Below are 56,531 nucleotides of genomic sequence, written 5' to 3'. Positions count from 1 at the left end.
GCGAGCCTGCGTCAGGCGTGGGACGCGATAGCGGCGGGCGTGCCCGTGGCCGATGCGGCGGGCGAGCATGCCGAACTGAAGGCAGCGCTCGCGGCTTTTGGCGGCAAATAGTGTCTCCCCGACGCCGTCATGGAGATGGCGAAACGGAGAAGCGTTGTGGCGCCGGTCATCCGAAACGGCTGCGGCTGAACACACTTCGGCAAATTCTCGCATGCCGGCAATTCGTGTATGATCGGCGCAGCGGCCATAGTGCGTTTCAGATGTGAACAGTCATGGTTTTTCCTATCGGGGACGACGAAACCGGCGACGCCTCAACGCCATTCGTGACCTATGCGCTGATCCTGATCAACATCGCCGTTTTCGGCCTCGAACTGAGCCGGGGCGAGCCTTTCATCAAGCAATGGGCGTTCATCCCGAAGGAATTCTTCGCCGCGCCGCTTTCCGAGGGCGTTACCGTCCTCACCTCCATGTTCATGCATGGCGGCTGGATGCACCTGATCGGCAACATGGTCTATCTCTGGACCTTCGGCGACAATGTCGAAGACAATTTCGGCCATGTGCCGTTTCTCATCTTCTACCTTCTGTCCGGCGTGGCGGCGATGGCGGCGCAGGCGTTTCTGATCCCGGGCTCCAGCGTGCCGAACCTCGGCGCGTCGGGCGCCATCGCCGGCGTGCTCGGAGCCTATGTGATGATGTTTCCGGGCGGGCGCGTGCGACTCCTGACGCAGGCGGGCGTCATCCTCGTGCCTTCGATCATCGCCATCGGCTTCTGGATCGGGCTGCAACTTCTCAGCTTCGCGGGCGAACTCGGCAAATCGGGCGAGCAGGGCGGCGTCGCCTACATGGCGCATATCGGCGGGTTCTTCGTCGGCATGGCGCTGACAATTTTCTTCCGCAATCGCTCGCAGCCGCGCATCGGGGGTTAAGGGCGCGTCACCCGCGCCCTTGCCCGCCAACTTTATTCGCGCGGGCTCTGATGCAGAGGGCCGCCAGGGCCTTTCGTGCCCGCGCTCAACACGTTTTTCGGGTTCGGCGTGCCGCGCTCGTAATCGGCCACGTTGCCGAGGGTGGTGTGGGCGATTTCAGACAGAGCCTCGCGCGTGAGGAACGCCTGATGGCCTGTGACGATCACGTTGCGGAAGGTGGTCAGCCGCTCGAACACGTCGTCCTGAATGATGCTGCCGGAGTGGTCCGAGAAGAACAGCCCCTCCTCGCGTTCGTAGACGTCCATGCCGACATAGGCGAGACCATCTTTGCGCTTCAGCGCCTCGATCACCGCTTCCGCGTTCACCAGGCCCCCGCGCGCGGTGTTGATCAGCATGGAGCCCGGCTTCATGAGCTTTAGCGTCTCCTCATTGATGAGGTGCTTCGTTTCAGGCGTCAGCGGGCAGTGCAACGAGACGATGTCGGATTCCGAAAGCAATGTCGGGAGGTCGACATATTTCATGCCAAGCGCGATGCAAGCCGGGTTCTGATAGATGTCGTAGCCGAGGATCTTGCAGCCGAAACCGTGCATGATGCGCGCGAGCGACTCGCCGATCTTGCCGGTGCCCACGATGCCGACCGTGCGGCCTTCCATATTGAAGCCGACGAGATGGTCGAGCGAGAAATTGCCCTCGCGCACGCGGTTGTAGGCATGGTTGATGCGGCGGTTGAGGGCGAGCATGAGCGCCACGGCATGCTCGGCGATGGCGGTTGGCGCATAGGCCGGAACGCGCATGACGCAGAGCCCGAGCCTTTCCACCGCTTCGAGATCGACGTTGTTGAAGCCCGCCGAGCGCAACGCGATAAGCCTTGTGCCGCCATCCGCAAGGATTTGCAGCGTTTCCGCGTCAAGCCTGTCGGTGACGAAGGGGCAAACGGCGGGGAAACCGGCGGCGAGCTGCGCCGTGCGACGCGAGAGCTGCTCCTTGAAGAACACGAGTTCGTGCCCGTACTCCTGATTTGCTTCGATCAGGAAAGGGGTCTGGAAAGCATGTTCGCTGAAGAAGGCAATTCTCATTGAGTTTCCGTTCCGTTCGAGTTGTCCAGCGCAATGTGCGTCGAACACACTCTACACGAGAACCGTATCGGGAGCATGACGCACTTAGACTAAAGTCGTAAGTGCCCGCTTCCAAATCAAGCGGCGGAACGGCTGCCATGCAGATCGGCGGCGCGGCGCCCGCGCGCAAGGAGCGACTCGCCCGTCTCGTCGCCGAAGCATGTTTCGAAGTCGCCGCACTCCGCGCAGCTCGGCGCGGTGCAAAGCGAAAAGGCGGCGTCCGCGCAGATCATGCGATAGAGGAACTTCTTCCACTTCATGTCGTGGCTGTTGCGGCGGGCGAGCGGCGCGAAATGGCGTTTCATCAGTTCGGAAAGATCGCCCCGATGGCGAAGGCCGAGATCCTGCCAGAGGTGGTTCGGGCGCTGCGCGCGGCGGGCCACGAGCGCGGCGAGGCGGTGCGCGAAGACGGTTTGCCTGCCAGCGCCGCTCTTCAGGAGATCGAGGAGACAGGCTTCATCGGCGCTCCGCGCGATGTCACGCCGACCAATGTCGCGGCTGAGCCACGCGAGCGCATCCGGGAAGCATGTTTCGACAAGATCGGTCAGTTGGTCTGCTTCGAGGCCGACGGCATCGACCAGCGGAATGTGCTCCGCTTTCGCCTCGGCAAAGGAAATTGCAAGAATACACGCAATCACATGCGCATCGAAGGCATCGGTGCCCGGAGCTTTCGCCTCCATCAGCATGGAATAGACATTCCTTGCGGAAGAAATGGTGAAACCTTCGGGAGAGTTCTGCACTGACATCGTCGATTTACCCGCGTTTTTGCGAGGACTCCTCGCTTCGATCTGCGGTTTTGTCGTGAAGATGACGCGCCGCGGCCTGTTCGGATAAATGCAAGGAGCATGCCTGATCGCGAGAATGTGCCGGACGGTTGACACGCGTGCCGCCGCCCGGCCGCGGATCAAAGGGCAGGCGGGGTCGTGGAGAAGGTCTGGCAGGCTCGCGGGCAGACGCGATGGCATGCGCTGCATCCGATGCAGTTGCCGGCATCCGAGAGGACCATGATCTTGCGCTCGAATTCATCGTCGTCGTCGTCATCATCGCCGTCGAGCGAGACGAGTTCGCCTTCGTCGGTTACGCCTTTCAGCGTCATGACATCGCGGTCGCAAACCTTGAAGCAGCGGCCGCAGCCGATACAGGTTTCAGGATTGATTTCGATGAGAAAGTTCGGCTCCCACTCGCGGCCGTCGCGTGTCAAGTTTGCCATCTGCCCTTTTCCTTCAGTCTAGAAATGTCTGCGTCGCGCCTGCTCGTGCTCTGGCGCATTCGTTTGGTCCACGTTGCTGCACGCTCTCAATCAAACCTATGCGCCTTGAGAGCACTGGCAACCTGTTGATTCTAGTGCAGTTTCCAGTCTTGCATTTGATGACGGCGCCCTCAGCGGCGGCGGATCAGATGTAAAACTCACTGCACTGGAACTGGAATTAGAGGCGCTCTAAATCTTTTTTCGGACGTGACAAGTCGCAGGACCGGCTTGCCGCCCGGCCTTGCGCCATATCTGTCCGATGTGTGCCTTGCGGCTTGAAGCGGGCGATACGCGCCCGCTTCCTCATTGTCGCTTACGCCGCTTCGAGCTGCTTCAGCTCCGCGCGCTTCTTCTCAAGGAGCGCATAGGCGTCATACGCCTTTTGCGCCACGTCCAAGATGTTTTCCCAGTTGGTCGGCAGATCTTCCGAAAGGTCATGCAGGTCCATCTTCGCCTGCGTAGCTTTCGGCGACAGCTTCTTGATCTCCGCTTTCAACTCCTCGATAGAGCTCATGCCGTGTCTCCTCAATACTTCGCCACTTCGGGGAACTTCTCGATCATCTCGATGGCGGACGCGACCAGCTTCTCGCCATCCGATACGAGCTTCTCGTAGCTGTCGAAGCCGAAGCGGTGCACATCGCGCAGGTGCTTGTTCACGACCACAAGGCGGCCCGCTGTCAGCACCATGCGGCCGAAGCCCTCGTGATGCATCTTCATGATCGGCGAGACCATGATGCCGGTTGCACGTTCGATCGAGAGGCCCACGGCGTTATAGAAAATTTCGAGCCGCCAGATCGTCTCCGGGTCGGGATCGCCCATGATAGGGATCTGCTTGCGCTTTTCCTTGTCGAGGATGTACGGCTCAAGCAGTTCGAGGTCGGTCTTCTTGTCCCATGCGCCGTAGGAGTCCTGCGCGCGCCACTGTTTGACCAGTTCGGTGAAAAACACCGACTTCGTGAGATCCTTTTCGACCGTCTCTGCGTCAGCCATGAACCGCTTCCTCCTCGTCTTCGAAATCGAGCTTGCGTTCCTTGCCCTTGAGCAGCGCCTTGCGCAGCCATGGGGGCGGGTTGCCCTTCAGAACGGTCTGAAGCTTGGCGATGAGATCTTCGATTGGTTCCGGCTGGGGGAGCTTGATCGGGTGCAGGCCCGCCTGTACCGCGCGCGCGGCACCGGAGCCGCCGATCGATGTGACGTAGAGGATCGCGCAGTCCTTGATCGCCTCGATCTTCGGCGCGAGCTTGTCGTCGTTGCCGTCCTGCCCGGTCGGCTCGAACACGAACACTTCGACGAGATTCGAATCCTCGGCGGAAATCTCGTAGACCGCTATGTTCGGCGACCACCCGAAATGCGAATCCACGCGCTTCAGGTCTTGGGTTGCAAAAGCGACTTTCATAGCGCCCGGCCTTTCCTTGATCGTCTTTTCTTCGCTCGCATCGGGATTAATGAGCCGCAGTCTGCGTATCATCATGGCTACCCTCGCGGTGCGATGCCAAATTATCAGCCCAGGTGTCGGGCGTCGCTTCGTGAAGTTCGCTCATGAAGACGTTCCCGATATCGAAGATCAGCGAACGCGTGCCGCGATAGCCGACCGAGACGCGATGCGCTGCGCCGAGCCGGTCGAATGTCGGCAGGCCGTAGCGGAACAGCGGGATACGCAAGCGCTCGGAAGCTTGCCGCCCGTGGCTGTGGGTTACGAGAAGGTCCATGCCCTTCGCGCGGTGTTCGAAATCCTCAAGGTCGCCGACGAGCACTTCCTCAACCGGCACCTTGTGAAGGATCGGCGACTGTGTCGAGGTGACCGCCGCGCCGACGGTTGCGCCCATCTCGGTCAGGAAGCTCGTGATGCCGTAGAGCAGGTCCGGCTCGGCGCCGACCGCGATGGTCTTGCCGCCGAAGGAGAAATGTCCGTCGAGCATGGCGTCGAGCAACTGCGAACGCTGGCGCTTGATCTTGTTCGGGGCGGGGCGGCCGCTGATCTTCATCAAAAGCGCCATCAGCGCATCGTTCGGCGCCAGCCCGGTGAGGCGGTCGAAGACGCGGAACGGCACGCCCGTCTTCGCTTCGAGCGCGACGGCGGCCTCGCGCATCTGCTCGCCGATGGCAATGGTGAACGCGGCGCGGCCCATGCCCGCGATGTCGTTCACGCTCGCGCCGCCGATCGTGGTCGGCGTGAAGTCTTCCGGCATATGGCCGTCGAGCGAGCCGGACAGGTCGGGCAGGAAGGTGGGTTCGAGGCCGAACGCCTCGCAGATATCGCGCAGCTCATCGAGGTCGCCCGGCGTCAGATGCGAACCGGGCAGGATGTTCACGCGGTTGGGCTCGCGCGCGGCGCCTGGTGGCGGCGTGTCGACGAGCTGCTCCACCATGCGCGTGACGGCCTTGCGCCAGCCATCCTCAAGCGCGCCTTCGAAGTCGGGCGTCGAAACGTAGACAAGCTTGATATGGTCGAGTTCGGGGTGGTTCTGCCGCACGAGCTTCAGGAAGCCGTCGACATCGTCGCCCTTGACCTCGGTGACGCCCGTCGAGCAGATGCCGATGACCTCCGGTTTGGTGCGATTGGCGATCGTCAGGATCGCCTGTTCCACATTCTCGAAGCCGCCGAGCACGGTCGAAACCTCGCTCATGGCGGTCGTCTGCATCGGAATCGCCTCCCGGAAATGGCGGACGAACAGCACCAGACCGAAGGAGGTGCAGCCCTGGCTGCCGTGCAGCAGCGGCATGCACTTGTTGAGGCCGAGAAAGGCGAGCGCGCCGCCGATGGGCTGGCTCATCTTCAGCGGGTTGACCGAACACGCTTTCTTCGAGAGTTCGACGCGGGCCATGATGTCCTCACGCAGCCTTGTTGGAGTTCGCGGGGACGACGTCGGTGCCGTTGATGCGTTCGAGAAGCGCGTCGAGATGCGGCGCGCAGGATTTGCACCCGGTGCCGATCTTCACATAGCCGGCCACATCCTCGGCGCGAGTCAGCTTGTTCGCGCGGATGATGTCTTCGACGAAGCCGGTTTCGACGCCGCTGCAGTTGCAGAGGATTTTCGCGCGGTCGGCCTTGGTCTTCGCCTCGGCGTTGGCCGCGAGGGCGGCGGCATCGGCTGCATTCGCCTCGTCGGCGCGTTCTTCCCAGCTCACCTCGTCCCACGGCGCGGCGGTGCGGACCTGCTGCCAGACGGGATTCGACAGCGCCTTGTCGATCTGGCGGACGAGTTCCACCATGCCGACATAGCCCGCATAGGCGTAGTGGCGCTCCTGATTGATGTCGAGCCACGGCATTTTCGCCTTCAGCGCGACGAACTGCGAGCGTCCGCCAGACAGCATGATGTCGGCTTTCGCACTCTTCAGCATCGCGTACATTTCGCGCGGCTTCATGTCTTCGATCATGTGCGCGTCCTGGCCCATGATCTCCTTGATCTTGTCCTTGTCCTCTTTCGTGGACTTCTTGACGCTCGTGCCGGCGATTTCCATGCCGCCTTCCTGAAGCGCGGCGACCATCGACCAGCTCTTGACGCCGCCCGTGATGAGGAGAACGCGCTTGCCGAGAAGGCGCTCGCGGAAGGTTGCAATCGCCGCCCAGGCCTTCTTTTCCTCGCGCTCGATCACGGCCTCGGTGCGGGCGATGATGTCGTCCGGCGCACCCTGCTTCACGAGAAGCGCGGCCATCTGACGGAGCGTGTCGCTCATGTCGCCGATGCCGTAGAACGATCCCTCGAAGAACGGGATGCCGTAGCGCTCTTCCATCTTGCGAGCGACGTTGATCATGGCGCGGCTGCACACCATCATCGCAGCCTTGGCGCGGTGCGAGCGGGCCACCTCATGATATTTCGCGTCGCCGGAGATGCTGGCGAGGATGCGGATGCCGAGTTCGTCGAGAAGCGGCTTCACTTGCCACAGCTCGCCGACGAGATTGTATTCGCCGATGATATTGATGTCGTAGGGCGTCGTGTAATCCGGCTCCTGCGTGCCGATCACGTGGTCGAGCAACGCCTCGCCGCCGAGCTTGTTGCCGAGGCTCTTGGAGCCGACGAAGCCGGGAGCCTGCACCGGAATGCACGGCGTGCCGAATTTCTCGCTCGCCTTCTTGCAAACTGCGTCGATGTCGTCGCCGATCATGGCGGGCACGCAGGTCTGATAGACGAAGACGGCGGGCGGAGCGTATTTGTCGACGATTTCCTTGATGGATTTCCAGAGGCGCTTTTCGCCGCCGAAAATCACATCCTGCTCGCTCATGTCGGTGGTGAAGCTCATGCGGTAGAGCTTGGAGCCGGACGACGAGGAATGTCTGTTGTCCCAGGAATTTCCCTCGCAGGCGATAGGGCCGTGCACGAGGTGGGCGACGTCGGTAATGGGCTGAAGCGCGATCTTCGCACCGTCGAAGGCGCAACCGCCGGCGGCTCCGCCGGGCTGCAATGCCTTTGAACAACCCTTCTTGCGTTCCTTCGCGCCCTTGGCCTGATTGATCTCGCAACCCGGTTCGTTGAAAACGTCCTGGATCTTGTTCGCCACTGTGCTCATGCACAAACCTCCGCGGGCTGCGGGCCGAAGAACTGCGATTGGTCTGGCGCAACCCCGAACGGGAAAACCGCTTGCCGCCTCCCTGGGATCGCCTTGGGACGATGGCCCGCTTCTCGCGGGCCATCGCTGTCTTTAGCGGATGATGTCGTAGCTGATGTCGGTCTTGCCAGCCACGTTCGAGTGAGCGTCCATTTCGCTGAAGACCTTGTCGAGGATCCAGACGAGAACATTCAGCGCGCCCTGATAGCCCCACACCGGGTAACGGTGCAGATGGTGGCGGTCGAAGATCGGGAAGCCGATGCGGATCAGCGGCGTGCCGGTGTCGCGCTCAAGATACTTGCCGTAGGTGTTTCCGATGAGGAAATCGACCGGGCGCGTGAAGAGCAGCGAACGCAGGTGCCAGAGATCCTTGCCCGCGTAAACTTCGCAATCCTTGCCGAAGGGCGAGGAAGCGAGGAGTTCGCGAACCTTCTTTTCCCACGTCTTGCCGCCGTTGGTGGAAAGGATCGTGGTCGGCTCGGCGCCGAGTTCGAGCAGGAACGCCGCGAGGCCGAGGCAGAGGTCCGGATCGCCGTAAATCGCGAACTTCTTGCCGTGGATGTGGTTGTGGCTGTCCGCGATCGCGTCGACGAGGCGGCCGCGCTCCTTCTTCAGCGCGTCCGGGATCGGCTTGCCGGTGAGGCGCGACACTTCCTGAAGGAACTTGTCGGTGCCGGCAACGCCAAGCGGATGGTTGAGCGCAACCGTCTCCTGGCCCCACGTCTTGATGTAGTCGAGCGTCTTCTCCGTGGAGAATTCCTGCATCGAGATCGTGGCCTTGGCGTTCACAGCCTTGGCGACGTCTTCGAGCTTCGTGCCGCCGTCATACATGCGGAACTCGCCATCGGCCGGGGTATCCCAGACGTCGGAGTTGTCGCCGATGATGGTGTACTCGGCGCCGATCAGGTCGAAGATGCGCTTGATTTCGCGCAGGTTGCCGACCGTGTAGCCGTCGAAGCCGCCGAAGAAGTTGATCGAGTTGTTCGGGGTGCGCTCAAGCTTCGGCGCGAGACCGGCCTTGCCGCCCCAGAAATATTCGACCACGCCCTTCATGGTGTTGTCGTAGCCGGTGATGTGGCTGCCGACGAACGCGGGCGTATGGGCGAACGTCACATCGTAGTCCTGCGGGATCGAACCCTTCTCGCGCGAGGTCTTGATGAAGGCGTTCAGGTCGTCGCCGATGACTTCCGCCATGCAGGTGGTGGAAACCGCGATCATCTTCGGCTTGTACATGTTGTAGGCGTTGGCGAGGCCGTCCACCATGTTGGTGAGACCGCCGAACACCGCCGCGTCTTCCGTCATCGATGAGGAAACCGCGGAAGTCGGCTCCTTGAAGTGACGCGAGAAGTGCGAGCGATAGTAAGCCACGCAGCCCTGCGAGCCGTGGACGAAGGGAAGCGTGCCTTCGAAGCCGACCGCGGCGAACACCGCGCCGAGAGGCTGGCAAGCCTTCGCCGGGTTGACGGTCAGAGCTTCGCGAGCGAAGTTCTTCTCCTGGTATTCAACCGTCTTCGTCCATTCGGCGACGCGATTCACTTCCTCTTCGGGAGTGCCGTTTTCAAACTTGTCGCGCTTGTTCTTGAACATTTCCCGGTATTCCGGACCCCGGAATAGTTGGAAATGGTCAACGACGTTTTCTGCATTCTGAACCATTGTGTGATCCTTGAAACTTTCAGCTCGCGGGCAAGCCGCTCTCGTTCGCGGTCTCCGCCCTCAACGGAGGGCGGACCGCTTTCGCGTGTTTGTGTGCGGTATCGTTCCGGTTTAGAACGGCGCCTTCGTCAGGTTCCAGACCGGCGAGTTGATCGCCATGTCCATGTCGCGAGCGAAGATCGCGAAGCCGTCGTAGCCGTGATACGGGCCCGAGTAGTCCCACGAGTGCATCTGGCGGAAGGGAATGCCCATCTTCTGGAAGACGTACTTTTCCTTGATGCCCGAGCCAACGAGGTCCGGCTTGATCGCTTCGACGAACTTCTCAAGCTCGTAGGCGGTGACGTCGTCGTAAACGAGCGTGCCGTCCTTGATGTAGTGCGTCGTACGCTGGTAGTCGTCGTTGTGCGCGAACTCGTAGCCCGTGCCGACAACTTCCATGCCGAGATCTTCGTAAGCGCCGATCACGTGGCGAGGACGAAGGCCGCCGACGTACAGCATCACCTTCTTGCCTTCGAGGCGCGGGCGATACTTCGCGATGACCGCATCCATGAGCGGCTGGTACTTCGCGATGACCTTCTCGGCGTTTTCCTTGATCTTGTCGTCGAACTGAGCGGCGATCTTGCGCAGCGACTCCACGATCTTCGTCGGGCCAAAGAAGTTGTATTCGACCCACGGCACCCCGTACTTCTCTTCCATGTGGCGCGCCACATAGTTCATCGAACGGTAGCAGTGCAGCACGTTCAGCTTCGCGCGGGGCGTGGCTTCCAGCTCGGCAATCGTGCCGTCGCCCGACCACTGCGCAACAACGCGAAGGCCCATTTCCTCAAGCAGAATGCGCGAGGCCCAGGCGTCGCCGCCGATGTTGTAGTCGGCGAGGATGGCGATGTCGTATTCCGTCGCGTCGAAACGCGCCGGCTTGCCTTCCGCCTTGTCGAAGACCCAGTCCCGAACCGCGTCGTTCGCGATATGGTGACCGAGCGACTGCGACACGCCGCGGAAACCTTCGCAGCGGACAGGAACGATCGGCTTGCCGCCATATTCCTTCGACTTCTTCTTCGAGACGGCTTCGATGTCGTCGCCGATCAGACCAATCGGACATTCGGACTGAACCGACAGGCCCTTATTGAGCGGGAAAAGCTCCTGAACTTCGTCCATCAGCTTGGCGAGCTTCTTGTCGCCGCCGAAGACGATGTCGTTTTCCTGGAAGTCCGAGGTGAACTGCATCGTGCCGAAGCTGTCGATGCCGGTCGTGCCGACGTAGTAGTTGCGGCGCGAACCCCAGGAATATTGACCGCAGCCCACCGGGCCGTGGCTGATGTGAACCATGTCCTTGATCGGACCCCAGACCACGCCCTTCGAGCCTGCGTAAGCGCAGCCGCGGATCGTCATGACGCCGGGGATCGACTTGATGTTGGACTTCACGCCGCAGTCGGGCTTGCCGTCCTGGTAAACACCAAGATGCTTTGCACGACGCTTTGCCGTCTTGTCCGGGTAAACCTTCAGCACTTCTTCAACAAGTGCCTTGTTTCTTGCCTTCAGATCTTCTGTTTCTGCGAGTCCCAGGCTCATGCCGCTAGCCTTTCAAACTGGGTTTTGCGTTACCGCCGTCAGCCCTCTGGCAAGGGCTGACGGGGACGCTTAGCGAATGGGCCTTGCGGCCCGAGAGTTACGCCGCGAGTTCCGCAGCCGTCTTGCCGACGATCGACTCGTCGACCTGTTCCAGGATGCCGTGTTCCATGAGCAGGTCTTCAAGCTCGTCCATGGTGATCGGGGTCGGGATGGCCCCGTTACCCGCGTTCGCATGGACCTTGGTGGCGAGGGTGCGATAGTGACCGGCCTGCGTGGAGTCCGGCGCATACTCGATCACGGTCATGCGGCGCAGTTCGGCGTGCTGCACGATGTTGTCGCGCGGCACGAAGTGGATGAGCTTGGTGCCGAGCTTCTCTGCGAGGGACGAAGCAAGCTCGAACTCCTTGTCGGTCTTGCGCTCGTTGCAGACGAGGCCGCCCAACCGCACGCCGCCGGCGTTGGCGTACTTCAGAATGCCCTTCGAGATGTTGTTGGCCGCGTACATGGCCATCATCTCGCCCGACATGACGATGTAGATTTCCTGCGCCTTGTTTTCGCGAATGGGCATCGCGAAGCCGCCGCACACCACGTCGCCGAGCACGTCGTAGGAGACGTAGTCCACGTCGTCGTAAGCGCCGTTCTCTTCGAGGAAGTTGATGGCGGTGATAACGCCACGACCGGCGCAGCCAACTCCCGGCTCCGGGCCGCCCGACTCGGTGCACTTGATGTTGCGATAGCCGATCTTCATCACGTCTTCGAGTTCGAGATCCTCGACAGAGCCGTGCTCAGCCGCAAGGCTCAGGATGGTGTCCTGCGCCTTTGCGTGGAGGATAAGGCGGGTCGAGTCAGCTTTCGGATCGCAACCGACGATGAGGATCTTGTTCCCCATCTCGGCGAGCGCCGCGAGCGTGTTTTGGGAGGTAGTCGATTTACCGATACCGCCCTTTCCGTAGAATGCGATTTGGCGCAATGCCATTGCAAGTCTCCTTCGTCGTCCGTACGTGTCGCACCCGGCCAGACGGCCGGAAGCGTAGTCTTTCGCCAGTGATCGAAACGCCCAACGAGCGCCGTCGCCAACAGCTCAGGTGCGGGGCTTTTGCTCCTCGAAAGGGCGGAGCATCTGGCAGTTCCTCGCCCGCAGCCCCTTAAGAGCAAGCGTCGTGCCAATCCCGAAAGAACCGTTCTAAAAAGGACTTAACGGTCCAATGTCGCAAAAGCGGGCTCAACGGACGTGTTTCAAAGCCGACACGCACATCCCGCGTGTATGAAAACGGACAGGGCAGGGAAACGAACGGGCGCGGAAATTGCAGGATCGCGGTAGAATTGTCGTCATCGGCCAGCAGCCAGGGAGAAGAGACGATGCGCATCGGCGTCGACACATCGCGAACGGATAACAAGCGCGTCTTCGTCGTATCGGGCGATGAAGTAACGAGCGCGATCCTGACGTTCATGCTGACAGACGGAAACGAAACGCACGAGTTGCGCGACATCGATGCGGCCTTCGAGAAGGGGGCGGAATGGAAACCCGATCTCATCATCGTCGATGCCTCTCTGGTTAAAGGCCGGGGGCTGTCCGTTCTTCAGGATATCGCCGATCGCCTTCCCGGTGCGAAAGTCGCCGTCGTCGTTGAAGAGACGGATGCCGGAGATGCGAAAGCGTGGATCGGCGCGGGCGCGCATGCGATCATTCCCAAGCCGCTGACCATCGAGGCCGTCCGCCGTCATGCCGACATCCTGCTTGGCCGCGTCAGCGCGAAACCGAAGGTGCAGCTCTTTCCGCGCGTTCCAAGGACGAGCCCCGGTGTGTGAAGTCTGACACGCGCTGTCGCGCTTGCGACATCTCCCCATGTCAAGTGACATAAGTCATTGAAAAGTGACCCACGCTCCTGCCAAATTGATTTGGTATGAAGGTTGCTTATCCTTCGCCACACATAGACGGGCCTGACTATGACGTATTTGACCAAGATCGGCGGCGCTCAAACTGTCGACCGGATCATTGAAGAGTTTTTCAAGCGGATGGACGCGTTGCCACAGGCGCGCTCGGTTCGCGACCTGCATCGGGAAGACCTCGCGCAAACGAAGGGCGTGATGAAGCGTTACTTCAGCGAGTGGCTCAACCGGCCTGCGGGGATATCAACGGCGCTTGGGCAAGCCGGTCTGGCGTCACGCCATGCCACCATGCCGATCGGGGCCCACGAGCGCGACGCCTGGATGCAATGCATGCGGGAAGCCCTGCAAGCTGTGGTGACGGATGAAAAGATCCGCCTGGAACTGGAAGAACGGCTTTATCAACTCGCGGATCATCTCCGCAACGACGAGGAAAAATAGCAAATGACGGATATCTCCAAGACCGGTTTCGCGAAGCTCGAAGCCGAGGGACGCCTGCTGAATCCGGTTCTGAAGTCGCCCACCCACAAGCCGGGCCGCTTCGGCTTTCGCGGCGACATCGCTTTGAAGTTCGCGCCGAAGCTCGCCGACGAAGCGCGCCCGCCGGAGCTGAAGATCGATCAGGTGATGGCGGCTTCGCAGGAAGGCGAGACGACAATCTCGTTCTTCACCACATACCTGCACTCGTTCGAATATCTGAAGGAAGTCGCCGAAGCTCTGGGCGATGCGCTGACGCCTTCGGGGAAGTACTTCCTGTACTGCAACAATATCGACCTTTCGAAGAAGTTCCGCGCCACCTACAACGGCATCACGTATTACATCCTGCCGATCGACGAGGCGGGCGTTTACGCCGAGATCCTCGACCTTCTCTATCTCGACAAGCAAACGCTGAAGAAGAAGGACACTGCCGGCAAGCTCGACGCGATTGCCGACGCCGCGGCCTCCTTCGACGAGAGCTACCCGGAGATCACCTACGAGGAAGGGCTCGGTATCATGCTGCCGGTCCGCAACAAGTACGAGCATCGTCCGGTCTAGCAAGCGGCGCAAAGGTGCGTCGGAGGGCGTGGCCTCAAAGGTCGCCCCTCCGGCTGCCTGCCTAAGGGGTCCATCATGACCATAATGCCGCGTCCCCCTCAATCGCCCCGCAGCTTCCGCTCGGCTTTCGCGGTGATTCTCGGAACGAACGAGATCGCCTCGGCCATTGCCGTCGACCTTTATCGCGCAGGCTGGAGCGCAGTTCTCTCGCACGATACGCACCCGCCCGTGATCCGGCGGCAAATGGCGTTTCATGACGCGCTGTTCGGAGATTGCGCCGAACTCGAAGGCGTCAAGGCGAAATACGCCGAAACGACGCTCGCAACCGCGATGCTGCTCGGAAGCGGCGATTGCGTCGCCGTTACCCGGCTCGGTCTCCTCGACCTCATTCCCATGGCCGCTGTGCATCTGCTTGTCGATGCGCGCATGCAGGATCGCGCGGTCGTTCCGGACATCCGCCATCTCGCGAGCATCACCGTCGGCGTCGGCCCCGGCTTCAGCGTCGGAGAGAATTGCGATATCGCTATCGAGACACAGCCAACGAAGAATGGCATCACCCTTTTCTCGGGGCGCACCGCCGCGCCCGCATCGAAGGAGCGCCGCCTTGGTGGCGTTGGACCGGAGCGCTTTGCACTCGCGAAGGCACCGGGCCGATGGCATTGCGCCGTCGAGATCGGCACGCGCGTCTTCAAGAATTTCCCGGTCGGCGTTCTGAATGGCGAGTCGGTGACGGCACCAATCGATGGCATCGTTCGCGGCATCGTTCGCGATGGCACGGAAGTCTTTTTTGGAACGAAGCTTCTCGAAATCGATCCACGCGGGCGCTCGGCCACGTGGGAGGGGATCGACAAGGGCGGCCGGGACATCGCCCAGGCGATCATCACGGCGCTGACATACGGGCAGCCGCGCGCCGCCAAGATTTCTAGGGCGAAACCGCTTTCCGCGCGACAATCGGGTTGAGTGAATGGCGCATGTGATTTTCTGGGAGAAGCCTGGTTGCGCCGGGAACGCGAGGCAGAAGGCGCTGCTCAAGGCAAGCGGCCATACGCTCGATGTGAGGAGCATTCTTGCCGAGGAGTGGGACGGGAAGCGTCTGCACAGCTTCTTCGGCACGCGCCCGGTGGCGGAGTGGTTCAACATGTCCTCGCCGCGCGTGAAATCCGGCGAGATCGTGCCTTCGACGCTCGAACCTGCGGAAGCCATAGCGCTCATGCTTACGGATCATCTTCTGATCCGGCGCCCGCTGATGGAAGTGGACGGCCGCCGCGAGGTGGGTTTCGACGCGGAGCGCGTGCGTGCGTGGATCGGGCTTGTCGAAACCGCGGCACCCGTTACCGATAAATGCGTGCAGGAAACGGCGCGCGCTGCGGGCAAGCCCGAGCCGGACTGCTCAGCGCCGGCCTGACGGTCCGCATCGGGTCCGGCTCTAAAAGGCCGCCCTTCGCAAAAGCCCCCACAGGATATTCAGGAGAATCGCCGCGCCTATGGCGTAAACGACGAACAGCAGCCCCCTCGCGAGCGGCCCGGTGGCGAGCAGCGTAGCCATATGCTGCGCGCCGGTGCCAAGGCCGTCGTAAAACACCGGCACCGCGTGGCTGAGGTAGAGGTCGCCCGCCTTCGCGAAAATGCCGCTGACCGCGTCATCGCCCCAGAATGGCGAAAGGCCTTCGCCGCATATTTCGCCCGGCGCGCAATGCCTCGCCAGACCGAACGGCTTAAAGGAGCGCTTCAACTCCGCGCGGACTGCGTCGGTTACCATCACTTCGTCTGCACTCTCAGGCTTCACATCGCCCTTGTAGAGCGCCAGCAGACGCTCGGGCGTCTTGCGATAGTCGCTTGCCAGATCGTCGATGGCCTTTTCGAGCGTGCAGCCGCGATTGAGCAGGAAGACGCGATAGCTGTCTTCGGTCAGCTGTTCGCTCTTGCCGGGGCAGGCGCTTTCGTAAGCATAGAAGAATGTCGCGGCATAACCGTAGCCTGCCGCCCACGGCAGGACGAAAGTCGCGGCGAGGAGAAGCGCGGCAAGTGCGGAGAACCCGATCACGAGGCCGGAAAGAAGTCTCATTCTCACCCCCCTGAATGAAGCGCTTCCGCTCCGTGGGTGCGGCGTGGAGCGGAAGCGCGGATAGGCGCTATCTGCGCCCGCTGTCAGAGTGGCGCGTTCCGCCGCACACGGAAAAATCACATTGTCTTGGGTCGGGCGTGCGCAGGGTTCCGCTCGCAAAAAAAGCGCCGCTCGCGCGGCGCTCTGAAAGGTCTGCGGTTGAAGAAAACGGTCAGCCCGCGTTTGCCGCCGAAGCCGCGCGCTCCATGCGCTTTCTCTCGTTCGGATCGAGATAGCGCTTGCGAAGCCGGATGGACTTGGGGGTCACCTCGACGAGTTCGTCGTCCTGAATATAGGCCAGCGCTTTTTCGAGCGGCATCTTCATCGGAGGCGTAAGGCGCACGGCCTCGTCCTTGCCCGCTGCGCGGATGTTGGTGAGCTGCTTGCCCTTGATCACATTCACTTCGAGATCGTTCTCGCGGGTGTGCTCGCCGACGATCATGCCGGGGTAAACCTTCGTCTGCGGATCGATCATCATCGGGCCGCGATCTTCCAGGTTCCAAAGGGCGTAGGCGACCGCTTCACCCGTGCTGTTCGAGATCAGCACGCCTGCGCGGCGGCCCTGAATTTCACCCTTGTACGGCGAATAATTGTGGAACAGCCGGTTCATGATGGCGGTGCCGCGCGTGTCGGTGAGAAGCTCGCCCTGATAGCCGATAAGGCCGCGCGTCGGTACGTAGAAGATGAGCCGCTGACGACCGCCGCCCGACGGCCGCATGTCGACGAGTTCGCCGCGCCGCTCGGAGAGCTTCGACACGACCGCGCCGGAATGCTCCTCGTCCACGTCGATGATGACTTCCTCGACCGGTTCGAGCCGCTGACCCGTCGCGGGGTCCGTTTCGAACACGACGCGCGGACGCGACACGGTGAGTTCGAAGCCCTCGCGGCGCATGGTCTCGATGAGAATGCCGAGCTGGAGTTCGCCACGGCCGGAAACCTCGAACGCGTCCGCGTCCGGCGTCTCGCCGATGCGCAGCGCGACGTTGCCCTCGGCCTCGCGAAGCAGGCGCTCGCGGATCACGCGGCTCTGCACCTTGTCGCCTTCCTGACCGGCGAACGGCCCGTCATTGATGCGGAAGGTCATGGTCAGCGTCGGCGGATCGATCGGCTGCGCTTCGAGCGCTTCCGTCACGGACACGTCGCAGATCGTGTCTGCCACGGTGGCCTTGGTCAGGCCCGATATGGCGATGATGTCGCCCGCCGTGCCTTCGTCGATGGGCTGGCGCTCAAGGCCGCGAAAGCCGAGCACCTTCGAGATGCGGCCCTGCTCGATCACCTTGCCGTCGCGCGACAGGGCCTTGATGGCCTGATTGGGCTTGACGACGCCGTTCGACACGCGGCCCGTCAGGATGCGGCCAAGGAACGGATCGGCTTCGATGGTGGTCGCCAGCATGCGGAACGGACCGCCTTCGGCCTTCGGCGGAGCGAAATGCTTCAGCACGAGATCGAACAGCGGGGCCATGCTGTCCTTCGGGCCATGCGGATCGAGCGCCATCCAGCCCTGTTTCGCGGAGCCGTAGAGGATCGGAAAATCGAGCTGCTCCTCGGTCGCGTCGAGGTTCGCGAACAGGTCGAACACCTCGTTCACCACTTCGACGTGACGCTCTTCCGGCTTGTCGATCTTGTTGATCGCGACAATGGGACGAAGGCCGATCTTGAGCGCCTTCGACACCACGAACTTCGTCTGCGGCATGGGGCCTTCCGCCGCGTCCACCAGCACGATCGCGCCATCCACCATGTTCAGGATACGCTCCACCTCGCCGCCGAAGTCGGCGTGGCCGGGCGTGTCCACGATGTTGATGCGCGTGTCCTTCCAGTTGATGGACGTCACCTTCGCGAGGATCGTGATGCCGCGTTCGCGTTCGAGATCGTTCGAGTCCATCGCGCGTTCGGCAACGCGCTGGTTTTCGCGGAACGAACCGGATTGCTTCAGAAGTACGTCGATAAGCGTCGTCTTGCCATGGTCGACGTGGGCAATAATGGCGATGTTGCGCAAGTCCATGCCGAGCCGCGCCTTTCTTTCCGTCGTGTTGCAATGCGAGATTTGGGGCTAGATGTGCGGCAAAGGCGCGCCCGCGTCAATGAGAATGCTCGCGAACGGGCCGTGTTTCACCCGGCTCGCCATCCGGCTTGTCTTCGGGCGCCCTCGAAAATCTGCGCCTTATCGGGATCATGGCGAGGCTGAGACCAGCAAGCCCGATGAGCGCGCCAAGGATTTCGGGGGTCATGATGGCGCTGAACGAAATCGTTTCGCCGCGATCAAGGATCGAGCCGAGCCCCGCCCCGGACATCGAATAAACCGCCGTGCCCGGCATGATTCCGAAAAATGTCGTCAGCACGAAGGTCGAGAAACGCACGCCCGCGAAGGCAGGCACGATGTTCACGAGGAAAAAGGGGAACAGCGGCACAAGGCGCAGCACGAGCAGATAGGACCAGGCATTTGCACGGATTTCGCGCACGAGCTTTTGACCTGTCGCGCCGAAGCGGGCGAGGAGCGTGTCTCCCGCCAGCGCCCTTGCGAGGAGGAAGACGAGCGCCGCGCCCGCCGTCGCCCCGATGACTGTCAGGATCGTTCCCGCCATCGCTCCGAACAGGAAACCGCCGGTCAGCGTCAGGAGCACGGCGGATGGCAGCGACATTGCCACCACGAAAATGTAAAGCCCGACATAGGCGGCGGCGGAGAGCGCGTAATTGTTCGCGACGAAGGCCAGGATTTCCTGCCGGTGCGCCTTCAGATGGGTGAAGGTCAGAAAACTGGGCCAGCCGAGACCATGCACCGTGAGCGCAAGGCCAATCGCGACGAGAGCGAGCCAGAAAAGCGGATCTCTCAGACGTGAGCGCATCAGCCGGACGCCCGCGCGGAACCGCAGGAGCCGCCACCCAGCACGCAAAACGTGGCGCACCACGGATGCACGAGCGGCACCGCGCGGGACGCTTCATCGAGCGTCGCGCCGAGTTCGAAACGCTCGTCATATGGCAGCAGCGTGCACGCGACGACGCTTGGCCGCGCCGCGCGCTTTCGCTTGACGACCATGCGCGCATTCGAGCACATCACGTCGTCCGGTGTTTTGCGGAGAATGCCCCAGCAGGCGGTTGTGATTTCGGGCGGCGAGACGTCGGGGCGCATTTCGGGCAGGAGCACAAGCACCTGCGGGTCGTCGCAGTCGAGCACGATGCCGCGATCTGCGAACAGGGTCGCGAAGCCGCGCCGGATGATGTGCTCGTCGTCGCCCTGAAGGGATCGCGCTGCGATCTCTACGCGAACGCCCGCGTTCCAGAGCCACTCGACGCCGCCGAGCGCACGGGCGAAGGCGGCGCCGCCGCGCTCGCGGTCGTGTACCCCCTCGCGAAAATCGTCGAGCGATACGCGGATGCGAAGGCGCGCGCCATGGACCGCCGCGAGCCGCGCGATATCGGCCTTTCGATGCTCCATCGGCTTCAGCGCATTGGTGAGCGTCAGCGTCTCAAAACCCCGCGCGAGCGTTTCTTCGAGGATGGCAACGAAATCGGGATTCATGAACGGTTCGCCGCCCGTGAAACCGACGAGCGAGACCGGACGGGGAAGGCGTGCCATCTCGTCAAGAAACGGCACGGCATCGGCAACGCTCAGAAAGGCAAGCCGGTCGTTCTTCGGCGAGCTTTCGATGTAGCAATGCTCACAGGCGATGTTGCACAGCGTGCCGGTGTTGAACCACACCGTGTCTAAGCGCGTCAGTGGCACGGAAGCGCGCCGCTCACCCTTTGCGGTCCAGACGGGATCGGCGAACTTTTCCGCCGCGCCCGGTGGCTGGCTGGTCGATGCCGACGCGGCTTGCTGCATGTGCGCTCCATTCGCTTTCACATGCGATAAGGGATGCGGCGGCGCCTCGCCAAGCGATTTCACGCCGACTTGACCGTCTCGGCGGCCGGAGCGAGCCTTTTGAACCCCGAGACGAAGCCCCGGTCTATCCGGTCCTTGAGATGCCAGACCCAGCGGCCTTCGAAGCTGAAGCGCCCGCGCGCGCCTACCGCGTAACGTTCCCCCGCCGTGATGAGCTGGAGGAAACGCTTCTGCGGAAGGAAGGGCTTGAGCGGCGCGCCCTCCGCCGCGAGGCGAAGATTCTCGGCAAGCACGACGCTCTGGCGCACGGCATAGATGCCCGCCTTCGGCACGGCGCGCCCCACAAAAGACGCCACGTCGCCTGTCGCGAAGACATCCGCGTGCGAGGTGCTCTCCATGGTGGGCCGAACCGCGACAAACCCGCGTTCGTCGAGCGCGAGGCCGGTTTCGCCGAGCCACGGCGCGGCTGACGCTTCGACCGTCCAGAAAAGCTCGTCATAGGCCACGGCCGCCCCGCAATCGGTGTGCACCGCTCCCGCCTCCACCCGGCTCGCGTTTTTTCCGGCGATCACCTCGATGCCACGCGCGGCAAGAATCCGCTCGAAGCGCGTGCCGAGCCCAAGCGAGAACATGTCGAGGATCGCCGCCTTGCGCGTCAGCAGGGTGAAGCCGACCGCGTCGGGGTTGAGCCCCTCACGTTCGAGATTGGCGCGCAGCACGCGCTCCATGGTGCATATGAGTTCCACGCCACTCGCGCCGCCGCCCACGACCACGAATTTCGCAGAGCCCCTTTGCAGAAGCCGCGCCCGCGCCGCCTCGAAGCCCGCGAGGAATTTGTCTACCGGCTTGATCGCGACGGCGTGCGCGTCCGCGCCCGGCACCTCGTGCGTGTTCGGCGTCGAGCCGGTGTCGATGGACAGGATGTCGAACGGGATGGGCTCGCGGACTTCACAGAAAACGCGGCGCGCGTGGATGTCGATGCCGGACACCTCGCTCACGACGAGTTTCGCGCCCGCGAACCGGCAGAGCCCGGCAACGTCGATATGGATGTCGTCGTTCGTATAGAAGCCCGCCATGAGGCCGGGCAGCATCGCGGAATAGGGTGTGCGTGGATGCCGCGTGACGACGGTAAGACGCGCATGCTCGTGCACGCTCTTGCATAACGCACGCAAGGCGTTGGCGTGCGCGAGCCCCGCCCCGATGAGCACGATTTCCTTCTTCGCAGGCATCACGCACTCACCTTGAATTGTTCCGGCCGCGATCAATGCGCCGAGCATAAAGCGAGCGCGTTGCCGCGCGTCAAGAAAATGAATGCAAGCTCGCAGAGGGGCAAGCGGCGTCGCGCCTACTCTCGCGGCCCCACGACGACCCGCACGTGCGTCAGAATAGCCTCGCGGACATGGTCAGGCTGTTTGTGCACGGCCTCGGTCATCGCACGAAGCAACGCGCGCGCACCATGGAGCTGATCCACCAGCGACAAGACCATGGTCATCTCCTCGTCGCTAAGGTCCATGCCATAGCTGAGGTCGCAGAGAAAATGCGTGCGCGCGACGTCCGTCTCGTCGAACAGGAAGCCTTGCGGGCCGCGCCTCGGCTTCACCCACCCGGCGGCGATCCACCGTTCGAGAACCTTTTCGTCGAGCCTGAAGCGGGTGACGATCTCGGTTTCGCCGATCATCATGCTCTAGCCTCCCTGCCTCGGATCATAGGGGTGGTCCTTCTCCCACGCCGTCACGAAATCTTCGAGCGCGGCGTCCGGCTCGGGCGGCAAAACCACCTGAAGCTCCACGAGATGATCGCCCTTCATCTTGCCCTGAACGCCCTTGCCGCGCAGGCGCAGCACGCGCCCGGTATTCGAGTGTTTCGGGATCTTGACGTTCACCCGCCCGGTGACTGTCTCCACCGGGACGGAACCGCCGGATAACGCCTCGCCAAGCGTGACCGGCAAAACGGATCGGATATCCTGCCCTTCGCGTCGGAAAACGGGGTGCGGTAAAACGCTCACGGTGATGAGCGCGTCGCCAGCGGGTCCGCCGCCGATGCCGGGCATGCCCTGCCCCTTCAGGCGCAGCGTCTGGCCGTCCTCCACGCCCGCCGGGATGGTGATGTCGAGCGTCTTGCCATCGGGCATGTCGACGCGCTTCTTCGCGCCGTTCACCGCTTCAAGGAAGTCGACGGGAAGCGCGTAATGAAGGTCGCCGCCGCGCATGCGGAACTGCGCGCCGCCTGTTCCCGCGCCGGCTTCGCCACGGCGGCGCAGGATGTCGCCGAACAGGTCGCTGAAATCGCCGGAACCGCCGAACCCCTCGAACCCTCCTTCGGGACTCGTGTAATAGCGCTCTCCCGCGCCCGCATCCGCGTAGTCGCGGTAGTAGCGCCGCTGCGGCTTTTCCTGACCGTGCTCGTCGATTTCGCCCGCGTCGAAGGCGCGGCGCTTTTCCTTGTCGCTAAGGAAGGTGTAGGCGGCCGAGATGTCCTTGAACCGCGCCTCGGCTTCCTTGTCGCCAGGGTTCAGGTCGGGATGATTTTTCTTCGCGAGCGACTTGTATGCCTTGCGGATCTCGTCATCCGTCGCCGCTTTGGAAACGCCGAGAATTGTATAGGGGTCAGCCATGATCGCTGTGGGATGTCCAGAACCTCGCCATTCATTTAGCGGTAACATGCGCGAGGACAAGACTTCGTTTCCAAGCTCGCGAAGGTTCTTGTCCCCGCCGGACTGTAAAGCGACACTCAATTAACGATGCGGTGCGGGTGCTTTTGCGAAACTGTTCAATTCGAGGTAAATTGCGCGCATCAACCATCCGGCCCGCTTCCACTGCATGCCCGCACCGCCCGTTTATCGACGCGTTTTCAGCGCGCTGGCCCTTCTGGCCGGTCTCGCGCCTGCAATCTGCGCTGTCCCGGCGGCGGCGGAGTGGTCGAACGCCTGCGCGAAGTGGCCGCAGAATACGCTCATCGTCGGCCACGACCTCCAGTCGCGCCGCTTCCTTCTCGAACCTTTCGGCGAAGCCGCGGAGCGGATGCCGTTTTTTCCGTCGTCGGCGGGTCGCAATACCTACCGGAAGTCTTTCGCCCTCTATCTCGACGTGTCGGATCGCATCGGCGTCTTCACGAGCCGCGCGCCGCGCACCTGCGTTCTCGCGCGTGACGGCGCTCAGCAATCGCCGATGAAGGTGCCCGTCTTCTTCGTGGGGCGGCAGGGCGCGTCGCTGGAAGAACTGAAAGAGGATGCGGAGATGGTCGCATTCGCGCCATCGAAGGTGCTCGACATCGGCACGAGTTTCGCCGATGTGGGCTTCCGCCTGAAGCGCGGCGGCTCGCGTTTTGACGAGATCCGTCCGTTCTTCCTGTGCGGAGTTCCGGCGCTGCTCGTCTGTCAGGGGTCTTGCCCGCCCGACTCGGTCACGCTCGGCGCATCGCTCGTGAATCACCTCGTGAAATCGAGACAGACCGCGGCGGCGCGCGCGGAAGAGCCTCGCCCCGTCCAGCCGGAAAAGCCGCTGAAGGAGACCGCACCGGCGAAGCCGCTTCCCGCGCCCGAGAAAGCGGTCGAGCCGAAGCCCGCCGACCCGCAGAGCAAGCCCGAGGTGAAGGACAGGCCCGCGCCTGCGCTGCCGCCAGCGCCGGCCACGCCGCCCCGCCGCCAACTGCCGCCCGCGCTCTCCCAGCCCGCGCCGGTCGTTCCGCCGGCGACGCCGTCGCTCATTACGCCGCCGCCGACACCTTCCGCGCCACAAGAGCAAGTACCGGCGCCGAAGGCCGCCGATGGACACCGGACGCCTCCGCCTCCTCCGCCCGGAACTCCATCGACGCCCGAGGCATCGCACAAGACACAGCCCGACGCCGCTGGTTCGACCGCCGACGCCAAGCCGACCGGAGGCGAGCCTGCGCCCATCCCGGAGAACGCGTCACCGAAAGCCGCCGAGCCCATCGCTCCGGCGGAGGTTGGCAAACCGGCGCTTCAAGACACGCCCGAACCTCTGGCCGAGGCGGAAAAAACCGCGCCGAAATCGGAGCCTGCGACCCCCGAAGCGCCTTCGGTGCCTCGACCGTCTCCTTCCAGAGAGGACGATCGCGCCCCCGATGCGCAGCAAGAAGCTTCGGACCCTGCGCAAGCTCCTGCCGTCGCTCCGCCTGCGCCGCCCGCTCAGCCGCAGCAGGAAGGATCGCCGTCCGCTTCCACTGGCAAGCCCGCTGAAAGCGCCCCTTCCCAGGCCGCACCTTCCGTGGACGGCTCCGCGTCAGGGCAGGATGCGGCCAAGACGCTACGCCGCCTGACGCTGGTGTTCCGGCGGCAATCGGGGGAGATCTTCCCGGCGGAGGACGTGCTTCGCGCCGAGGGCAGCATCAGCATCGACGGCAAGATCCTGACGCCGACGCCTGTCGGACTGGTCGCAGATCTTCCCGAGGCTTCGTTCAGGCGTGCGCAGGATGCCGCCTATCTCGAAATGCAGATGCCGCATTTCCGCATCAGCGACGTGAACACCGACGCCCAACGCGTTGTGGTGACGGTCGAGCCGCTTTTCGTGCGCGCAGCAGACCTTGCGATCAGGATCACGGGCGCGGCGGGGGAGCCTGTTCGCGGCTGCGATCCCGCGCTCGATGTGTCCATGAACCGGCGCATCGGGGAGGGCTGGCCCAAGTTCCAGCCGCAGCAGCGCCCGCGCGGGCTGCCCTTCACCGTCAGCGACGGCAGCGTCTATCGCCTTCGCCTGCCTCCCACCATCGACGCGGGCGAGCTTCTCATCAGCACGGCCGAAGCGGGCGCCGCCGCCATCATCCTCAACGGACCGAACGCGCCCCTGTGCGAGCTGGAGGCGCGACCGCTCGTCGACGCGCAGGAACTTCGCGGCGGCATCATCGCGCGTTCGCTGCAACGGGCCGGGTCCACCTTCATCGCGGTGCTCTCGACCAACTCGAAACTGGCCGAGTCGATCGGCGCTTCCGGCGTCGAAGCCATGTGGACGAACGTCTTCGATCTGGTGCGCACGGTGTCGTCGGCGCGCTATGAGAGGAAGGTGCTGGCGCGCGCGCAGGCCGGTGTGACCCTCGATACAAGGAAGGTCGAGGTTACCGACGGCGGAACTCCTCTCGCCGACGGCAGCGCGCGCAACGATTTCCTGCGCGAGCTGATTGCCGCTTCGCACGTCAATCCCGCGCCAGAGGCAATCTTCGAACCGGGCTCTCTCGAACGGTATTATCTCGACACCGCGCTGGACGTCATCCGCGCTCAAGCCGGAGTGGTGACGCGGTCTGGCGTGAAGCAGGAAACGCTGCTCGTCGTCACCGGCGATGTGAAGGACGAGAAGGGCAGTTATTTCTGTCAGGAGCCTGTGAGCCGCGATGCGGACCCGTTCGGCGCGCCGAAATGGCTGCGGCTTGCCCGGAGAACTTTCGCGCTCGAAATCTGGAGCGAAGACGCCGCGCGCAGCATGCTCCATGTGTCTCGCGTCAGGCCCGCGCCAAGCGCGCCGGAAGGCGTTTATGTGTGCCGCATGCCGGGCTCGCAAACCGACAAGATTGCGCTATACGGCGTCCTGCCGTCCGTGCTTCAGGACGACGCGAAACGCGCGCGGGCCTTTGCCTATCTGACCGAGCAGGCGAAGGCATTCCTGCGTCCGTAAGGGCGGCGGCACCGCGCCGTCAAAGCCCTGCGAGAAAAGCCTGAGCCGCGGCGGGTGCGCGCTCCTTCGCGCCGTCGATGAAATACACGAACACGTCGCGGCCGCCTGCCGCCCAGCCTTCGGCACGCTGCCGCCAGGCCGCGATCTCGGCGGGCGCATAGCCCGTTTCCTCGTCTGCCCGCGCCTTCATAAGCCGCGCATAGACAAAGCTGGCGGTCGGCTCATCGATCAGCGGATAGTTGTCGGAATCCGCAAGCACGATGGCGGCTCCCGCCTTCGCCGCGAGATCCGTGAAGGCGGGTGTGCGAAAGCTCTCGTGGCGGGCTTCGAGCGCGTGGCGCAGGGGATTGCCGCCCGCTTCACGGGGGAGGAGCGCCAGAAACGCCGCCATGTCGTCTCCGTCGAATTTCTTCGTCGGCGCGAACTGCCACAGGATCGGTCCGAGCTTGCCGCCCAACCGGGAGATCCCGCTTGCCACGAAGCGTTCGACCGCTGGCCCCGCCTCCGCGAGCACACGCTTCATAACGGCGGCGCGCGGCGCCTTGATGGAGAACACGAAGCCCTCCGGCGTCTCGTCGCGCCACTTCGCAAACGTGGCGGGCGTTTGCGTGCGATAGAACGTGCCGTTGACCTCGATGGACGTGAGCGCACGGCTCGCAAACCGAAGCTCGCTCGCATGCGGCAGGCCCTTCGGATAAAAGAGACCGCGCCACGGTTCATAGGTCCAACCGCCGATGCCGGCGCGAATGACGGGGTTGCTTATGGTCATGAGCCTGAAACGCGCGCGGGCTCGACGAGGTTTCCTCCGTTCTGCGCCGGTGAGAAGTCTCCGCGCAGCCACGACACGAACAAGCCGAGCCATTCCTTCGTGGCGAGGTCCATGCGGCGCAGCCCTTCCGAACCGCGCCCGAACGGCTGCAGCAGATCGCCGGAACCATTCGTCAGATAATTCACCGGCCACGGCACCACCTTGAAGCCCTGTGCCTCGAACAGTGCCTTAGCACGGCGGATGTGGAACGCCGACGTGACGAGGATCCAACGCTGATCGGGCTTCGGCTGGAGCATGGCCGCGCTCAGGGTGGCGTTTTCGAGCGTGTTGCGCGAACGGTCTTCGAGTTGCAGGCGCGGCGGCACAATGCCGAAGCCCGCGAAGAATCGCCGTGCGGCGTCTGCTTCGTTCGGCTCATCCCCCAACCGCAGGATCAGTCCGCTTCCACCCGAGAAGATGACGGGAATTTCGGGATGGCGCACCGCGAGGCGCAAGGTTTCCGTCACCCGCTCGATGGCTCCCCCCATCGGGATCGCTCGGTCCTCGGACGGGATCGCTCCCGAAATACCACCGCCGAGGACAATGATCCCGGCTGCCCCGGTTACATCGCGTTCCGTGCCCGGCTTTACGTGGTGTTCCAGCGGATGAAGGAGCCAGTTCGCGAGCGGCGAGAAGGCGGCGACGATATAAAGAGCCGTCGCGCCAACGATCAGCCGGAGCGCGGCGCTGCGCTTTCGCAGTGCGAGCAGCCCGATGCCGAGCAGGAGAAGAAGGGCAATGAGGTTGGAAGGCTGAAGCACCGCCCATACCAATTTGGATAGATAAAACATCCGATCCATAGCTTTCAATCGAGGCCGGAATATCCCCGTGTCATGAAAAAGCAGCGCTTTCGGAAAATGCTACGGCAATTGCGTGAAACCTTGGCGAAATTCAACAGGATAAACGCGATCGGGCGCGGCCACCTTGGTCGTCGAATGTGACATCTGCCGGATGGGACGAATTTGAGGTCGTCGCGGCAACACCGCGACGAAAAAGACTCCGCCGGGTCATCGCGGGTCTTATGCGAATTAATCTCGTTCTGTACAGGTGACGTTCAGGATGAGCGGCCTATTGTCTGGCTTCTCCTTCACCCGGTGACGCCCGCGTTCGGGCGGGTAAAATTCCGCAAGGCTCATGGCACAATATCCCGTTTTCTTCGACCCTCGAAACAAGCGCGCGGGGCATGTCTCGCGCATTGCATGGGCGCTCGCGATCGTGAGCAGCATCGCGGGGGTTATTTTTCTTTCAAGCCTTTTCGTCCTTCGCTCGTTTCCGGAGGCCACGCAGACGCAGCAACGTTTCGCCGTGCTGAACGACGTCGCGAAAGCGCCCTATCTCCTGCCGCAGGCCCGCAGCCTCGCCTATGCCGCCCAGGCAGACAAGAAGAAGACCAAACATCCGCAGCATCCCTTCTCGGCCACTGCCGCGAAGGCGAGGGCAACGAAGGTTGTGGGAGAGGGGCGTGAAAAGCCGCTCACCATCGGATATTACGTGAACTGGGACGACTCGAGCTTCGCGTCGCTTCGCGCCAACATGCAGAGCCTTGACTGGGTGGCGCCGAGTTGGCTGTTCCTTCAAGGCCCCGACCTGGACCTCAAGATCCAGGTGGACGACAAGGCGCTCGATCTCATCCGCCGCGAGAAGCCCGGCATGGCGATCATGGCCATGATTCAGAACGCATCGGGCGCGAAATGGGATGGTCCCGGCCTTGGCCGATTGCTCGCCGACCCCGAAAAGCGCAAGGCCCGCATCGAAGGCATGCTCGCGTTCCTTGAGGAGCACAAGCTGCAAGGTCTCGTATTCGACTTCGAGCAGGTGCCGGACAACGCGCACAATGACTATCTCGCGTTTCTCGGTGAAGTTCGCTCCGCGTTCCAGCCGAAGGGGCTCGTCGTTTCCATCGCGGCTCCCTTCGACGATCCGCGATGGAACTACAAGGCTTATGCCAAGGTCAGCGACTACGTGATGCTCATGGGCTATGACGAGCATTGGGCGGAGGGCGAACCCGGCCCGATCGCGTCACAGTCATGGTTCTCGACTCGTCTCGCCCTTCGCATGCGCGACCTCGACCCCGCGCATACCATCGTCGCTGTCGGCAATTACGGCTACGACTGGACGGTGGGCAGCAAGGCCCCGGCCGAAGATCTCACCTTCCAGGAAATCATGCTCGCCGCGCGCGATGCCAGGGCAACGGTGGATCTCGACTCCGCCACGCTCAACCCGCGCTTCTCCTATATGGAAGACGGGCAGACGCATCGCGTCTGGTTCATGGATGCTGTGACGGCCTACAACCATCTGCGCGCGGCGGACAAGTATCGTCCGGCGGGATACGCGATCTGGCGGCTGGGGTCCGAAGACCCCTCCTTGTGGCAGGTTCTGCCGCGCAGCTACGGCGCTTCCCCGCCCGCTTCCCTTGAAACCATCGTTCCCACGGCGGATGTGAACTTCATAGGCAAGGGCGAGCTTCTTCAGGTCGCCGCCGATCCGAAGGCGGGCGCGCGTACGTTCAAGACCGACGAACAGAACGCGACCATCGTTGCGGAAAACTACACCGCGATGCCGGCGTCGTTCGTGATCCGGCGTTTTGGCGATGCTCCCGGCAAGATCGCGCTCACGTTCGACGACGGGCCTAGTCCCGAATGGACGCCGAAGATTCTGGAAATCCTGAAAGAGAAGAATGTGCACGCCACGTTCTTCATCATCGGCGAAAATGGCGCGGCCAATCCGAAGCTCGTGCAGCGGGTGCTGGCGGAAGGCCACGATCTCGGCAACCACACCTTCACGCATCCGAATATCGGCGAAGTCTCCGACAGTGTCGCCGCCATCGAGATCAACGCCACGCAGCGGCTGATCGAGGCGCTGACGGGCCGATCGACGCGGCTGTTCCGGCCCCCCTATTTCGGCGACGCCGAACCTTCGACCGCGCAGGAAATCGGCCCGCTCGAAGTCGCCGAGCGTCTCGGTTACGTCACTGTGGGGCTCAAGGTGGACCCCGACGACTGGATGAAGCCCACGGCCGACGAGATCGTGCAGCGCATCGTTGCGCAGTCGACCGACCCCGACCTCGAAAAGCGCGGGCAGATCGTGCTTCTGCATGATTCGGGCGGAGACCGCACGACGACCGTGGAGGCCCTCCCGAGGATCATCGACGAGCTTCGCGCGCGCGGCTTCGAGTTCGCGACGGTCTCGGAAATGGCTGGCTGGTCCAGAGACCGCGCCATGCCGCCGGTGCCCGCGGACGAGGCCGCGTCCGTCTTCAACCGCTACATGTTCTACACGCTGAACCTGTTTCAGAACGCGCTGACGACGCTGTTCATCGCGGCAATTGCGCTCGGCCTCGGCCGGCTCGTCGTGCTGTGCGGGCTGGCGGCTTACGGCAACCGGCGCCGGAAGCGGCGCGCCGATCCTGCTTATGTGGACGATCTTTCCGTGTCGGTGCTGATCCCCGCTTTCAACGAGGCGAAGGTGATTGCCGCGTCGATCCGGCAGATCCTCGCCTCTTCTCACCGGAAGCTCGACGTGATCGTCGTGGACGACGGTTCCACAGATAACACGGCCGACGTCGTGCGCGGCGAGTTCGCGGACGATCCGCGCGTGAGCCTCATTCAGACTTCGAACGGCGGCAAGGCTCACGCCATCAACCTCGCGCTGGCGCAGGCGACGGGCGATATTGTCGTCGTGCTCGACGCCGACACGCAGTTCGAGCCGCTGACCATCTCGCGGCTGGTGCGCTGGTTCGCCGATCCGAAGGTCGGCGCAGTCGCGGGCAATGCGAAGGTCGGCAACCGGATCAACGTGCTGACCCGCTGGCAGGCGCTCGAATACATCACGGCGCAAAATCTCGAACGGCGCGCGCTCGCGACGCTCGACTGCATTACGGTGGTGCCGGGCGCGGTCGGCGCATGGCGCCGCGAGGCCATCACGGGGCTCGGCGGCTTCCCGTCGAATACGCTCGCCGAGGATCAGGACTTGACCATCTCCGTACAGCGCGCGGGCTACAAGGTGCTGTTCGATGCCGATGCGCTGGCGTGGACCGAAGCGCCCGATACGATGGGCGGCCTAGCGAAGCAGCGCTTCCGCTGGGCGTTCGGCACGCTGCAATGCCTCTGGAAACATCGCGCCGCCAACCTCAATCCGCGCTACGGCGCGCTGGGCATGGTCGCGCTGCCGCAGGTGTGGCTGTTCCAGATCGTGCTCGCGCTGATATCGCCCCTGGTTGACCTGCTGCTCCTCGTGCAGATCGTGCGCACCGGAGTCGACTACCTGCAGCATGGCTCGCAGTTCAATCCGGAAAACTTCATGATCACGCTGACCTATTATGCCGTGTTCATGACCGTGGACCTGTCGGCCGCGCTGATCGCGTTCGTGCTGGAAAAGCGGGAGGACCGCTCGCTCCTCTGGTGGCTCGTGCTCCAGCGCTTCGGCTACCGGCAAGTGATGTATTACGTGGTGGCGAAGTCCGTGGTAAGGGCGCTTCAGGGCCGCGTGGTCGGCTGGGGAAAGCTCGAACGCAAGGCGACGGTGCGGGCGATGGAGCCGCGCGAGGCGAATGTGCGCCCTGCGTCGCGGGAGGCCCCCGCCGTTTCCGGCACCGCCGCCGTGCAAGCGCCGGTCGACGGTCTGCCGGGGCATACGCCCGCGACGTGATGGCCGCGCGCGCGCGGAACCTGAGGCATGCTGGTCTTGCCGCGCTCCGGCGGAACGGCAAGCCCCGTGCGGGCGCGGGACCTGATGGTCGGCTCGCTCAACAATCTTGCACCGTCTCAGGGACCGAAGTCGAGCGAGTGAAGCCGGATGCGGCGACCAGCACGCGCAATCGGCGAGGGGCGACGATGCCGCCGGTCACGGTGAGAGTCGCGAGACCGGCGCCGAGCTGATGGAGCCTGATCGGTTGATCTGCTGCGGGCCATGGCTCTTGAGCAAACGCCTCGCGATGACGAAGCGCGATGATCGATGAAGCCAGCACGCCGAAGCTTGACCCGGCCAACGTAGTGCTTGCCGGCTTCCAGCCTCGCAGCGGCCAGCTCCTTTGCAGAAAGTCCTCATGTAAAAATCAAGGCGCCGGGGCGCCAAATTGCAAAAAAGAGTTAGAATAATTATACAATGACCGAGTTCTGATTCGACGTCGTTGCGTTTCAATTGGTTTGAACCGATGCCCGTATACGATAAGTACCGCCGCTATCAAATGTTCAAAGTCGTTTCCTGCGTATCGGTGTTGCAAACGCGTCAGACGCGCAGCTTATCGGAATAAACAATCGCCAAGGATGCGTTGACATGTCCAGGAATAATGCGGTTAATCAAATGGGCATGCAATACCAGTTTAGAACTACTATAACTTTAGGGCGCGGCAGCCCTTAGCTCGTGGTCTTTGTCACGAGCAGGCTGCTGGTTGACGATGAGGGGGCTATGTCGTCTGCTACGCAACTGCTCAACATTTTTGGTACCGAGCAAGGTCGGCTTCATCGGCTGATCCGGCGGATCACGGGCAATGCGCACACGGCGGAGGATGTTGTTCACGACACCTTTCTCAAGCTCATGAACCGCGATGTAAGGGAACGTGATGTCGGTCTGGTGGTTACAACGGCGCGCAATCTTGCGCTTGATGCCGTGCGGGCCGAGCAGGTGCGTGCCGCCTACGCCAAGAGCGTGTCGACCGAGCAGGTGCAAGCCGGTGAGGTTTGTCCGGAGGATGCGGCTGCGAGCCGGATGGAATTCGACGCGCTGATGCGCGCGCTGGAAACGCTGCCGCGTCGTACCCAGCGCATCCTGCTTCTGAGCAAGATCGACGGCATGACCCATCCCCAGATTGCACGCACCTTGGGCATTTCGGTCTCTACCGTCGAGAAGGAAATGATCTCCGCCCTCGAATTCTGCCGCGACTGGAAGCGACGGCGCGAGAAAGCTTGAGGCAAAGCTGGCGTTTTTGTGAAGTTGAGAGCACAAGCGCCCCCCGCTCTCATTGGCCATGTTTCTGCGGCTTGGCGTTGTCCGCTGCGAGCGAGCGTCCCGGAAAACGTGCACTCTCTCCATCTGAAATCGACGGCCAGAGCGCTGGGGTTCAATCTGCTCAGGCCTTAATATAAGTCTAAACACGCTTTAAGAACTGACGATTTGCGAGAGAACGCTTTGCGATGGAATCCGCAACCGACGACAGCGAGGACCGCGAGCGGGCTTCGCGCGAGGCAACCGAATGGTTCGTCCGCCTCAACAACCCCCTCGCCTCCGAAGCGACGCGGCGCTCATATCAGACCTGGCTTGCGGCCGATCCCGCCCATCATGAGGCGATGCGCGATGTCTCCGAACTGTGGGGCGCGCTCGACCGCCCGGCGGCGCAGCTTGCGGCTACCGGCTGGCATCGCGCCCCCGACCGCTCTGAAAGGCAACGGCGCACGGGACTGCTTCGAGGATTTAGATACGCCGCAGCCGCGACAGTCATGGTGCTGCTCTCGGGTGGCGTTGCCATATGGCGAGATGCGGGCCTTCTCGACCGAGCTTTCGCCGATATCGCGACGTGGCCCGGCGAACGGCGTGAAGTGCGCTTGGTCGACGGCACGACGGCCTTTCTTGACGGCGATACAGCCCTTGACAGTCGTATGGGGAAGGAACTTCGCGAGATTACCCTGCTGCGTGGCCGGGTCTGGTTCGACGTCGTACCGGACAAAACGCGTCCTTTCATCGTGCATGCAGGGCGCGTCGATTCCCAGGTGCTCGGCACAGCCTTCGGGGTCGATCGCGAGGCCGGTGCCGTCACCGTGGAGCGTGGCGAGGTCGCCGTGTCCGATGCACACCTCTCACGCAGCCCGGTGCGGCTGAAAGCGCGGCAGAGCGTTGCGCTGCAGAATGACAGCTTGGGCTCGCCCGTTGCCGTCGATCCCGACCAGGCTCTCGCCTGGCGTCGTGGGTTGATCATTCTTGACCGGGCTCCCCTTTCCCGCGTCGTTGAAGAACTTGGTAAAATGACGCCCGGCCGCGTCCTGTTCGCCAATCCGGACCTGAAGCGCCTCACGCTCTCCGGCACCTTTCGCGCCGACGATCCGGGTACTGTCTTGGAGGCGCTGCAAAGCGTGCTCAAAGTCCGAATCTTGTCTGTGCCCGGCTTCGCGACCCTGATCTATCGGTGAGTCTCACTTTTTTTGCGGGGTTTGCCCCTCCTGCCCGTTGAACACATGGGTGGGGCCGCTGAACGCGTGCCCCGAGTATGGGTGTGGGGCACTACTAATGCAGAACTACGTAAGAATCGCAGCGCTGAGCTGCGGTGTGTCTATGTGCGCGTTATCGTTCGTCTTCTCCAATATGTCTGAGGCATGGGCTCAGACGAACGCAACCTACGATTTCAATATTCCAGCCAAACAGCGTCTTTCCGCGCTGGCCGACTTCACGGCGGCGACCGGAATTCAGGTGGTTCGTGCGGGAACCGGCGCGATCGGTGGATCCGCAAAGCCCGTCAAGGGACGGTATTCGGCGGAAGCGGCGCTCGGGGCGATCCTTGCAGGTTCGGACCTGACCTATCGCTTCACGGGCTCACGAACGGTCGCGATCGAGACGCAGGGCGGAGATGCGGGCGTAGGCGCTGGCGGTATCGCAGGGGGCATAGCTCTCGATACGATCGACGTCAGAGGCGCGGGGGAAGGTATCGGGCGAGACGGCGTCAGCGAGGTCAACATCACGAGCGCGGATCTCGAACGTCACAACGCCACCGACGTCAGGGGCGTTTTCAGAGGAGAGCCGCGCGTCACGGTCGGTTCGTCCTTGCCCACCTCTCAGAAGGTGTATGTGCAGGGCATCGAGGAAACCAATCTGGCAGTCTCAATTGACGGCGCGCGCCAAAATAACAAGGTTTTCCATCACAACGCGACGACGGTGATCGATCCGAGCCTTCTCAAGGCCGTGCGCGTCGATGCGGGCGTGGCTCCCGCCGATGCGGGCCCGGGCGCACTCGGCGGCGCGATCGCTTACGAGACCAAGGACGTCGCGGATCTGTTGTCCCAGGATGGCGTCGGCGGCTTTCTGAAGACGACCTACAATTTCAACAGCAACACCGCGACGAACAATCTTGCTGCCTACGGCCGCCAGAATGGTTTCGAGGCCCTCGGCTCGTTCAATTATGCCAAAGGAAGCAATTTCACTGCCGGCAATGGAGACGAAGTGCTCGGCACAAAGACGGACTTCCTAAGCGGCCTTGGCAAATTTGCCTATGAGAGCGCTGGCGGCCATCGCTTCGAGATCAGCCATGAGCAGGTGCGAGACGACGCCCTCCGGCCCTTTCGTGCGAACGCCGCGCGAATGGCTGCAGACGAGTCGAAGTGGCCCGTCCTGCGCCCCTACACGCTTGAGCGGCAGAATACAGTGTTCACCTATACTGATCAGACGCCGGTTGGCTGGTGGGATCCAAAAATTGTGCTGGCCTATAATAAATCGAACGTGATGATAGATCAGTATGTGACAAAAACATACATTTACGATTACACCAGTGAAGGCATCACCGATAGCATTAACGGACGCTTTGAAAACAAATTTGCCTTGTCGCTTGGAAATGTCGTAACGGGCGTGGATTTCTATCGCGAGCGTGCAAAATACATTGGCAATACGCCTTCGACAGCGGAAAAAGCCTGGAATTTCGGCGCCTACGCTCAGGCAAGGCTGACGCCTTTGGAGCGCACGAAGCTGTCTTTCGGCGTGCGTGGCGACCACCAGCGCTTCGAAGGCGTCAACGGCTTCGAATCAAGCGATCAAGGCCTTAGCTCCAATGTTTCAGGCGAATACGAACTGGCGAGCTTTCTTTCCGTCAAGGCCGGGTATTCCCATGTCTGGGCGGGTGTTCCGCTTGCGGAGAATTATGTCCAGAACTCAGCCTGGAGTTACGGCACCGGACCGAAGTCGGTAACGTCTGACAACTACACCGCTGGCTTCGTCATCCCATACGGGGCCCTGCGGTTCGAAGCGGGCGTGTTCCAGACCGAAATCGATAATGCGCGCGTGCCCCTTTACAAGGAGCCTTTGCGCGCCTTCGACGTGCAAACCCGCGGCTTCAACCTCAGCGCCGCCTATGATTGGGGCGACGGCTTCGCGCGCGTGCGATTTGTGCGCACTGACGCGGAGATCGACGGCAAGAAAGCCGACACCTATCTTGGAAACTACCTCACGGCCCCGATCGGCGACGTGCTGGCATTCGAAGCGGCGCATACCATCGCGCAATGGAACGTAACCGTCGGCGCCGATATCGAAATCGTTTTCGACTATGACGAACTCACGCAACGGACGGATAGCACGTTCGGCACAATCAAGGGCTATCAGGTCGCCAATGCCTTCGTTGAATACCGTCCGCCGTCGCTGCGATCACTGACGCTTCGCGGCGAGGTGAAGAACATCTTCGATGCGACTTATTCCGCGCGCGGAACCTACGGTCTTGAGTATGGCACCGGCGTTGTGCAGCCTCTCTATGAAACCGGACGCACCTTCCTGGTCAGCACGAAGATCGATTTCTGATGCAGGGATTTCAGTGGGTCTGACGGTGAGGCCATGACGTCTCTTCCTGACCTGCTCAACAGCGTTCGTGCCGCTTCATCGGCGGCTCGGCGCTGCAGCGCTCTCGGCGACGGACGGCAAGGCGATCCCGCAGGAGAGAAAGGCGCTTTTCAGCCTTGCGCGAGGCGTCTGACAACGCGAAGACGTGTCGAAGTGGTTGAGACTTGGTGAAGGTCTTCCGTCTCGGGCTGGGACTAAGCTTGAATGCCAAGCGACATGATTCGCCTCGTGCGAGTTCAGCTAAGGCTGCTGGAAGCCTCATATTGCAACGCAACGTTGTGGTGCCGGCTGAGGGATTTGAACCCCCGACCTTCGGTTTACAAAACCGCTGCACTACCACTGTGCTAAGCCGGCACGGCGCCACACTCTGCGTACGAGCGCACACTCCCAGTGCAAATAACAAATCGCGCCTGTTTAGGCAACCGCTCGACGGCGCCGATTGGCGAAATCCTGTGGTCGCCTGCTGAAGGGCCTCTCCTTCTTGGCGACGGGCGTTCTGCCAGACCGAGGCCCCGGACCGCACTCGGGTCTTGAATTCGTGTGCAAGTCTGCCGTAATTCGACGTAAAATCGTGCAACGTGACGTAATTTGTGGTGCACCCTGCACACCATCTCGCCGTCCTCGTCGGCGGGGAACGGAGACCTTCGCGCCATGACTGTATCCTTGCGCATCGCCTGCGCTCAGCTCAACCCCGTTGTGGGCGACCTCGCCGGAAACGTGGCGCTCGCCCTTGAATCTCGCGGGCAAGCGAGCGCGCCCGGCGCCGATCTGGTCGTCTTTCCCGAACTTTTTCTTGCGGGTTATCCCCCCGAGGATCTGATTTTGAAGCCCGCCTTCGTAGCGGCCTGCATGGATGCGGTGCGCGCGCTGGCGGCGGAGACGGCGGATGGCGGCCCGGCGCTGCTCGTCGGCACGCCATGGGGGGAGGACGGCAAGGTCTACAACGCCGTTGCACTGCTCGCCGGCGGGCGCATCGAAGCTGTGCGCTATAAGGTCGATCTGCCGAATTACAGCGTGTTCGACGAGAAGCGCGTGTTCGCGCCGGGGCCCCTGCCCGAGCCGGTGGATTTCGCCGGGCTTCGTCTCGGCCTGCCGATCTGCGAGGACATCTGGACGCCCGCGATTGCCGGTTCGCTCGCGGCGCGCGGCGCGGAGCTTCTGATTTCGCCGAACGGATCGCCCTTCACGGTGAAAAAGCGCGCCCAACGGCTCGACGTCGCCCGCGCACGCGTGGCCGAAACGGGCCTGCCGCTTCTTTATGTCAATCAGGTGGGCGGGCAGGACGAGCTTGTGTTCGACGGCGCGTCCTTCGCGCTCAATCGCGACGGCGCGCTCGCGGCGCAGCTTCCCGCATGGGAAACTGCGCTTGCGATCACCGAATGGCGACGGGACGCAGGTGGCTGGGCCTGCGTCGACGGCCCAAATGCGCGCGTCGAGGAAGGGCGTGAAGCCGCCTATCTCGCCTGCGTGACAGGGCTTCGCGATTATGTGGAAAAGAACCGCTTCCCTGGCGTCGTCCTCGGGCTCTCGGGCGGCATCGATAGTGCGATCTGCGCCGCGATAGCGACGGACGCGCTCGATGCCTCGCGGGTCCACTGCATCATGCTGCCGTACCGCTACACGTCGAACGCCTCGCTCGACGACGCGGCCGCTTGCGCGGAAGCGCTCGGCGTGCGCTACGATATCGTGCCGATCCATCCGGCGGTCGAGGCGTTCAGCGGCATGCTCGCGCCGCTGTTCAAGGGCGCCGAACCGGGGCTCGCCGAAGAAAACCTGCAATCGCGCATTCGCGGCACGACGCTGATGGCCGTGTCGAACAAGTTCGGCGGCATGGTCGTGACCACGGGCAACAAGTCGGAGGTGTCGGCTGGCTACGCCACGCTCTACGGCGACATGAACGGCGGCTTCAACCCGATCAAGGATCTTTACAAGACGGAGGTTTTCGCGCTGTCGCGCTTCCGCAACGAGCATGTGCCGAAGGGCTGCCTCGGGCCGGGCGGCGTCGTGATCCCGGACAACATCATCACCAAGGCGCCGACCGCCGAGCTTCGCGAGAACCAGACCGATCAAGATTCGCTGCCGCCTTACGACGTGCTGGACGACATCCTCGAAAGCCTCGTGGACCGCGAGGAGCCGCTGGCCGCCATCGTGGCGCGCGGGCATGCGCCGGAGACGGTGAAGAAGGTGGAGCGCCTGCTCTATCTTTCGGAGTATAAGCGGCGGCAGGCGGCACCCGGCGTGAAGATCACCGAGAGGAATTTCGGGCGCGACCGCCGCTATCCCATCGTCAATCGCTTCCGCGAGACGGTGGGGTGAGGGGGAGGAAAGTGAAATCGGAGTGACGCCTCAAGTTAGGTGGAAAAGCCGTTGGCGCGGACGCCGGCTGCGGTCAGCGATGCCGCATTCCCCGTGAGCTTGCAATGCATCCTAAAGCTACGTTTTCGCTTGCGAAGTCTATTGTCTCAAGGTAGCAAATTTGCTACATATGACATACTGGACCGTTGAGACGCTGAACGCCGCCGTCGACGCTGAGCTTGAGGCTTTGCCTGCCGACATGAGGGCGCGCTTTGTCCGCATCGCCGGCATGATTGAAGCGCTAGGCTTGGAGAAGGTTGGCCACCCGCACGTCGATCACATCGATGGGGCGCTTTGGGAAATCCGCATGAAAGGCGCCGACGGAATTGCGCGGGCGCTTTATGTAACGGCGAGGGGTAAAAGAGTGGTGGTGGTGCGTGTGTTTGTGAAAAAGACACAGAAAACGCCTCGCCAGGAGATCGAGTTAGCCCTGAAAAGGGCGAAGGACGTGATATGACTCGCGTGACAGATTTGCACGAACGGTGGATGGATGAGCCCGAATACGCGGAGGCGTATGCCGAACTCGAAACAGAGTTCGCGCTCGCCCGCGAGATGATCGAGGCTCGCGCCCGCGCGGGACTGACCCAGGATGAGCTTGCGAGCCGCATGGACACCTCGCGGACCGTCATTGCCCGGCTTGAAAGCGGCCGCAGCCTTCCGTCCACGCGGACTTTGAAGCGCTTTGCTGCCGCCACGGGGAGCCGTCTCGCCATCTCTTTCGTTCCTGCTTCAAAAAAGGCCCGCAAGGAAAGGACGGCCAAGCGCGCAGCGTCGGCATAACACGGTCGCGCTGGCGCTTCGTGACTGATCGAGCACTTCGATTACTACACGAGCAGACGCAAAAGGCGTAAGCTATAAGCTCATTCAGTGGTACAAGCCTAAGACCGTGAGCGTCCACCTCCCCCCGCCAAATCGCTACAACGCTAGGCCAACCGCGCAGCCAAAAGCCGAGCATCCATGACCAACGCCGTCAAAGTCCGCTTCGCGCCGAGCCCCACGGGCCGGCTTCACATCGGCAACATCCGCTCCGCCGTGTTCAACTGGCTGTTCGCGCGGCGCGAGGGCGGCGTGTTTGTGCTGCGCTTCGACGACACCGACCTCGAACGCTCGAAAGAGGAATATGTCGACGGCATCCGCGAGGATCTGCGCTGGCTCGGGCTTTCGTGGGACGAGGAATTTCGCCAGTCGGAGCGCTTTGCCTTCTATGCCGAGACGGCGGAAAAGCTGAAACAGGCGGGACGGCTCTATCCGGCCTACGAGACGGCGGCGGAGCTTGAGCGGCGGCGCAAGCTGCAGATGGCGCGCGGCAAGCCGCCGGTTTACGACCGCGCGGCGCTGGCCCTGACCGACGCCGAGCGCGCTGACCTTGAGGCCGCCGGACGCAAGCCGCACTGGCGCTTCAAGCTCGACCAGCGGCCGACCGCGTGGAACGACCTCATTCGCGGGCCGCAGGAAATCGACGCGGGCACCATCTCCGATCCCGTACTGATCCGCGAGGACGGCACGCCGCTTTACACCTTTACAAGCGTGGCCGACGACGCCGACACCAGCGTCACGCACATCATTCGCGGCGAGGACCACGTCACCAACACAGCGGTGCAAATCCAGCTTTTCGAGGCGCTGGGCGCGCCCGTGCCGCGTTTCGCGCATAACAATCTGCTCATCGGCGCGCAGGGCGAAGCGCTGTCGAAGCGCATCGGCTCGCTGTCCATCGCGGGGCTGCGCGAGGACGGGTTCGAGCCGCTCGCGGTGATGACGCATGCCGCGCTCATCGGCACGTCGGAGGCGTTGCAGCCGCATGACGGCCTCGACACGCTGGCGAAGCTGTTCGACTTCGGCAAGATTTCACGCGCCCCCGCCCGCTTCGACCCCGCCGAACTCGCAGGGCTGAACGCGAAGCTTCTGCATACGACACCCTTTGAGGCGGTGGCGGATCGGCTGGCGGCGCGCGGTATCGATGGCGGCGAGGCCTTCTGGCTGGCCGTGCGCGCGAACCTCGAAGTGTTCGCCGATGTCGATCTGTGGTGGCGCGTCGCAAGGGGGCCGATCACCCCTGTGATCGAGGATGCCGCGCTCGTCGGGAAGGCGCTGGCGCTGTTGCCGCCGGAGCCGTGGGATCATACCACGTGGAAGAGCTGGACCGACGCCGTGAAACAGGAGACCGGCGCAAAGGGCCGCGCTCTGTTTCATCCCTTGCGCCTCGCGCTGACGGGACTGGAACGGGGACCGGAACTCAAGGATTTTCTGCCTCTCATAGGCAGGCGGGAGGCGGTCGCGAGGTTGGCGCAAGGCTGAGGGCTTGCGTTCAGTCCTATTTCCAGGCCAATCATGAGTTCATGAGCAAATTGCATGGTAGCGGTGTTTCCCATATTCTTGCGCCGCTTTGAAAAGCCGCGAGCCGTATGTGGAGTTTTCGTTGATAGGGCCGAACCAGCTAGCTGCTTTACGAGATTTTTTCTCGAACGTTGAAGGTGATTTGCCTGAAATCGTTGCGCGGATGTACGATCGCTTTTTTGAGGCGGTGCCGGAAGCGGCTTCTTTATTCAAGGGCGACTTCGCGGCGCAGCAGTTGCAGTTCGCCTCCATGTTGCGCAGCACAATCGCGTTGACGCGGTCGAGTCAGCTATGGCCGGTCGACCCCGAAGCGGGCCGCGCCTCGCTGCCGGAGATTGAATATCTCGGGTTGCGTCACGCCTGCGCAGGCGTTCAGCCCGAGCACTTCGCTGCGATGAAATGGGCCTTGGCGCGCACGCTCGCCGAAATGTATCCGACGGATTTCGACCGGGACATCGAGGATGCGCTCGGTTTCATTTTCGACGTCGTCTCGAAGGCGACGAAGACCGGCAGGGCACCGGTCGTCCGAAAGGGAAAATGAAAGGCGCCGGCCCATAAGCCGACACCTTCAAAAAGAAATCCTAATACCGTGCGCCGCTGGCCGGCTCCCGTTTCATTTGCTGCGCGCGAGCCTTGAGGCGAGCCTGCTGGCGCTTCTGCGTCGCCCGTTTAGCGGCCTGCGAGCGATCTCTGACCGGATTGGCCCGGTTCTGCAGGGCGCGTGAAAGCTGCCGCGAGGCCTGAGCATTGTCGATCCCTTGTCCCGTTTGAGCCGTGACCGAGCCGGGAATTGCCAGGGCCGTAAAGAGGGGAATTGCCGCAAAGACGATGATTTTCATGAACATGCCCGCGTTGGTGAGTTCGGGTGAGCTTCGGCTGGGAGGCCGCCGAAGCTCAGTCTCATGGATCGGATCAGCCGCGCCCGCCATATTGCCCGCTGCGCTGACCGCTGGTGCGGGCTTTGGCGCGTCGATCGCTCGACTTGCCGAGCTGACCGGCCTTGTTCTTTGCCTTGTTCAGGTGGCTCTTGCCAGACTGGCTATGCTGGCTCTGATTTCTGCTCGCCGCATCGGCATTGAATGAAGCCGCTGTGGTCAGAAGGAACACAGCCGCGACCGCAAGCGCTAACGTCTTCATGGACATTGCCTCTTCATTGTTGGAACGTGTTAAGGCAGGCTAGGCGTGCATGGCTTAACTGAAGATTACCGCCATGACGCTTGGTCATTGAATAGAGTAATGAGCGTTACCTGATAATTGCGATAAAAAGTACACTGCAAATCAGAGGACCAGATCCATGCTAAAATTGGCAGTCATACCGCTGGCATCGCTCCTGCTAGTGGAGGCGCCGCCTAACGATAGTGACGATAAGCTTGTTCGTGTCGGCTTTTGCCTTCCGAAAACCGTTCGTTTTTCTCAGTGCATCAATGGTACCGTCTACGCTTGCGTTCGCACGCGGCATATGAACTGCCGGACCAAAACCTCGTGCACGCCGAGTTCGCAGACATGTCCGCGAAAGCCCGGCCTGCTACAGCGGTGACAACCGGGCCGGGAAATCACGCCTGCGGGATCACGATTGCGTGCCCGCGCCGGCGATCTTGATGTATTGGCGTGGCCCGCGCGAAATTCTTGCGCGGCCGGGCGATGTGTAGGGCGCCCGCTCCACGCAAACAGGACACATGACAAAAATGTAATATGTCAGCGGGCGATCTTGTTTCTAGATTGCGGCAGCACTTTCATCTCGTGACGTCATGAAATCGCCGCACCACTACTGGCGCCATCGCCGGAAAGAGCTATATCTCCAGCGACTCTTTGCAGAAGGATGCCGGATTGCCGATGTTTCAAGCTCCATCATATGGAACGCGCCCCTGTTCAACCCCATCTGGATCGGGCACACTGACCAAAATCAAACTTCTTGGTGTCCTGCTCATGGCTTTAGCGCTTTCTCCCCTCGATACCGTCGCCGCAGCGCAAACATCGTCTCCCTCGCGACTCGCCTATCACGGCACGCTGGATAACGGCCTCGAAATCGTGGTTATCCCGGATCGCCGCGCGCCAGTCGTCACGCATATGGTATGGTACAAGGTCGGCGCGGCGGACGAACCGCTCGGCAAGTCGGGCATCGCGCATTTCCTCGAACATCTCATGTTCAAGGGCACCGACAAGATCCCCGCCGGCGAATACTCGAAAATCGTTGCGCGCCTCGGCGGGCAGGACAACGCTTTCACCGCACAGGACATCACGGCCTATTTCCAGCGCGTCGCCAAGGACAAGCTTCCGAGGGTGATGGAGATGGAAGCCGACCGCATGGCGAACCTCAAGCTCGCCGAGAACGATGTGCTCACCGAGCGCAAGGTCATTCTCGAAGAGCGCCGGAGCCGCGTCGACAACGACCCTTCGTCGCTTCTGCAAGAGCAGATGATGGCCTCGCTCTACACGGCGCATCCCTATCATACGCCGGTCATCGGCTGGGAAACCGAGATGAAGGGCCTGACCCGCGAGGACGCGATCGCTCATTACAAGAAGTTTTATGCGCCGAATAACGCGATCCTCGTTGTGACGGGCGATGTGGAGCCGGAGCAGGTGGTGGAACTCGCCAAGGAAACCTATGGCAAGATCCCGGCGAATTCCGCTGTCGGTGCGACGCGCAAGCGCCCGGTCGAGCCGGAACCGGTTGCCGAAAAACGCGTGCTTCTGCGCGACGGCCGCGTCGGCAAGGCGTCGCTTGAGCGTTATTACACCGCGCCGAGCTTCAGCACCGCCACCGGCCGCGAAGCCGAGGCGTTGCAGTTGCTCGCTCGTATCGTCGGCGCGAGCAACACGAGCCGCTTGTACAACAAGCTCGTGCGCGAAGAGAAAAAAGCCTCCGCGGCGAGCGCCTGGTACAGCGGGCTAGCGCTCGACAATGGGCGCTTCGGCTTCTACGCGGTGGCTGCGGGCGACAACAAGCTCGAAGATATAGAGGCGTCGATCGATGGCGTGATCGATGACGTTATCCGCAATGGCGTCACCGACGAAGAGCTGGCGCGTGCCAAGACAAGCGAAATCGCCAACCTCGTCTACTCATCCGACAGCCAGCAGAGCCTCGCGCATACTTACGGCTGGAGCCTTGCCACCGGCCGCACGGTGGACGATGTCGAAGCCCGCGCCGATCGCCTGAAAGAGGTCAAGCGCGAAGACGTTCAGGCCGTCGCAGCGAAGTACCTGAAGCGTAAGCGTTCTGTCACGGGCTATCTCATTCCGGAGGCTTCTCAGGTGGCCAAAGTCGATCCCCGTCCGGCTTCCGCTGGCGGCACGTTGCATTAAGGAGCGGAAGACCCACATGAGACCCACGATTTCCGGCAACCGACTGTTGACGTCGCTCGCCGCATCAGCCCTGTTTATCTCGCTCCTTTTCGGAGCAGTCCTGCCAGCGAGTGCCATGCAGATTCAAAACGTTGTCAGCAAGAAAGGTATCGAAGCCTGGCTTGTGGAAGATCACAGCCGTCCGATACTCAGCCTTCAGTTCGCCTTCAAGGGCGGCTCGACGCAGGACCCCGACGGCAAGTCGGGCGTCGCGACCTTCGTTTCGGGCATGCTGGATGAAGGCGCGGGGGATCTCGATTCGCAGGGCTTCCAGAGGCGCCTCGAAGAACTGGCCGCGAAGATGTCCTTCAGTGCGAACTACGACAACTTTTCCGGCTCGTTCCAGACGCTGACGCAAAACCGCGAGGAAGCCGTCAAGCTTCTGCGCGCGGCCTTGACCGATCCGCATTTCGACGCGGAGGACGCCAACCGCATCCGCGAACAGCTTCTGGCCAATCTCCGGCTGGAGGAAAAAGACCCGGACAAGATCAGCTCCATCGAGTGGTACAAGCTCGCTTTCGGCAGCCATCCCTACGGCCGCTCGTCAAACGGCACGGTGGACAGCATTCAGGCCATCACGCCCGACGATCTGAAAGCCTACCGCAAGCGAATCTTCGCGCGCGATAATCTGAAGGTGGCCGTTGTCGGCGATATCGACGCGAAGCAGCTCGGCGAACTGCTCGACACCGTTTTCGGCGACCTGCCCGAGAAGGGCGATCTCAAGCTTGTGCCCGAGGTGACGCTTGCGAATGTCGCCAGGCAGCGTGTCGTGGCGATGCCCAATCCGCAGTCCGTCGTGCAGTTCGGTTTCCAGGGCTTGAAGCGCAAGGATCCCGACTTCATCCCGGCGTTCATCCTGAATTATGTCGTCGGCGGCGGCGGCTTCTCGTCGAAGCTGATGCAGGAGGTGCGCGAGAAGCGCGGCCTCGCTTATGGCGTCTACACCTATCTCTATCCGCTCGACCACGCGGGCATCTTCGCCGGCGGCGTCGCGACGGAAAACAAGAGTGTGGCGCAGTCCCTCGACCTCATCCGCGCAGAGCTTGAGCGCGTGTCGAAGGAGGGTCTGACCGACGCCGAGCTTCGGCAGGCGAAGGACTATCTCATCGGCTCCTATGCGCTGCGTTTCGACACCAGCGGAAAGATCGCGGCGCAGCTTCTCGCGATCCAGCTCGACGGACTGGGCGCCGATTACATCGAGCGCCGCAATGGCGAAATCGATGCCGTGACGGTCGACGATGTGAAGCGCGTCGCGAAGCGGCTGCTCGAACCGAAGAACCTCATCGTGACGGTTGTCGGCGAGCCGGAAGGCGTGAAGGAAGTGGGGCTGTAAGCCTCCGCTTCCGTTTTTTGATGTTTAACGGCCGGACCAATGTCCGGCCGCCTCTATTTAGGCAAATGATGATGGACTACGACGATATTGGCATAATAATCGATAAGATTGACGTTAGAAATGTTCACGGCTCTGGTTCCGAGCGACTTTTTGACATTTCTATTTTCTATAAGGTCGTCTTTTCTAACCTAGGCGATTGCACGCTGCGCATAGATATCGAGCGTGCATCGAGCATTGACGCCGCATTAGGCGAAGCTGCCATTGAATTGGCCTGCTGCTTAAGCCGTGCAGCGAATGCAGCGAGAGCAAACGAGGCGTAGCGAATTTAGCCGGAAAAGATTGCATCGCGCGGCGTTCCTGTCCAAATCTGCGGGGACCACAAACAAGCTGGAACCAACGCCCCGCACATGGCCGCACCGCTTCTCACGCTTCAGAACATCGAGCTGACCTTCGGCGGCACGCCGCTTTTCGAGGGCGCGAGCCTTGTCGTATCCGAGGGCGACCGCATCGCGATCGTGGGCCGCAACGGCACCGGCAAATCCACGCTGATGAAGATCGCGGCGGGCTTGATCGAGCCGGACGGCGGCAGCCGCTTCGCGCAGCCCGGCGCGATCATGCGATACCTGCCGCAGGAGCCGGATTTCGGCGAGCACGCCACGGTGCTGTCCTACGTGGAAAGCGGTCTCGGCCCGACGGACGATCATTATCAGGCGCGGCTGCTCCTCGGCGAACTCGACCTTACCGGCGAGGAAGCGCCCGGCACGCTCTCGGGCGGCGAAGCCCGGCGCGCGGCGCTTGCCCGCATCCTTGCCGCGAATCCCGACGTGATGCTGCTCGACGAGCCGACAAACCACCTCGACATTCAGGTGATCGAGTGGCTGGAAAAGCGCCTCGCCGCGATGAAAGCCGCGCTTGTCATCATCAGCCACGACCGGCGCTTCCTCACCAACCTGTCGCGCTCGACCGTGTGGGTAGATCGCGGCACGACGCGAACGCTCGACTTCGGCTTCGGCAAGTTCGAGGACTGGCGCGACGAATTTCTGGCGCAGGAAGAACTCGACCGACACAAGCTCGCGCGCAAGATCGAGCGCGAGGCGGACTGGCTGCGCTACGGCGTCACCGCGCGAAGGAAGCGCAATGTCCGCCGCCTCGGCGCGCTGCACGCATTGCGCAACGAGCTTCGCACGGCACGACGGGCGCCCGGCGCCGCGCGGCTCGAAGCGGCCGAGGGCGCGCAATCCGGCAAGCTCGTGATCGAGGCGGAGGGCGTCTCGAAGTCCTTCGGCCGCGACAAGCCCGTGGTCGAGAAATTCTCCACGCGCGTCATGCGCGGCGCGCGCATCGGCCTCGCGGGACCGAACGGCGCGGGCAAGACGACGCTGCTCAAGATGCTGATCGGCGCGCTGGAACCCGACGAAGGCGCGGTGCGCCTCGGCACCAATCTCGAAATCGCCGCACTGGAGCAGAACCGCGACAGCCTCAAGCCCGACATGACCGTCGCCGACGCGCTGACGGGAGGGCATGGCGACCTCGTGGTGGTTAACGGCGCGGCTCGCCACGTCGCCTCCTACATGCAGGACTTCCTGTTCCTGCCGGAGCAGGTGCGCTCGCCGCTGAAGGTGCTCTCGGGCGGAGAGCGCGCGCGGCTGATGCTCGCCCGCGCTTTCGCTAAGCCGTCGAACCTGCTTGTGCTCGACGAACCGACGAACGACCTCGACCTCGAAACTCTCGACGTCCTCGAAGAACTGCTGGACGATTACGGCGGCACCATCATGCTCGTCAGCCACGACCGCGACTTTCTCGACCGCGTCGCGACGTCGATGATCTGCCCGGAAGGCAACGGCCAGTGGATCGAATATGCGGGCGGCTACTCCGACATGCTCGCGCAGCGCGGCGGGCGCGGTTTCGGCGCCGAGCCCGCGAAGACGAGGCCCGCGCAGGAAGCGAAGCCGAAGGCCGCGGCGTCCAGCGGCGATCAGCCTAAGCCGAAGCGCAAGCTCAGCTTCAACGAGAAGCATGCGCTCGAAACGCTGCCCGCGAAGATGACCGCGCTCGAAAAGGAGATCGGCACGCTTCAGGTAAAGCTTGCCGACCCGAACCTCTACACGAAGGATCGCAAGGCCTTCGATCAGGCGACCGCTGCGCTCGCGAAGGCGCAGGCCGAACTGACCGAGGCGGAAAACCGCTGGCTCGAACTCGAAATCCTGCGTGAAGAACTGGGGCTTTAGATCGGCCTGCGTTTTGACCCCGGCCGACCTAGGGAACGGGGTTGATTTTTGCTGTAATTCGCCGCAGCCATCCCATGTAAGCGGGGTAGCAGGCTTAAGGAAAAGCGGTCATGTGCAAGCCGCTTCCGAGTGATCCTGGCGGCCCCGCCCCGCAGGCTGGCGCCACGACATTATCCCCGCGCACTTACGCAAGGAGCGCTCATGCGCATTCACGTTGGCAGTGAACTGACATTCGACTTTCCTCAGCCGACTCCGATGATTGCCCTTCTCAACGTTCATTACTCGCGCTTTTCCGACCTCGAACGCCCGGATTGTCTCACAACGACCCCGGCCGCGCCCACAGAAGGGTATCGCGACAGTTTCGGTAATTGGTGCACTCGGGTTGTCGCTCCCGCCGGGCGCTTCACGCTCAAGACCGATGCCGTGATCCGGGATAGCGGCGCATCCGATCCGGTGGACTTGAATGCCTTGCAGCATCAGGTCGAGCACTTGCCTGCCGATACGCTCCAGTTTCTTCTCGGCAGCCGCTATTGCGAGACCGACGTCCTGTCGGAAGAGGCCTGGCGGCTTTTCAAGCATCAGCCGCTCGGATGGCCGCGCGTGCAGGCGGTTTGCGATTTTGTGCATAACCATCTTTCGTTCGGCTACGAACATGCCCGCTCCACCCGCACCGCCGCGCAAGCCTACGCAGAGCGGCGCGGCGTCTGCCGGGACTTCGCCCATCTGGCAATCACTTTCTGCCGGTGCCTCAACATCCCCGCGCGTTACTGCACCGGCTACGTGAGCGACATCGGGCTGCCGCCCCCATACGCGCCGATGGACTTCGCTGCCTGGATGGAGGTCTATCTGGGGGCGCGCTGGTACACGTTCGACCCGCGCAACAACGCCGTCCGGTTCGGGCGCATTCTGATCGCGCAAGGGAGAGACGCCGCCGACGTGCCCTTGACCCAGATTTTTGGTCCCGGCACTCTTTCCTCTTTCCGGGTCTGGACGGAAGAAATCCAGCGTTAGAGAGCATCCGCTTTTGATCAGAAGCGGGATCCACCTTTTGTTTTGTGGCGCGCGTCTTGTCGGAAAATCGCTTCACACTTTTCCAAACGCGCTCTGACCTCGCCGCAATGAAGCGATCCCGTTGAGGCTTCACCAAGTCTTGCCTGCTACCAAGAGCGAATGTTCGAGATCGCGCTCTCCGCATTCGCGTTGTTCTTCGCCACCATCGGTCCGGTTGAAGCCGCGGTGCTGTTTGCCTCGATCTCTCCGAAATTCAGCCGTTCCGAACGCGTCGAGGTTTCTGTCAAGGCCGTCGGCATCGCGACCGGCATCCTTCTTTTCTTTGCTCTCGTGGGCTCGGAAATCCTCGAAGCGCTGGGCGTCACCCTGCCTGCTCTCCAGACGGCGGGCGGCATCATTCTCGGCCTCATTGCGCTCGACATGATTTTCGAGACGACCATCGCGGGCAGTACCATCACGATGCCGGAAAGCGACGAGGCCCGCATCAAGACGCCGGACGAGATCGCGGTTTTCCCGCTGGCGATGCCCATCCTCGCAGGCCCCGGCGCCATGTCGGGCGCGATGGTGCTGATGTCAAATGCGAGCGGCCAGCCCCATCTTCAGGTCGCGATCATCGCCGCGCTGTTCGCCGTCATGGCGATCACCTTCCTGTTGCTGCTTGCCGCTCAGGAGCTTCGCGAGCGGATCGGCATGACAGCGCAGAAGGTCGTCACGCGGCTTTTCGGCGTGCTGCTCTCCGCGATCGCGGTGCAATCGATCTTCAACGGAATCGCGGGCTCCGACCTTTTCCTGCGGCGCCTGTGAGGAATTGCCGACTTGCCCGGCTTTCCATGGTAATGCGCCGCGTGATTTTCCATCGAAGCAGGATAAGCCTTAAACAGGTTTAACGAACAGCGCGACCGTCAGCGCAAGTCCGATGCAGACGATGGCGATCCGCAGCAGCGTCTCGTTCACGCGATGCAACGCCCATGCGCCCAGAAGGCCGCCGATGATCGCGCCAATTCCGAGCGAAACCGCAAGACGCCAATCCACCTGCGGCGACGTCACGAACAGGGCCACGGCGGACGCGTTCATGACGCCGGCAAGCACGTTTTTCGTCGCGCCCGCGTTGCGCGTGCCCATGCCTGCGAGCGTCAGCGCCGCCATCATCAGGATGCCGATGCCGCCGCCGAAATAGCCTCCGTAGATCGCGATGCAGAATTGCGCAAAAGCCGCCGGTATGGGGCCGATATGGGTCGGCTCCACGCCCTTCTTGCGGAAGAAGCTCCCCCAGGTGAAGACGGCGGTGGCGAAGAGCACGAGCCATGGCACGAGTTCCGCGAACACGCGCTCCGGCGTGTTGAGAAGCAGCAATCCGCCGAGCGCGCCGCCGATTATGCTGATTGCGAACAGCACCCGGAAGGGCAGCCCTTCGAGGCCAGAGACGAGCTTTCTTCCCGCGAGGCCGGACGTCACCTGCCCCGGAAACAGCGCAACGGTGGATGTGATGTTTGCGGCGAGCGGCGTTTGTCCGGCGAGTATGAGCGCGGGAAGCGTAACGAACGAACCGCCGCCCGCGAGCGCGTTCTGCACGCCCGCCCAAAGCCCCGCTACAAAAACGACCGCAAGCAACACCATGACCCTTCCCCCGATGCCGAGCGGCGGCGCGGCTGTGTGGATACGGCATTACGGAACGTTGCGCAACGACGACGGTCTGCGGCCCCGGCGATGTGGATTGGTATGTCGAGGCTGATCGAAATCCATGACATAGATCGGCCCGCGTAAATCGGACCCGATTTGACCGGGCGACCGATCGTGCTGTCCAGCGTCGTGCCGCCTCCGATTGCGGCACGCTGCAAAAGCCGGGAGGTGTTACACCGGGTTCGATCGCCTCGCCATGCTGGACTGGTTGGAGCGGTCCAGTTCCTTCAGGCGCTGATAGGCATTGACGCTGCCGAGATCGGCCGCCTTCCGATACCATTCGCGCGCACGCTCGACATCCGCCGCGAGACCCCAGTCCGGGCGATGCCTGACATTCGCCGGATCGTAGGTTTGTGCGAGCGCGAGCGCGCCGCGCACGCTGCCGTATCTGGCGAGCACCTCCAGAACCGCGCGACCGCCCGCGCCGTCGCCCTGCGCAAGCTGGTTCAGGCCGCGCTCCATCAGGGCATCCTCCGTGCCGCGGTTCAATTCCGGCTCGGATTCGGCATCCGGTAACACCGCGCTCGCCTGTATTGTGGAAGGCTGCGGCGCGAAGATCTCCGGGCGCACCTCGACGTTGAAAGCCTTCTCCACACGCGGCATCTGCGGCAGCGCGATTTCGCCCGCCTTGAAATAGCCGACGAGCACATAGCCGGACGCAACCACCACAGCACTGGAGATGGAAACCGCCGCGACATTCCTCCACGCACGTCCGCGCTTCGCCCGGCGCGATTCCGCCTTCGGCGGTTGCACGGCGATGGGCCGTATAATGGGGGCTGATCGGACCGGCGCGGCGCTTTCGCCGATTGGGGCGGTCTCCACGTGCTGTGCACGTGCGGTCTGGACGTAGGCCGTCGGAATGGATGCCGAAACCATGGCAAGTTCCCGCTCCAGAGCCGCGCGGCTTTCCTCGAACGATCGATACGCCTGAACCGCCGGTCGCGACAGCGAGGACGACGGCCGTGGCTCGTATTGAGGTGGCGGCGCGGCCGGATCGAGATCCACCGCGAGATTGGTCGCCGCTCTTTCGAGAATATTACGCCACGAGTCGCCCATGACAAACGCCCCTACTCAACTTACCCAGCCTCTCATTTAATGAGGCAATATGGCCACGCTGAGGTTAAAATCGGTCGTTTGTATGCGATTTTGGTAGGGTTGCGTTTACGATGCCGCAGTTTGGCAGGCAGTGTCTTCACACCGCTTAGCGCGCAGGGCCCGAATAGCCCGCGATCAGCCAATAGATCGTGCCCGCTATGCAACCCGCCATCACCAGTGCCGCCGATACCGGCGACGTGAGCGAGGACAGCTCAACCCGCCAGAACGCACCCGCGAGTGCCACGGAAAGCGCTCCCGTCGCGCCCGCATAGAACAACAGCGACCGCGACCGCAGCACTTCGCCGAGCAGCACGCCCGCAATGGCTGCCGCCAGCACCACTGCACCGCCACCCTGAAGCGCGAGGATCGCGTATTCGAAATTCGCGTCGAGGATGAAGGTTTCGTCGGGCGCCGCGGCCTGAAGCCGCTCGACCTCTTTAACAAGCTTCACCGCATGGAGGGCGACGAGCGAAATCCAGCCGATGACGCCGGACAGGACGATGGCGAACAGCACGCGAAAGAAATGTCCTATGCTCATGTTGCCCCGTTTGTCCCCGCCGGCCTTGAGCGTCGGCGCTCCGAATTTGTTGAGCCCGTTTGAAGCTCGGGCGCGGCATGTTCCAGCCCACTCACACCGCTGCGTCGACGGCAGGCGCTCCCGCCTCGCCGCGCCGTGCGCTCGCCCGCAGTTTCTCGCTCGCCGATTTGAGCTGCCCGCAGGCCGCCATGATGTCGCGGCCGCGCGGCGTGCGGATCGGGCTCGCGTAGCCCGCGCGGTTCACCACATCGGCGAAGCGCTCGATCTGCGCCCAGTCCGAGCATTCGTAAGCGGTGCCCGGCCACGGATTGAACGGAATCAGGTTGATTTTCGACGGGATGCCCTTGAGCAACCGCACCAGTTCCTTCGCCTCGGCGACGGAATCGTTCACGCCCTTGAGCATCACATATTCGAACGTCATGCGCCGCGCGTTCGACAGGCCGGGATAGGCGCGGCAGGCGGCGAGCAATTCCTTCAGCGGATATTTGCGATTGATCGGCACGAGTTCGTCGCGCAGGTCGTCGCGGACGGCGTGGAGCGAGATCGCCAGCATCACACCCATTTCGTCGCCCGCGCGGTGCATCATCGGCACGACGCCCGACGTGGACAGCGTCAGCCGCCGCTTCGAGAAGGACAGCGCGTCCGGGTCTGTCGTCACACCGACTGCGGCCTTCACGTTGTCGAAATTGTAAAGCGGCTCGCCCATGCCCATCAACACGATGTTCGTGATCTTGCGCTCGGACTCGGGGATGCCGTGCCGGTCGGCGGGGCCGTCGGCGTCCGGCCAGTCGCCCACACGGTCGCGCGCGACGAGGATCTGCCCGACGATCTCCGCCGCCGTGAGATTGCGGACAAGACGCTGCGTGCCCGTGTGGCAGAAGGAGCAGTTCAGCGTGCAGCCGACCTGGCTTGAAATGCACAGCGTGCCGCGATCCGGCTCGGGGATGTAGACCGTTTCGATTTCCGGCGGGCTTTCGGCCGGATGCGACGGCGCGAGGCGCAGCAGCCATTTGCGCGTGCCGTCTTCCGAAATCTGCTCGGCGGCGATATCGGGCCGCGCCAGCGTGAAGCGGGCGTCGAGTTCCGCGCGGAGCGACTTCGCGATGTTGGACAGCGCCATGAAATCCGTCGCGCCGCGCGCATAGATCCAGTTCCAGAGCTGCGCGGCGCGCATCTTGGCCTGGTTCGCGGGCACGCCCGCTTCGGCGAGCGCGGCCATCAATTCGGGGCGCGTCATGCCAGCGAGCGAGGGCTTCGGCGCCACGGTGTCCGCGGCGGACGGAATTTCGAAAAGCGTTGTCATGAACGCAAAATAGAAGACGCGCGCGCGCTTCACAAGCGCCGCTCTTGCCCGCAGCGCCTGTTAGCCCGAAAGGCGGCCCATCAGCGCGTCAGTTGCACCGAAGCGACCGGAACTTCCCGCCCCTTCGCGCTGTCAAACTGCGTGATAGCGACGACGTGGCTCCCCGTCTCCTTGAAGGTCACGTGGAAATTGCCCTTGAAGTTCGGGCTGTCGGCCTCGAAGACGAGCTGATTGCCGTCGATGCGGCCGGTGACGGCGCCCGTGTTATGCGCAACCTTTTCCTCAAACAGCCCTTCGACGCGATTGCCCGTGCAGGTCACGCGGCTCGCCGCCTCGATCTTCCAGGCGGCTCCGGCGCAAGTGATGAGCTGGTTGATCTTGTCTCCGCCCGCGAGCGAATAGGAAATGCGGCATGAAATGCGCTCGGGCGACCCGCCGATGGGCGTGACCGCGCCCTTGCCTTTCCAACTGCCGTCGAGGCTCTTCATGAGTTCCAGCCCCTGGCTCGAACACAGGGCGAAGGCCGGGTTGGCTGCCGCGAGCGTGAGAGCGGCGGTACAGGTTGCGGCAACGATTTTGAACATAGACAATCCCTCTCTCTCGCGGGCAAGCGAACGACATTTGCGGTTTCGTCGCCGAATGCAGCAAAAAAATGATCCGCCGCTCACGTTGCGAACCTGCTTTCCAAGCGACTTAAGGCGGGGCGAAACCGGCGGCAATGGCGCACGTGCGTCGAGTTTTATTAAATTTTCGGCATCTTCCAGAAATGCGCGACCGGCCCCGCGCCGTCGCCGATGTGGAAGGCGTCTGCGGCAAGCAGCGCGCCCTGAAGATAAGCCTTTGCGGCTTCGACGGCGCTGGCTATGGGGACGCCTGTCGCGAGGTGCGCCGCGATGGCCGATGAGAGCGTGCAGCCGGTGCCGTGCGTGTTGCGCGTCGGCACGCGCGACGCGGTGAAGCGGTGGATCTCGGTCCCGTCGAAAAGCACATCGGTGGCCGTGGCGTCGTCTCGATGGCCGCCCTTGATCAGCACGGCGCGCGGCCCGAGCGCATAAAAGCGGCGCGCCTGCTCGTCGACCTCTCCATCGGTGCGCGCGATGGAAACGTCGAGAAACGCGGCCGCTTCGGCGAGGTTCGGCGTGATGATGTCAGCGAGCGGGAACAACCCCTCGACAAGCGCGCGCACAGCCGACGCTTCGAGAAGGCGCGCGCCCGAAGTCGACACCATCACGGGATCGACCACCACGGGCACATCGCCCGCCCAACGGCGGAGGCGGTCCGCCGTCGCGCCGATCTGCTCCGCCCCGCCGAGCATGCCGGTTTTCACCGCGCGGACGTTCAAATCCGCGAATACCGCGTCGATCTGCGCCGCGACGATGTCGCCCGGAACGAGATGCACGGCGGTCACGCCAAGCGTGTTCTGCGCGGTGATGGCTGTGATCGCGGTCGTGCCATAGACGCCAAGCGCCGCGAATGTCTTGAGGTCGGCCTGAATGCCTGCCCCACCGGATGAATCCGATCCGGCAATGGACAGGGCCGCGACCGTCTTCGCCGTGTTGGCGGTGCCGTCAGCGCTCATGGCCGCGCCCCGTCGCCCGCGGGCTCATGGGCGGACGCCGGGCGCGGTGACGGGCAGGTTCCGGCTGCGCCAGTTCAGGAAGAGTTCGAGCGCGATGTAATCGTCCGACCCGTCGGGCTGCCCCTTGCCCCGAACAAGAGCGTTGCACATGCGGAACCTTTCATGCAGCGTGATCACCCGCTGCTGGTCCAGCTTGTACGCGGGATAAGCTACGGGATGCCCCTGGCTGAGGGTGTCTCCCCCGAACTTCTGGCCGAACCTCTCATGATGGCACTGCGCGCAGGACAATTGCAGAAGCCCTTGTTTCGTCTGATAGAGAGCGCGACCGCGCTCGAAGAGTTCCGCCGCCGGGCCGGTTTTGTCGACCGTCTCCGGGTTGCCGCGAGCGAGCCAGCGAAGATAAGCCGTCATGGCGAGCATGGGCGCGCTGTCTTCCGCCAGAACATCCGCGCCGAGATTGGTCTTGCGACACAGGTTGATGCGGGCCGGCAGTGTGATCACTTCCTTCAGACCCGGCAGATATTTCGGATAGGACGCAGCGGCGCGCCTGACGCCGTTTCTGTCGCCCGTGCCATGGCAGGAGCGGCATGACTTGCCGAGCGTTCCTTCTGGCGCGGACCAAGCTTTTTCACCCGATTCGACAAGAGCGAAGGCGGGATTGTCGAAGTCGTCGGCCTGCTGTGCGGCCACGGACGGTGGAAGAAACTCCTCTCCGGGGATCAGATATTTCAGGGGGTTCGAAGCATCGGCGGGCGCGAAGGCGCGCCGGGGCTCGCCCTTCGCGGTGAAGACCGCAGCGGCAAATATTCCTATCGCGATCTGAAACAGTGCCGCACCGAGGTTCCCTCTCACCGGTACGCCTCCCAGTAGCGGGCTTGCCTTTGGCCCGATTTATTTCAACGTCTTCAAATAGGCGATCAAGTCCTCGACTTCCGCCGCGCTCAGGATCGACGGCTCGCCAGAGTCCGACTTGTAGTAGGACGGCATGATGGCATCCGGAAAGTAGACCTTCGCATCAACGAGGATCTGCCGAAGCTGCCCTTCCGAATAGCGGCTTCCGATGCCGTCGAGGGCAGGGCCAATGCCGCCCTGATCGGCGACCGTCGTAACCGCGCTGATCTTGTGGCAACTGAGGCAGTCGCCCCGCTGACGGTCGACGAGCACATCGCGACCGCGGCTCGCATCGCCCGGCTTTCCCGTAAGCGGCGACGGCATGCTCTGGAGCGAAAGCGCCAGCCTGCTCGGCGCGTCGGGGTTCATGTATTCGAGGAAGTAACCTGCGGTCTTCCGCTTGCACTCGGCGGCAGACGCGTCCGCAGCGCCTGAGAATGAGAACGCAACCACCGATGCCGCCCACAAAAATAGCGAGGCGCGCCCCTGCATCTTAGTCATTTACTGCCCTCGGCTTGGCCGTTCCCAATAAGCGGCTCAATCGGCGCGCGTCGAACAGGATTTATTCAACGCAAAACGTCGATCTTTACTCCTATACACAGCATGAGGCCGAAGTACGGAAACTTCGCCAATCCGTAACCCACCCCGTAGGTCGGCTACAATATTTAGCTTTGCGGGAGCGTCAACCATATAGTTTGATTCAAATTTGGGTTGTGTGCGCTAGTGGAGCGAATTTGATATTTGAGTCCCGGTGGCCGCGAGTTCTCGCTCGAATGTGAAATTCAAAAACCCCAATAGAATCATGATGTTGCTAGCGGTCCTTTCGATCCGACATTTGCATCCGTTTGCAGCACGCTTGCGAGCAAATGTCGGAATCGGACCACTAGCAGGTGCGACGCAGCGCCTTGAGCGCTTGCGGGAGTTCCCCTAACGACGAAATGAGGGTGTCGCCGCCGAGAAGATCGGGTGCGGTCCGGCT

The 56,531-nt window shown here is 62.6% G+C and carries 54 protein-coding genes and 1 tRNA gene (2 of these 55 running past the window's edge); 23 read left to right on the top strand and 32 right to left on the bottom strand.

The features are described 5' to 3' along the window. Together EK416_RS08645 and EK416_RS08640 are read left to right on the top strand one after the other, a co-directional pair. A protein-coding gene (locus EK416_RS08645; RefSeq protein WP_127077099.1) for a RuBisCO large subunit C-terminal-like domain-containing protein crosses the window boundary here: on the top strand, positions 1–111 show its end. Its footprint begins 1,188 nt before the window's first position; only the last 111 of its 1,299 coding nucleotides appear in the window; its start codon lies beyond the left edge, outside the window; the stop codon is at positions 109–111. Between the two features lie 161 nt (positions 112–272). Further along, a complete protein-coding gene (locus tag EK416_RS08640; RefSeq protein WP_127077098.1) occupies positions 273–926 on the top strand; it encodes a rhomboid family intramembrane serine protease in 654 nt (217 codons plus the stop codon). Between the two features lie 32 nt (positions 927–958). On the opposite strand, the gene EK416_RS08635 is transcribed toward EK416_RS08640, so the two are convergent. From EK416_RS08635 to nifH, 11 genes are all read right to left on the bottom strand, one after another. Then, positions 959–2,002 carry a 2-hydroxyacid dehydrogenase gene (locus EK416_RS08635; RefSeq protein WP_127077097.1) on the bottom strand — a complete coding sequence of 348 codons (1,044 nt, stop codon included), beginning with the start codon at positions 2,000–2,002 and terminating at the stop codon, positions 959–961. Positions 2,003–2,118: 116 nt separating this feature from the next. After that, positions 2,119–2,787: a nitrogen fixation protein NifQ gene (locus EK416_RS08630; protein ID WP_210210989.1), complete on the bottom strand. Its 669-nt coding sequence runs from the start codon at positions 2,785–2,787 to the stop codon at positions 2,119–2,121. A gap of 158 nt (positions 2,788–2,945) precedes the next feature. After that, positions 2,946–3,251 carry a ferredoxin III, nif-specific gene (gene fdxB / locus EK416_RS08625; RefSeq protein WP_127077096.1) on the bottom strand — a complete coding sequence of 102 codons (306 nt, stop codon included), beginning with the start codon at positions 3,249–3,251 and terminating at the stop codon, positions 2,946–2,948. A gap of 352 nt (positions 3,252–3,603) precedes the next feature. Then, a complete protein-coding gene (locus tag EK416_RS08620; RefSeq protein WP_127077095.1) occupies positions 3,604–3,804 on the bottom strand; it encodes a CCE_0567 family metalloprotein in 201 nt (66 codons plus the stop codon). 11 nt (positions 3,805–3,815) lie between these two features. Further along, positions 3,816–4,280, bottom strand: a complete 465-nt coding sequence (locus tag EK416_RS08615; protein WP_127077094.1) for a NifX-associated nitrogen fixation protein — start codon at positions 4,278–4,280, stop codon at positions 3,816–3,818. Then, a complete protein-coding gene (gene nifX / locus EK416_RS08610) occupies positions 4,273–4,686 on the bottom strand; it encodes a nitrogen fixation protein NifX (RefSeq protein ID WP_127077237.1) in 414 nt (137 codons plus the stop codon). The genes EK416_RS08615 and nifX overlap by 8 nt, the downstream gene beginning before the upstream one ends. A 46-nt stretch (positions 4,687–4,732) precedes the next feature. Then, the gene (gene nifN, locus EK416_RS08605; protein WP_127077093.1) at positions 4,733–6,115 is read right to left on the bottom strand and encodes a nitrogenase iron-molybdenum cofactor biosynthesis protein NifN; all 1,383 of its coding nucleotides are present in this window, start codon (positions 6,113–6,115) and stop codon (positions 4,733–4,735) included. A 7-nt stretch (positions 6,116–6,122) separates the two neighbouring features. Beyond that, the gene (gene nifE / locus EK416_RS08600; RefSeq protein WP_127077092.1) at positions 6,123–7,799 is read right to left on the bottom strand and encodes a nitrogenase iron-molybdenum cofactor biosynthesis protein NifE; all 1,677 of its coding nucleotides are present in this window, start codon (positions 7,797–7,799) and stop codon (positions 6,123–6,125) included. A 132-nt stretch (positions 7,800–7,931) separates the two neighbouring features. Beyond that, complete coding sequence (nifK, locus tag EK416_RS08595; protein ID WP_127077091.1) at positions 7,932–9,491, bottom strand: nitrogenase molybdenum-iron protein subunit beta; 1,560 nt, start codon at positions 9,489–9,491, stop codon at positions 7,932–7,934. A gap of 111 nt (positions 9,492–9,602) precedes the next feature. Then, entirely contained in the window at positions 9,603–11,060 is a 1,458-nt protein-coding gene (gene nifD, locus EK416_RS08590) for a nitrogenase molybdenum-iron protein alpha chain (RefSeq protein WP_127077090.1), read from the bottom strand. Between the two features lie 97 nt (positions 11,061–11,157). Further along, positions 11,158–12,036 carry a nitrogenase iron protein gene (gene nifH / locus EK416_RS08585; RefSeq protein ID WP_127077089.1) on the bottom strand — a complete coding sequence of 293 codons (879 nt, stop codon included), beginning with the start codon at positions 12,034–12,036 and terminating at the stop codon, positions 11,158–11,160. 383 nt (positions 12,037–12,419) lie between these two features. On the opposite strand from nifH, the gene EK416_RS08580 reads away from it, so the two are divergent. From EK416_RS08580 to EK416_RS08560, 5 genes are all read left to right on the top strand, one after another. After that, the gene (locus tag EK416_RS08580) at positions 12,420–12,869 is read left to right on the top strand and encodes a response regulator (RefSeq protein WP_127077088.1); all 450 of its coding nucleotides are present in this window, start codon (positions 12,420–12,422) and stop codon (positions 12,867–12,869) included. A gap of 147 nt (positions 12,870–13,016) precedes the next feature. Beyond that, positions 13,017–13,388, top strand: a complete 372-nt coding sequence (locus EK416_RS08575) for a group II truncated hemoglobin (protein WP_164729929.1) — start codon at positions 13,017–13,019, stop codon at positions 13,386–13,388. Between the two features lie 3 nt (positions 13,389–13,391). Beyond that, a complete protein-coding gene (locus tag EK416_RS08570; RefSeq protein ID WP_127077086.1) occupies positions 13,392–13,982 on the top strand; it encodes a hypothetical protein in 591 nt (196 codons plus the stop codon). A 75-nt stretch (positions 13,983–14,057) separates the two neighbouring features. Further along, the gene (locus EK416_RS08565; protein WP_127077085.1) at positions 14,058–14,942 is read left to right on the top strand and encodes a xanthine dehydrogenase; all 885 of its coding nucleotides are present in this window, start codon (positions 14,058–14,060) and stop codon (positions 14,940–14,942) included. 4 nt (positions 14,943–14,946) lie between these two features. Then, a complete protein-coding gene (locus EK416_RS08560) occupies positions 14,947–15,387 on the top strand; it encodes an ArsC/Spx/MgsR family protein (protein WP_127077084.1) in 441 nt (146 codons plus the stop codon). A gap of 21 nt (positions 15,388–15,408) precedes the next feature. On the opposite strand, the gene EK416_RS08555 is transcribed toward EK416_RS08560, so the two are convergent. The 7 genes from EK416_RS08555 to EK416_RS08525 all read right to left on the bottom strand — a co-directional run bounded on the left by EK416_RS08555 (position 15,409) and on the right by EK416_RS08525 (position 22,520). Beyond that, a complete protein-coding gene (locus tag EK416_RS08555) occupies positions 15,409–16,047 on the bottom strand; it encodes a hypothetical protein (protein ID WP_127077083.1) in 639 nt (212 codons plus the stop codon). A gap of 211 nt (positions 16,048–16,258) precedes the next feature. Beyond that, positions 16,259–18,088 carry a translational GTPase TypA gene (gene typA / locus EK416_RS08550; RefSeq protein ID WP_127077082.1) on the bottom strand — a complete coding sequence of 610 codons (1,830 nt, stop codon included), beginning with the start codon at positions 18,086–18,088 and terminating at the stop codon, positions 16,259–16,261. Positions 18,089–18,164: 76 nt separating this feature from the next. Next, the gene (locus EK416_RS08545) at positions 18,165–18,929 is read right to left on the bottom strand and encodes a TVP38/TMEM64 family protein (RefSeq protein WP_127077081.1); all 765 of its coding nucleotides are present in this window, start codon (positions 18,927–18,929) and stop codon (positions 18,165–18,167) included. Beyond that, positions 18,929–19,906, bottom strand: coding sequence for a radical SAM protein (locus EK416_RS08540; RefSeq protein WP_127077080.1), 978 nt, complete (start codon positions 19,904–19,906; stop codon positions 18,929–18,931). The genes EK416_RS08545 and EK416_RS08540 overlap by 1 nt, the downstream gene beginning before the upstream one ends. Positions 19,907–19,965: 59 nt before the next feature. Beyond that, entirely contained in the window at positions 19,966–21,135 is a 1,170-nt protein-coding gene (locus tag EK416_RS08535; protein ID WP_164729928.1) for an FAD-dependent oxidoreductase, read from the bottom strand. A gap of 116 nt (positions 21,136–21,251) precedes the next feature. Then, on the bottom strand, positions 21,252–21,587 hold the full coding sequence (locus EK416_RS08530) for a hypothetical protein (RefSeq protein ID WP_127077078.1): 336 nt from the start codon (positions 21,585–21,587) through the stop codon (positions 21,252–21,254). Between the two features lie 3 nt (positions 21,588–21,590). After that, positions 21,591–22,520: a DnaJ C-terminal domain-containing protein gene (locus EK416_RS08525; protein ID WP_127077077.1), complete on the bottom strand. Its 930-nt coding sequence runs from the start codon at positions 22,518–22,520 to the stop codon at positions 21,591–21,593. 205 nt (positions 22,521–22,725) lie between these two features. Here EK416_RS08525 and EK416_RS08520 point away from each other — a divergent pair, with 205 nt between their 5' ends. Next, entirely contained in the window at positions 22,726–25,530 is a 2,805-nt protein-coding gene (locus EK416_RS08520; protein ID WP_127077076.1) for a hypothetical protein, read from the top strand. Positions 25,531–25,549: 19 nt separating this feature from the next. Here EK416_RS08520 and EK416_RS08515 read toward each other — a convergent pair whose 3' ends face one another. Continuing rightward, a complete protein-coding gene (locus EK416_RS08515; RefSeq protein WP_127077075.1) occupies positions 25,550–26,299 on the bottom strand; it encodes a DUF72 domain-containing protein in 750 nt (249 codons plus the stop codon). Next, positions 26,296–27,129, bottom strand: coding sequence for a YdcF family protein (locus tag EK416_RS08510; RefSeq protein ID WP_164729927.1), 834 nt, complete (start codon positions 27,127–27,129; stop codon positions 26,296–26,298). Before EK416_RS08510 ends, EK416_RS08515 begins: the two co-directional genes overlap by 4 nt. A gap of 343 nt (positions 27,130–27,472) precedes the next feature. Between EK416_RS08510 and EK416_RS08505 the strand changes: the two genes are divergently transcribed. From EK416_RS08505 to EK416_RS08490, 4 genes are all read left to right on the top strand, one after another. After that, positions 27,473–30,985, top strand: a complete 3,513-nt coding sequence (locus EK416_RS08505) for a trifunctional glycoside hydrolase family 18/polysaccharide deacetylase/glycosyltransferase family 2 protein (protein WP_127077073.1) — start codon at positions 27,473–27,475, stop codon at positions 30,983–30,985. Between the two features lie 759 nt (positions 30,986–31,744). Further along, positions 31,745–32,245 carry an RNA polymerase sigma factor gene (locus EK416_RS08500; RefSeq protein ID WP_127077072.1) on the top strand — a complete coding sequence of 167 codons (501 nt, stop codon included), beginning with the start codon at positions 31,745–31,747 and terminating at the stop codon, positions 32,243–32,245. A 224-nt stretch (positions 32,246–32,469) separates the two neighbouring features. After that, complete coding sequence (locus EK416_RS08495) at positions 32,470–33,459, top strand: FecR family protein (protein WP_127077071.1); 990 nt, start codon at positions 32,470–32,472, stop codon at positions 33,457–33,459. Between the two features lie 172 nt (positions 33,460–33,631). Next, positions 33,632–35,824 carry a TonB-dependent receptor gene (locus EK416_RS08490; RefSeq protein WP_245433996.1) on the top strand — a complete coding sequence of 731 codons (2,193 nt, stop codon included), beginning with the start codon at positions 33,632–33,634 and terminating at the stop codon, positions 35,822–35,824. A 318-nt stretch (positions 35,825–36,142) separates the two neighbouring features. Here EK416_RS08490 and EK416_RS08485 read toward each other — a convergent pair. After that, positions 36,143–36,217 (bottom strand) — tRNA-Thr (locus EK416_RS08485). A 297-nt stretch (positions 36,218–36,514) separates the two neighbouring features. Here EK416_RS08485 and EK416_RS08480 point away from each other — a divergent pair. From EK416_RS08480 to EK416_RS08460, 5 genes are all read left to right on the top strand, one after another. Beyond that, positions 36,515–38,179 carry an NAD+ synthase gene (locus EK416_RS08480; protein WP_127077069.1) on the top strand — a complete coding sequence of 555 codons (1,665 nt, stop codon included), beginning with the start codon at positions 36,515–36,517 and terminating at the stop codon, positions 38,177–38,179. A 169-nt stretch (positions 38,180–38,348) separates the two neighbouring features. Next, positions 38,349–38,675, top strand: coding sequence for a type II toxin-antitoxin system RelE/ParE family toxin (locus tag EK416_RS08475; RefSeq protein WP_127077068.1), 327 nt, complete (start codon positions 38,349–38,351; stop codon positions 38,673–38,675). Then, the gene (locus EK416_RS08470) at positions 38,672–38,998 is read left to right on the top strand and encodes a helix-turn-helix transcriptional regulator (RefSeq protein ID WP_127077067.1); all 327 of its coding nucleotides are present in this window, start codon (positions 38,672–38,674) and stop codon (positions 38,996–38,998) included. Before EK416_RS08475 ends, EK416_RS08470 begins: the two co-directional genes overlap by 4 nt. A 177-nt stretch (positions 38,999–39,175) precedes the next feature. Then, positions 39,176–40,513 carry a glutamate--tRNA ligase gene (gene gltX / locus EK416_RS08465; RefSeq protein WP_127077066.1) on the top strand — a complete coding sequence of 446 codons (1,338 nt, stop codon included), beginning with the start codon at positions 39,176–39,178 and terminating at the stop codon, positions 40,511–40,513. Between the two features lie 88 nt (positions 40,514–40,601). Then, on the top strand, positions 40,602–41,093 hold the full coding sequence (locus tag EK416_RS08460) for a globin domain-containing protein (protein ID WP_127077065.1): 492 nt from the start codon (positions 40,602–40,604) through the stop codon (positions 41,091–41,093). 40 nt (positions 41,094–41,133) lie between these two features. On the opposite strand, the gene EK416_RS08455 is transcribed toward EK416_RS08460, so the two are convergent. Both EK416_RS08455 and EK416_RS08450 read right to left on the bottom strand, forming a co-directional pair. Further along, positions 41,134–41,391 carry a hypothetical protein gene (locus EK416_RS08455; RefSeq protein ID WP_127077064.1) on the bottom strand — a complete coding sequence of 86 codons (258 nt, stop codon included), beginning with the start codon at positions 41,389–41,391 and terminating at the stop codon, positions 41,134–41,136. A gap of 73 nt (positions 41,392–41,464) precedes the next feature. Continuing rightward, positions 41,465–41,689, bottom strand: coding sequence for a hypothetical protein (locus EK416_RS08450; protein WP_127077063.1), 225 nt, complete (start codon positions 41,687–41,689; stop codon positions 41,465–41,467). Between the two features lie 789 nt (positions 41,690–42,478). On the opposite strand from EK416_RS08450, the gene EK416_RS08445 reads away from it, so the two are divergent. The 6 genes from EK416_RS08445 to EK416_RS08420 all read left to right on the top strand — a co-directional run bounded on the left by EK416_RS08445 (position 42,479) and on the right by EK416_RS08420 (position 49,270). After that, positions 42,479–43,855, top strand: coding sequence for a M16 family metallopeptidase (locus EK416_RS08445; RefSeq protein ID WP_245433995.1), 1,377 nt, complete (start codon positions 42,479–42,481; stop codon positions 43,853–43,855). A 115-nt stretch (positions 43,856–43,970) separates the two neighbouring features. After that, on the top strand, positions 43,971–45,227 hold the full coding sequence (locus EK416_RS08440) for a M16 family metallopeptidase (protein ID WP_245433994.1): 1,257 nt from the start codon (positions 43,971–43,973) through the stop codon (positions 45,225–45,227). Between the two features lie 71 nt (positions 45,228–45,298). Then, complete coding sequence (locus EK416_RS08435; RefSeq protein ID WP_127077060.1) at positions 45,299–45,547, top strand: hypothetical protein; 249 nt, start codon at positions 45,299–45,301, stop codon at positions 45,545–45,547. Positions 45,548–45,634: 87 nt separating this feature from the next. Continuing rightward, entirely contained in the window at positions 45,635–47,455 is a 1,821-nt protein-coding gene (locus tag EK416_RS08430; protein ID WP_127077059.1) for an ABC-F family ATP-binding cassette domain-containing protein, read from the top strand. A 201-nt stretch (positions 47,456–47,656) separates the two neighbouring features. After that, positions 47,657–48,466 carry a transglutaminase-like domain-containing protein gene (locus tag EK416_RS08425; protein WP_127077058.1) on the top strand — a complete coding sequence of 270 codons (810 nt, stop codon included), beginning with the start codon at positions 47,657–47,659 and terminating at the stop codon, positions 48,464–48,466. Positions 48,467–48,625: 159 nt separating this feature from the next. Next, positions 48,626–49,270, top strand: a complete 645-nt coding sequence (locus EK416_RS08420) for a MarC family protein (RefSeq protein ID WP_127077057.1) — start codon at positions 48,626–48,628, stop codon at positions 49,268–49,270. Between the two features lie 69 nt (positions 49,271–49,339). Here EK416_RS08420 and EK416_RS08415 read toward each other — a convergent pair whose 3' ends face one another. The 9 genes from EK416_RS08415 to gph all read right to left on the bottom strand — a co-directional run. Further along, positions 49,340–50,083 carry a sulfite exporter TauE/SafE family protein gene (locus tag EK416_RS08415; RefSeq protein ID WP_210210988.1) on the bottom strand — a complete coding sequence of 248 codons (744 nt, stop codon included), beginning with the start codon at positions 50,081–50,083 and terminating at the stop codon, positions 49,340–49,342. A gap of 234 nt (positions 50,084–50,317) precedes the next feature. Beyond that, positions 50,318–51,202: an SEL1-like repeat protein gene (locus EK416_RS08410; protein WP_127077056.1), complete on the bottom strand. Its 885-nt coding sequence runs from the start codon at positions 51,200–51,202 to the stop codon at positions 50,318–50,320. 145 nt (positions 51,203–51,347) lie between these two features. Then, positions 51,348–51,779 carry a hypothetical protein gene (locus EK416_RS08405; protein ID WP_127077055.1) on the bottom strand — a complete coding sequence of 144 codons (432 nt, stop codon included), beginning with the start codon at positions 51,777–51,779 and terminating at the stop codon, positions 51,348–51,350. 91 nt (positions 51,780–51,870) lie between these two features. Next, complete coding sequence (gene rlmN, locus EK416_RS08400) at positions 51,871–53,082, bottom strand: dual-specificity RNA methyltransferase RlmN (RefSeq protein WP_127077235.1); 1,212 nt, start codon at positions 53,080–53,082, stop codon at positions 51,871–51,873. A gap of 80 nt (positions 53,083–53,162) precedes the next feature. Beyond that, entirely contained in the window at positions 53,163–53,666 is a 504-nt protein-coding gene (locus EK416_RS08395; RefSeq protein ID WP_127077054.1) for a hypothetical protein, read from the bottom strand. Positions 53,667–53,824: 158 nt separating this feature from the next. Beyond that, complete coding sequence (gene thiD, locus EK416_RS08390; RefSeq protein WP_127077053.1) at positions 53,825–54,661, bottom strand: bifunctional hydroxymethylpyrimidine kinase/phosphomethylpyrimidine kinase; 837 nt, start codon at positions 54,659–54,661, stop codon at positions 53,825–53,827. Positions 54,662–54,685: 24 nt separating this feature from the next. Next, positions 54,686–55,513 carry a sulfur oxidation c-type cytochrome SoxA gene (gene soxA / locus EK416_RS08385; protein ID WP_164729926.1) on the bottom strand — a complete coding sequence of 276 codons (828 nt, stop codon included), beginning with the start codon at positions 55,511–55,513 and terminating at the stop codon, positions 54,686–54,688. Between the two features lie 39 nt (positions 55,514–55,552). After that, on the bottom strand, positions 55,553–56,053 hold the full coding sequence (gene soxX / locus EK416_RS08380; RefSeq protein ID WP_127077051.1) for a sulfur oxidation c-type cytochrome SoxX: 501 nt from the start codon (positions 56,051–56,053) through the stop codon (positions 55,553–55,555). A gap of 382 nt (positions 56,054–56,435) precedes the next feature. Beyond that, positions 56,436–56,531 carry the 3' portion of a phosphoglycolate phosphatase gene (gene gph, locus EK416_RS08375; RefSeq protein WP_127077050.1) on the bottom strand. The gene runs 657 nt beyond the window's last position, so 96 of the gene's 753 nt are visible here — the last part of the coding sequence; its start codon lies off the right edge, out of view — the gene reads right to left on this strand; its stop codon occupies positions 56,436–56,438.

Origin of the sequence: Rhodomicrobium lacus, from assembly GCF_003992725.1 — a bacterium.
Taxonomy (GTDB): Bacteria; Pseudomonadota; Alphaproteobacteria; order Rhizobiales; family Rhodomicrobiaceae; genus Rhodomicrobium; species Rhodomicrobium lacus.
Note: the sequence above shows the minus strand (reverse complement) of the source record. Positions and strands in the feature narration are given on the sequence as shown.

Coding starts and splice junctions, on each gene's coding strand:
- EK416_RS08640 (WP_127077098.1), top strand. CDS start 273: ATGGTTTTTCCTATCGGGGACGACGAAACCGGCGACGCCTCAACGCCA.
- EK416_RS08635 (WP_127077097.1), bottom strand. CDS start 2,002: ATGAGAATTGCCTTCTTCAGCGAACATGCTTTCCAGACCCCTTTCCTG.
- EK416_RS08630 (WP_210210989.1), bottom strand. CDS start 2,787: ATGTCAGTGCAGAACTCTCCCGAAGGTTTCACCATTTCTTCCGCAAGG.
- fdxB (WP_127077096.1), bottom strand. CDS start 3,251: ATGGCAAACTTGACACGCGACGGCCGCGAGTGGGAGCCGAACTTTCTC.
- EK416_RS08620 (WP_127077095.1), bottom strand. CDS start 3,804: ATGAGCTCTATCGAGGAGTTGAAAGCGGAGATCAAGAAGCTGTCGCCG.
- EK416_RS08615 (WP_127077094.1), bottom strand. CDS start 4,280: ATGGCTGACGCAGAGACGGTCGAAAAGGATCTCACGAAGTCGGTGTTT.
- nifX (WP_127077237.1), bottom strand. CDS start 4,686: ATGAAAGTCGCTTTTGCAACCCAAGACCTGAAGCGCGTGGATTCGCAT.
- nifN (WP_127077093.1), bottom strand. CDS start 6,115: ATGGCCCGCGTCGAACTCTCGAAGAAAGCGTGTTCGGTCAACCCGCTG.
- nifE (WP_127077092.1), bottom strand. CDS start 7,799: ATGAGCACAGTGGCGAACAAGATCCAGGACGTTTTCAACGAACCGGGT.
- nifK (WP_127077091.1), bottom strand. CDS start 9,491: ATGGTTCAGAATGCAGAAAACGTCGTTGACCATTTCCAACTATTCCGG.
- nifD (WP_127077090.1), bottom strand. CDS start 11,060: ATGAGCCTGGGACTCGCAGAAACAGAAGATCTGAAGGCAAGAAACAAG.
- nifH (WP_127077089.1), bottom strand. CDS start 12,036: ATGGCATTGCGCCAAATCGCATTCTACGGAAAGGGCGGTATCGGTAAA.
- EK416_RS08580 (WP_127077088.1), top strand. CDS start 12,420: ATGCGCATCGGCGTCGACACATCGCGAACGGATAACAAGCGCGTCTTC.
- EK416_RS08570 (WP_127077086.1), top strand. CDS start 13,392: ATGACGGATATCTCCAAGACCGGTTTCGCGAAGCTCGAAGCCGAGGGA.
- EK416_RS08565 (WP_127077085.1), top strand. CDS start 14,058: ATGACCATAATGCCGCGTCCCCCTCAATCGCCCCGCAGCTTCCGCTCG.
- EK416_RS08560 (WP_127077084.1), top strand. CDS start 14,947: ATGGCGCATGTGATTTTCTGGGAGAAGCCTGGTTGCGCCGGGAACGCG.
- EK416_RS08555 (WP_127077083.1), bottom strand. CDS start 16,047: ATGAGACTTCTTTCCGGCCTCGTGATCGGGTTCTCCGCACTTGCCGCG.
- typA (WP_127077082.1), bottom strand. CDS start 18,088: ATGGACTTGCGCAACATCGCCATTATTGCCCACGTCGACCATGGCAAG.
- EK416_RS08545 (WP_127077081.1), bottom strand. CDS start 18,929: ATGCGCTCACGTCTGAGAGATCCGCTTTTCTGGCTCGCTCTCGTCGCG.
- EK416_RS08540 (WP_127077080.1), bottom strand. CDS start 19,906: ATGCAGCAAGCCGCGTCGGCATCGACCAGCCAGCCACCGGGCGCGGCG.
- EK416_RS08535 (WP_164729928.1), bottom strand. CDS start 21,135: ATGCCTGCGAAGAAGGAAATCGTGCTCATCGGGGCGGGGCTCGCGCAC.
- EK416_RS08530 (WP_127077078.1), bottom strand. CDS start 21,587: ATGATGATCGGCGAAACCGAGATCGTCACCCGCTTCAGGCTCGACGAA.
- EK416_RS08525 (WP_127077077.1), bottom strand. CDS start 22,520: ATGGCTGACCCCTATACAATTCTCGGCGTTTCCAAAGCGGCGACGGAT.
- EK416_RS08520 (WP_127077076.1), top strand. CDS start 22,726: ATGCCCGCACCGCCCGTTTATCGACGCGTTTTCAGCGCGCTGGCCCTT.
- EK416_RS08515 (WP_127077075.1), bottom strand. CDS start 26,299: ATGACCATAAGCAACCCCGTCATTCGCGCCGGCATCGGCGGTTGGACC.
- EK416_RS08510 (WP_164729927.1), bottom strand. CDS start 27,129: ATGTTTTATCTATCCAAATTGGTATGGGCGGTGCTTCAGCCTTCCAAC.
- EK416_RS08505 (WP_127077073.1), top strand. CDS start 27,473: ATGGCACAATATCCCGTTTTCTTCGACCCTCGAAACAAGCGCGCGGGG.
- EK416_RS08500 (WP_127077072.1), top strand. CDS start 31,745: ATGTCGTCTGCTACGCAACTGCTCAACATTTTTGGTACCGAGCAAGGT.
- EK416_RS08495 (WP_127077071.1), top strand. CDS start 32,470: ATGGAATCCGCAACCGACGACAGCGAGGACCGCGAGCGGGCTTCGCGC.
- EK416_RS08490 (WP_245433996.1), top strand. CDS start 33,632: ATGTCTGAGGCATGGGCTCAGACGAACGCAACCTACGATTTCAATATT.
- EK416_RS08480 (WP_127077069.1), top strand. CDS start 36,515: ATGACTGTATCCTTGCGCATCGCCTGCGCTCAGCTCAACCCCGTTGTG.
- EK416_RS08475 (WP_127077068.1), top strand. CDS start 38,349: ATGACATACTGGACCGTTGAGACGCTGAACGCCGCCGTCGACGCTGAG.
- EK416_RS08470 (WP_127077067.1), top strand. CDS start 38,672: ATGACTCGCGTGACAGATTTGCACGAACGGTGGATGGATGAGCCCGAA.
- gltX (WP_127077066.1), top strand. CDS start 39,176: ATGACCAACGCCGTCAAAGTCCGCTTCGCGCCGAGCCCCACGGGCCGG.
- EK416_RS08455 (WP_127077064.1), bottom strand. CDS start 41,391: ATGAAAATCATCGTCTTTGCGGCAATTCCCCTCTTTACGGCCCTGGCA.
- EK416_RS08450 (WP_127077063.1), bottom strand. CDS start 41,689: ATGAAGACGTTAGCGCTTGCGGTCGCGGCTGTGTTCCTTCTGACCACA.
- EK416_RS08445 (WP_245433995.1), top strand. CDS start 42,479: ATGGCTTTAGCGCTTTCTCCCCTCGATACCGTCGCCGCAGCGCAAACA.
- EK416_RS08440 (WP_245433994.1), top strand. CDS start 43,971: ATGCAGATTCAAAACGTTGTCAGCAAGAAAGGTATCGAAGCCTGGCTT.
- EK416_RS08435 (WP_127077060.1), top strand. CDS start 45,299: ATGGACTACGACGATATTGGCATAATAATCGATAAGATTGACGTTAGA.
- EK416_RS08430 (WP_127077059.1), top strand. CDS start 45,635: ATGGCCGCACCGCTTCTCACGCTTCAGAACATCGAGCTGACCTTCGGC.
- EK416_RS08425 (WP_127077058.1), top strand. CDS start 47,657: ATGCGCATTCACGTTGGCAGTGAACTGACATTCGACTTTCCTCAGCCG.
- EK416_RS08420 (WP_127077057.1), top strand. CDS start 48,626: ATGTTCGAGATCGCGCTCTCCGCATTCGCGTTGTTCTTCGCCACCATC.
- EK416_RS08415 (WP_210210988.1), bottom strand. CDS start 50,083: ATGGTGTTGCTTGCGGTCGTTTTTGTAGCGGGGCTTTGGGCGGGCGTG.
- EK416_RS08410 (WP_127077056.1), bottom strand. CDS start 51,202: ATGGGCGACTCGTGGCGTAATATTCTCGAAAGAGCGGCGACCAATCTC.
- EK416_RS08405 (WP_127077055.1), bottom strand. CDS start 51,779: ATGAGCATAGGACATTTCTTTCGCGTGCTGTTCGCCATCGTCCTGTCC.
- rlmN (WP_127077235.1), bottom strand. CDS start 53,082: ATGACAACGCTTTTCGAAATTCCGTCCGCCGCGGACACCGTGGCGCCG.
- EK416_RS08395 (WP_127077054.1), bottom strand. CDS start 53,666: ATGTTCAAAATCGTTGCCGCAACCTGTACCGCCGCTCTCACGCTCGCG.
- thiD (WP_127077053.1), bottom strand. CDS start 54,661: ATGAGCGCTGACGGCACCGCCAACACGGCGAAGACGGTCGCGGCCCTG.
- soxX (WP_127077051.1), bottom strand. CDS start 56,053: ATGACTAAGATGCAGGGGCGCGCCTCGCTATTTTTGTGGGCGGCATCG.